Annotated in this window: 47 protein-coding genes and 1 pseudogene (1 of these 48 cut by a window edge); 19 read left to right on the top strand and 29 right to left on the bottom strand. The window is 74.4% G+C overall.

What is annotated here, in order from left to right:
* A protein-coding gene (locus tag ACFVGO_RS07275) for an amino acid adenylation domain-containing protein (protein ID WP_380631029.1) crosses the window boundary here: on the bottom strand, window positions 1-459 show its 5' end (the start). The gene continues 6,939 nt to the left of window position 1, outside the view; the window shows 459 of its 7,398 coding nt (coding positions 1-459); it begins with the start codon at window positions 457-459; its stop codon lies off the left edge, out of view.
* A 119-nt stretch (window positions 460-578) separates the two neighbouring features.
* On the opposite strand from ACFVGO_RS07275, the gene ACFVGO_RS07280 reads away from it, so the two are divergent.
* The gene (locus ACFVGO_RS07280) at window positions 579-1,814 is read left to right on the top strand and encodes a M20 family metallopeptidase (RefSeq protein WP_380631030.1); all 1,236 of its coding nucleotides are present in this window, start codon (window positions 579-581) and stop codon (window positions 1,812-1,814) included.
* 127 nt (window positions 1,815-1,941) lie between these two features.
* Here ACFVGO_RS07280 and ACFVGO_RS07285 read toward each other — a convergent pair whose 3' ends face one another.
* From ACFVGO_RS07285 to ACFVGO_RS07320, 8 genes are all read right to left on the bottom strand, one after another.
* Complete coding sequence (locus ACFVGO_RS07285) at window positions 1,942-2,778, bottom strand: AMP-binding protein (protein ID WP_380631062.1); 837 nt, start codon at window positions 2,776-2,778, stop codon at window positions 1,942-1,944.
* Window positions 2,779-2,792: 14 nt separating this feature from the next.
* Entirely contained in the window at window positions 2,793-3,026 is a 234-nt protein-coding gene (locus ACFVGO_RS07290) for a phosphopantetheine-binding protein (protein ID WP_380348422.1), read from the bottom strand.
* Window positions 3,023-3,757, bottom strand: a complete 735-nt coding sequence (locus ACFVGO_RS07295; protein ID WP_359904316.1) for an isochorismatase family protein — start codon at window positions 3,755-3,757, stop codon at window positions 3,023-3,025. Before ACFVGO_RS07295 ends, ACFVGO_RS07290 begins: the two co-directional genes overlap by 4 nt.
* A 70-nt stretch (window positions 3,758-3,827) precedes the next feature.
* Complete coding sequence (locus tag ACFVGO_RS07300) at window positions 3,828-5,507, bottom strand: (2,3-dihydroxybenzoyl)adenylate synthase (protein WP_380631031.1); 1,680 nt, start codon at window positions 5,505-5,507, stop codon at window positions 3,828-3,830.
* A complete protein-coding gene (dhbC, locus tag ACFVGO_RS07305; protein WP_380631063.1) occupies window positions 5,504-6,715 on the bottom strand; it encodes an isochorismate synthase DhbC in 1,212 nt (403 codons plus the stop codon). Before dhbC ends, ACFVGO_RS07300 begins: the two co-directional genes overlap by 4 nt.
* 157 nt (window positions 6,716-6,872) lie before the next feature.
* Window positions 6,873-7,655, bottom strand: coding sequence for a 2,3-dihydro-2,3-dihydroxybenzoate dehydrogenase (locus ACFVGO_RS07310; RefSeq protein WP_359904319.1), 783 nt, complete (start codon window positions 7,653-7,655; stop codon window positions 6,873-6,875).
* Between the two features lie 288 nt (window positions 7,656-7,943).
* Window positions 7,944-8,315, bottom strand: coding sequence for a GNAT family N-acetyltransferase (locus tag ACFVGO_RS07315; protein WP_380631064.1), 372 nt, complete (start codon window positions 8,313-8,315; stop codon window positions 7,944-7,946).
* Between the two features lie 164 nt (window positions 8,316-8,479).
* Complete coding sequence (locus ACFVGO_RS07320; RefSeq protein WP_380631032.1) at window positions 8,480-9,709, bottom strand: CapA family protein; 1,230 nt, start codon at window positions 9,707-9,709, stop codon at window positions 8,480-8,482.
* 327 nt (window positions 9,710-10,036) lie between these two features.
* Here ACFVGO_RS07320 and ACFVGO_RS07325 point away from each other — a divergent pair, with 327 nt between their 5' ends.
* The 4 genes from ACFVGO_RS07325 (at window position 10,037) to ACFVGO_RS07340 (ending at window position 14,187) form a co-directional block, all read left to right on the top strand.
* Window positions 10,037-10,819: a universal stress protein gene (locus tag ACFVGO_RS07325; protein ID WP_380631033.1), complete on the top strand. Its 783-nt coding sequence runs from the start codon at window positions 10,037-10,039 to the stop codon at window positions 10,817-10,819.
* 149 nt (window positions 10,820-10,968) lie between these two features.
* The gene (locus ACFVGO_RS07330) at window positions 10,969-12,318 is read left to right on the top strand and encodes a M48 family metalloprotease (RefSeq protein ID WP_380631034.1); all 1,350 of its coding nucleotides are present in this window, start codon (window positions 10,969-10,971) and stop codon (window positions 12,316-12,318) included.
* Between the two features lie 87 nt (window positions 12,319-12,405).
* Complete coding sequence (locus tag ACFVGO_RS07335; protein ID WP_359904334.1) at window positions 12,406-12,828, top strand: MarR family transcriptional regulator; 423 nt, start codon at window positions 12,406-12,408, stop codon at window positions 12,826-12,828.
* A 204-nt stretch (window positions 12,829-13,032) separates the two neighbouring features.
* Complete coding sequence (locus ACFVGO_RS07340) at window positions 13,033-14,187, top strand: PP2C family protein-serine/threonine phosphatase (RefSeq protein ID WP_380631065.1); 1,155 nt, start codon at window positions 13,033-13,035, stop codon at window positions 14,185-14,187.
* 120 nt (window positions 14,188-14,307) lie between these two features.
* Here the strand turns inward: ACFVGO_RS07340 and ACFVGO_RS07345 are convergent, their stop codons facing one another.
* The 3 genes from ACFVGO_RS07345 to ACFVGO_RS07355 form a co-directional block, all read right to left on the bottom strand.
* Complete coding sequence (locus tag ACFVGO_RS07345; RefSeq protein ID WP_380631035.1) at window positions 14,308-15,087, bottom strand: ABC transporter substrate-binding protein; 780 nt, start codon at window positions 15,085-15,087, stop codon at window positions 14,308-14,310.
* On the bottom strand, window positions 15,039-15,605 hold the full coding sequence (locus tag ACFVGO_RS07350) for an ABC transporter substrate-binding protein (protein ID WP_380631036.1): 567 nt from the start codon (window positions 15,603-15,605) through the stop codon (window positions 15,039-15,041). Before ACFVGO_RS07350 ends, ACFVGO_RS07345 begins: the two co-directional genes overlap by 49 nt.
* A 240-nt stretch (window positions 15,606-15,845) precedes the next feature.
* Window positions 15,846-16,439, bottom strand: coding sequence for a hypothetical protein (locus tag ACFVGO_RS07355; protein ID WP_380631037.1), 594 nt, complete (start codon window positions 16,437-16,439; stop codon window positions 15,846-15,848).
* A gap of 108 nt (window positions 16,440-16,547) precedes the next feature.
* Here ACFVGO_RS07355 and ACFVGO_RS07360 point away from each other — a divergent pair, with 108 nt between their 5' ends.
* From ACFVGO_RS07360 to ACFVGO_RS07390, 7 genes and pseudogenes are all read left to right on the top strand, one after another.
* Window positions 16,548-17,264 carry a hypothetical protein gene (locus ACFVGO_RS07360; RefSeq protein WP_380631038.1) on the top strand — a complete coding sequence of 239 codons (717 nt, stop codon included), beginning with the start codon at window positions 16,548-16,550 and terminating at the stop codon, window positions 17,262-17,264.
* Between the two features lie 6 nt (window positions 17,265-17,270).
* On the top strand, window positions 17,271-18,800 hold the full coding sequence (locus ACFVGO_RS07365; protein WP_380631039.1) for an ABC transporter ATP-binding protein: 1,530 nt from the start codon (window positions 17,271-17,273) through the stop codon (window positions 18,798-18,800).
* A 28-nt stretch (window positions 18,801-18,828) separates the two neighbouring features.
* Window positions 18,829-18,975: pseudogene (locus tag ACFVGO_RS07370) on the top strand (ABC transporter); the annotation flags it as partial.
* Between the two features lie 103 nt (window positions 18,976-19,078).
* Window positions 19,079-19,531, top strand: a complete 453-nt coding sequence (locus ACFVGO_RS07375; protein WP_380631040.1) for an ATP-binding cassette domain-containing protein — start codon at window positions 19,079-19,081, stop codon at window positions 19,529-19,531.
* Between the two features lie 154 nt (window positions 19,532-19,685).
* Window positions 19,686-20,018, top strand: coding sequence for a type VII secretion target (locus tag ACFVGO_RS07380; RefSeq protein WP_359904355.1), 333 nt, complete (start codon window positions 19,686-19,688; stop codon window positions 20,016-20,018).
* Window positions 20,019-20,020: 2 nt separating this feature from the next.
* The gene (locus ACFVGO_RS07385; protein ID WP_359904434.1) at window positions 20,021-21,280 is read left to right on the top strand and encodes an amidase domain-containing protein; all 1,260 of its coding nucleotides are present in this window, start codon (window positions 20,021-20,023) and stop codon (window positions 21,278-21,280) included.
* 4 nt (window positions 21,281-21,284) lie between these two features.
* Complete coding sequence (locus ACFVGO_RS07390) at window positions 21,285-21,731, top strand: hypothetical protein (RefSeq protein WP_380631041.1); 447 nt, start codon at window positions 21,285-21,287, stop codon at window positions 21,729-21,731.
* A gap of 421 nt (window positions 21,732-22,152) precedes the next feature.
* Here the strand turns inward: ACFVGO_RS07390 and ACFVGO_RS07395 are convergent, their stop codons facing one another.
* Together ACFVGO_RS07395 and ACFVGO_RS07400 are read right to left on the bottom strand one after the other, a co-directional pair.
* A complete protein-coding gene (locus tag ACFVGO_RS07395; RefSeq protein WP_380348442.1) occupies window positions 22,153-22,926 on the bottom strand; it encodes a GNAT family N-acetyltransferase in 774 nt (257 codons plus the stop codon).
* A gap of 4 nt (window positions 22,927-22,930) precedes the next feature.
* On the bottom strand, window positions 22,931-23,479 hold the full coding sequence (locus ACFVGO_RS07400) for a MerR family transcriptional regulator (protein WP_380348444.1): 549 nt from the start codon (window positions 23,477-23,479) through the stop codon (window positions 22,931-22,933).
* Window positions 23,480-23,634: 155 nt separating this feature from the next.
* On the opposite strand from ACFVGO_RS07400, the gene ACFVGO_RS07405 reads away from it, so the two are divergent.
* A complete protein-coding gene (locus ACFVGO_RS07405) occupies window positions 23,635-24,546 on the top strand; it encodes an NAD(P)-dependent oxidoreductase (protein WP_380631042.1) in 912 nt (303 codons plus the stop codon).
* Here the strand turns inward: ACFVGO_RS07405 and ACFVGO_RS07410 are convergent.
* The 3 genes from ACFVGO_RS07410 to ACFVGO_RS07420 form a co-directional block, all read right to left on the bottom strand.
* Window positions 24,500-25,288 (bottom strand): SDR family NAD(P)-dependent oxidoreductase, encoded by a 789-nt coding sequence (locus ACFVGO_RS07410; RefSeq protein WP_380348448.1) that lies wholly within the window; start codon window positions 25,286-25,288, stop codon window positions 24,500-24,502. The genes ACFVGO_RS07405 and ACFVGO_RS07410 overlap by 47 nt on opposite strands.
* A 331-nt stretch (window positions 25,289-25,619) precedes the next feature.
* Complete coding sequence (locus ACFVGO_RS07415; RefSeq protein ID WP_380352610.1) at window positions 25,620-26,351, bottom strand: MIP family channel protein; 732 nt, start codon at window positions 26,349-26,351, stop codon at window positions 25,620-25,622.
* A 228-nt stretch (window positions 26,352-26,579) separates the two neighbouring features.
* Window positions 26,580-27,512 (bottom strand): NADP-dependent oxidoreductase, encoded by a 933-nt coding sequence (locus ACFVGO_RS07420; RefSeq protein WP_380631043.1) that lies wholly within the window; start codon window positions 27,510-27,512, stop codon window positions 26,580-26,582.
* Between the two features lie 259 nt (window positions 27,513-27,771).
* On the opposite strand from ACFVGO_RS07420, the gene ACFVGO_RS07425 reads away from it, so the two are divergent.
* From ACFVGO_RS07425 to ACFVGO_RS07435, 3 genes are read left to right on the top strand one after another with little or no spacing between them, the layout of a single operon-like run.
* Window positions 27,772-29,142 (top strand): LuxR C-terminal-related transcriptional regulator, encoded by a 1,371-nt coding sequence (locus ACFVGO_RS07425; protein WP_380631044.1) that lies wholly within the window; start codon window positions 27,772-27,774, stop codon window positions 29,140-29,142.
* A 27-nt stretch (window positions 29,143-29,169) separates the two neighbouring features.
* Entirely contained in the window at window positions 29,170-29,601 is a 432-nt protein-coding gene (locus ACFVGO_RS07430) for a protein phosphatase (protein ID WP_380352614.1), read from the top strand.
* Window positions 29,602-29,630: 29 nt separating this feature from the next.
* Window positions 29,631-32,552 carry an NACHT domain-containing protein gene (locus ACFVGO_RS07435; RefSeq protein ID WP_380631045.1) on the top strand — a complete coding sequence of 974 codons (2,922 nt, stop codon included), beginning with the start codon at window positions 29,631-29,633 and terminating at the stop codon, window positions 32,550-32,552.
* 5 nt (window positions 32,553-32,557) lie between these two features.
* Here the strand turns inward: ACFVGO_RS07435 and ACFVGO_RS07440 are convergent, their stop codons facing one another.
* Window positions 32,558-33,454 carry an NmrA/HSCARG family protein gene (locus ACFVGO_RS07440; RefSeq protein WP_380631046.1) on the bottom strand — a complete coding sequence of 299 codons (897 nt, stop codon included), beginning with the start codon at window positions 33,452-33,454 and terminating at the stop codon, window positions 32,558-32,560.
* A 74-nt stretch (window positions 33,455-33,528) separates the two neighbouring features.
* Here ACFVGO_RS07440 and ACFVGO_RS07445 point away from each other — a divergent pair, with 74 nt between their 5' ends.
* Window positions 33,529-34,011, top strand: coding sequence for a MarR family winged helix-turn-helix transcriptional regulator (locus tag ACFVGO_RS07445; protein ID WP_380352673.1), 483 nt, complete (start codon window positions 33,529-33,531; stop codon window positions 34,009-34,011).
* A gap of 50 nt (window positions 34,012-34,061) precedes the next feature.
* Here the strand turns inward: ACFVGO_RS07445 and ACFVGO_RS07450 are convergent, their stop codons facing one another.
* From ACFVGO_RS07450 to ACFVGO_RS07500, 11 genes are all read right to left on the bottom strand, one after another.
* Complete coding sequence (locus ACFVGO_RS07450; RefSeq protein ID WP_380631047.1) at window positions 34,062-35,306, bottom strand: PQQ-binding-like beta-propeller repeat protein; 1,245 nt, start codon at window positions 35,304-35,306, stop codon at window positions 34,062-34,064.
* Between the two features lie 120 nt (window positions 35,307-35,426).
* A complete protein-coding gene (locus tag ACFVGO_RS07455; protein WP_380631048.1) occupies window positions 35,427-36,425 on the bottom strand; it encodes an urease accessory protein UreD in 999 nt (332 codons plus the stop codon).
* Window positions 36,426-36,514: 89 nt separating this feature from the next.
* Entirely contained in the window at window positions 36,515-37,135 is a 621-nt protein-coding gene (gene ureG / locus ACFVGO_RS07460; RefSeq protein WP_380352622.1) for an urease accessory protein UreG, read from the bottom strand.
* A 50-nt stretch (window positions 37,136-37,185) separates the two neighbouring features.
* Window positions 37,186-37,953 (bottom strand): urease accessory protein UreF, encoded by a 768-nt coding sequence (locus ACFVGO_RS07465; RefSeq protein WP_380631049.1) that lies wholly within the window; start codon window positions 37,951-37,953, stop codon window positions 37,186-37,188.
* Window positions 37,950-39,674 carry an urease subunit alpha gene (gene ureC / locus ACFVGO_RS07470; protein ID WP_380631050.1) on the bottom strand — a complete coding sequence of 575 codons (1,725 nt, stop codon included), beginning with the start codon at window positions 39,672-39,674 and terminating at the stop codon, window positions 37,950-37,952. Before ureC ends, ACFVGO_RS07465 begins: the two co-directional genes overlap by 4 nt.
* Window positions 39,674-40,111: an urease subunit beta gene (locus tag ACFVGO_RS07475; protein ID WP_359904398.1), complete on the bottom strand. Its 438-nt coding sequence runs from the start codon at window positions 40,109-40,111 to the stop codon at window positions 39,674-39,676. The genes ureC and ACFVGO_RS07475 overlap by 1 nt, the downstream gene beginning before the upstream one ends.
* Window positions 40,101-41,099, bottom strand: a complete 999-nt coding sequence (locus ACFVGO_RS07480) for a cobalamin biosynthesis protein CbiX (protein ID WP_380631051.1) — start codon at window positions 41,097-41,099, stop codon at window positions 40,101-40,103. Before ACFVGO_RS07480 ends, ACFVGO_RS07475 begins: the two co-directional genes overlap by 11 nt.
* A 3-nt stretch (window positions 41,100-41,102) precedes the next feature.
* Window positions 41,103-41,408: an urease subunit gamma gene (locus tag ACFVGO_RS07485; protein WP_188298983.1), complete on the bottom strand. Its 306-nt coding sequence runs from the start codon at window positions 41,406-41,408 to the stop codon at window positions 41,103-41,105.
* A gap of 174 nt (window positions 41,409-41,582) precedes the next feature.
* On the bottom strand, window positions 41,583-42,521 hold the full coding sequence (locus ACFVGO_RS07490) for an urea transporter (RefSeq protein WP_359904404.1): 939 nt from the start codon (window positions 42,519-42,521) through the stop codon (window positions 41,583-41,585).
* A gap of 282 nt (window positions 42,522-42,803) precedes the next feature.
* Window positions 42,804-43,544, bottom strand: coding sequence for an alpha/beta hydrolase (locus ACFVGO_RS07495; protein WP_359904406.1), 741 nt, complete (start codon window positions 43,542-43,544; stop codon window positions 42,804-42,806).
* Window positions 43,545-43,766: 222 nt separating this feature from the next.
* Window positions 43,767-44,528: an alpha/beta fold hydrolase gene (locus ACFVGO_RS07500; RefSeq protein ID WP_359904409.1), complete on the bottom strand. Its 762-nt coding sequence runs from the start codon at window positions 44,526-44,528 to the stop codon at window positions 43,767-43,769.
* Window positions 44,529-44,651: 123 nt separating this feature from the next.
* On the opposite strand from ACFVGO_RS07500, the gene ACFVGO_RS07505 reads away from it, so the two are divergent.
* Together ACFVGO_RS07505 and ACFVGO_RS07510 are read left to right on the top strand one after the other, a co-directional pair.
* On the top strand, window positions 44,652-45,185 hold the full coding sequence (locus tag ACFVGO_RS07505; protein ID WP_359904443.1) for a SigE family RNA polymerase sigma factor: 534 nt from the start codon (window positions 44,652-44,654) through the stop codon (window positions 45,183-45,185).
* Window positions 45,182-46,144 carry a hypothetical protein gene (locus ACFVGO_RS07510; RefSeq protein WP_380631052.1) on the top strand — a complete coding sequence of 321 codons (963 nt, stop codon included), beginning with the start codon at window positions 45,182-45,184 and terminating at the stop codon, window positions 46,142-46,144. Before ACFVGO_RS07505 ends, ACFVGO_RS07510 begins: the two co-directional genes overlap by 4 nt.
* Window positions 46,145-46,269: the final 125 nt, after the last annotated feature.

Below are 46,269 nucleotides of genomic sequence, written 5' to 3' on the forward strand. Positions count from 1 at the left end.
GGCGTCGACGGCGAGGTGGTGGATGCGGCGGTACCAGATCCGGCGGTCCTCGGCGAGGCGGATCAGCGCGTGGGTGAACAGCGGGCCCTCGGCGAGGTCGGCCGGGCGGGCGAGGTCGGCGCGCATCCAGGCCTCGGCCTCGGCGGCCGGGTCGGCGGCGGCCCGCAGGTCGAGGCGGTGCAGCGGCCAGCGGCGGCCGGGGCGCAGCCGCTGGCGCGGCGTGCCGTCCGGGCCGGTGACGACGACGGCGCTCAGCGCCTGGGCCTCGTCCACCGCCTGCCGCAGCGCCTGTTCGAACCGGTCCTCGTCGAGCGGGCCGGTGATCTCGACCGCGTCGCCGGTGTTGTAGACCGGGCTCGCGGGGTCGAGGGCCTGGGCGTACCAGATCGCGGCCTGGGCGGCGAGCAGGGGGACGTCGGCGGTCTGGCTGTCGGCGATCTGGGTTTCGACGGCAGGCATGGGGTGGAGAGCTCCTCGGGGATCCGGAACGCCTTACTTAGGTTAGCCTAATCTAACTTCATATGATCTGGTCAACGGCCCCGCACGGACGGGCCCCTGACAACCCGGAGACGCCACCCATGCCCCTGACCGAGCCGCCGACCACTCCCCCCGCCGAGGCCAAGCAGGACAAGCAGGCCGTGCGCGACCGCGTCCACGCCCACCGGGCCGAGCTGCTCGCACTCAGCCGCCGCATCCACGCCCACCCCGAGACCGCCTTCGAGGAGCACCTCGCGGCCGACTGGTGCGCCGAACTGCTGCGCGCACACGGCTACTCGGTCACCGCACCCGCCCACGGCCTGGCCACCGCGTTCGACGCGCGCCTCGGCAGCGGACCGGTCACCGTCGCGCTGGTCTGCGAGTACGACGCGCTGCCCGAACTCGGCCACGCCTGCGGGCACAACCTGATCGCCGCCGCCGGGATCGGCGCCGCGCTCGGGCTCGCCCCGCACGCGGACCGGCTCGGGCTCACCGTCCGGGTGATCGGCGCTCCGGCCGAGGAGCGCGGGGCCGGCAAGGCGCTGCTGCTGGAGGCCGGGGCGTTCGACGGGGTGGACGCCGCGATGATGGTCCACCCCTGCCCCGTCGAGATCGCCGACTTCCGCTCCTTCGCGCTCGGCACGCTGTCCGTCCGCTACACCGGGCGGGCCGCCCACCCGAGCCTCGACCCCCACCGGGGGCGCAACGCCGCCGACGCGCTCACCGTCGCCCAGGTCGCGATCGGGCTGCTGCGCCAGCAACTCCCGCCGCAGTGGCGGGTGCACGGCATCACCACGGCGGCCGGGACGGCGCCGAACCTGATCCCGGACAGCGCGAGCGCCGAGTACGAGATCCGGGCCTCGGCGGCGGAGGACCTCGCCGAGCTGCGCTCCCGGGTCGAGGACTGCTTCCGCGCCGGAGCGCTCGCCACCGGCTGCGAGGTCGAACTGACCCGACCCGAGCCGGACTACCTGGACATGCGCTCCGACGCCCGGCTGCTGGCCCTGTGGCGGGCCAACGCGGCGGCGCTCGGCCGGCCGGAACCGGTCGAGAGCGGACCCTTCGCCTGTACGGACATGGGGAACGTGTCGCACGCGGTGCCGTCCATCCATCCGGTGCTGGACATCACCGGCGGCGCCTGCGCCCCGCACGAGGCGGCCTTCGCCGAGGCGGCGCTGGGCGTGGAGGCGGAGCGGGCGGTGCTGGACGGCGCGGTGGCGATGGCGTGGACGGCGGTGGACCTGGCGACGGACCAGGCGGTGGACCAGACAGGGGACCTGGCGGTGGACCAGGCAGCGCGTCCGGCGGCCGAGGCCGCGGCGGGTGGGGTGCGCTGACCGACGGGGGGCGACCGACAACTTTCAGCGAACAGATGATGAAATCTGTCACCTGAACTCTGTTCGCTGAAAGTTGTCACCCGAAGTCCGTCCGCGTCCGCACCCCGTAGCGCCCGGCCGCCCGCCCTCACCCGCCGAGCAGCACCCCCGGCGCCACCCGCACCGCCGTCACGCCCAGCTTCCGCACCAGCTCCCCGACCTCGCCCTCCTGCCACGGGTCGGCGAGCACCACGGCGGCACCCGTCCGCAGCGGCCACAGGTACTCCCAGAGCGGCAGGCCCAGGTGGAGCACCCGGTCGCCCGGCCCGAGCGGGTGCTCGGCCTGGAGCTCGCGCACCCGGCGGTCCGCCTCGGCATGGGTGAGCCGCACGGCGGTCGGGCGCCCGCCCGGGCCGTACCCGACGCAGAGCAGGTGGTGCGGGGTCAGCGCCCTGGGCGGGTCGGTGGGCAGCTCGCCGCCCGTCTCCAGCCCGGCCAACGCCCCCGGCACCCCCTCCCCCAGCACGCAGACCGGCGCGTTCTCCGCCAGCAGCCGCTCCCGCCGCCCGGGCGTGTCCGCCGGGTCCAGCGGGAGGTACGCCGCGCCCGACTTCGCCACCGCCAGCAGCGCCGTCAGCAGTTCCGCCGGACGCCGGACGCCCGCCAGACCGACCACCGCGCCCGGGCGGGCCCCGCGAGCGGCGAGGGCGCGCGCCAACCGGTTGGCCGCGACGTTCAACTCCCGGTAGCGGACGGTCTCCCTGTCCGCGAGCACCGGCGCCGGCGCGTCCGGCGTCCGGGCCGCCTGCGCCTCGACCGGACCCACCGCGGTGGTCGCCGGGTACCGCACCGTACGGCGGGGCAGTGCGGGCAGCTCGGGCGCCGCCGACAGCACCGCCTCGCGGACCGCACCCGGGGCCGCGCCGCGGACCGCCTCGCGCACCCCCGCCGCCGTCACGCCCGCCGCCGCCATGTCCGGCGCCATCACCTCCGGCACCATCACGCCGCGCCCAGCAGCTCGGCCCAGGCCTCGATCGCCGGCCGCTCCGCGAGCTGGACGAACGCCACCTCGGCGCCCGCCTCCTGCCAGCGCCCGGCCAGGGTCATCAGCCGGATGGAGTCCAGCCCCCAGTCGACCAGGTTCTCGTCCAGCGGGATCTCCGCCGGGTCCTCGCCGAGCAGATCGGCGACCTCGGCCCGGATCCGCTCCACCGTGAAGCCCACGCCCGTCACTTCCCGCTCACCCCTTCGAGTTCCGCAACAACCGCGACACCAGTGACACCAGCGACGCCCGCGACACCCTGGACATCCGAAACGCCCGGGGCGGCCGGAGCCAGCGCCCCTAGCACGGCCGTCGCCGTGGTGACCGTCCCGCAGCGCCCGGCCACCCAGGCCAGCGCGTCGCGGTGCTCCGCCGGGCCGAAGTCGGCGACCGCGTCGGCCACCACGAAGGCCTGCACGTCCCGCATCCAGGCGTCGCACGCGGTGGCCTGCACGCCGATGTGCGCGTACACGCCGGTGATCACCAGCTGGTCCCGCCCCTGCTCGCGCAGCAGCTGCTCCAGCTCGGTGCGCACGAAGGCGCTGTACTTCCACTTGGTGAGCACCGTGTCCACCGGCTCCGGGGCCACGGCCTCGGCGATCGCGGTGGCCCGCGGGTCGTCCGGGATGCCCGGGCCCCAGAAGTCCTGCTGCAGCCCGCGCTCGGCCGGGCTCTGCCCGCCGAGCTGCGCCGAGTACACGACGGGGACACCGGCGGCGCGCGCCGCACCTGCCAACGCCGAGACGTTGTGCAGGAGTTCGGGCACCGGCGCGGCCTCGGCGTCGAAGGCGTCCAGGAAGTGGTTCTGCAGGTCGTGCACCAGCAGCACGGCGCGCGCCGGGTCCACCGTCCAGGAGACCCGGTTGGCGGGCAGCTCCTCGGCGGCGGGCATGGGATAGCGGGGAATGCGGGGCAGGCCCACGGTGGTGTTCCTTAGCTAGACGTGGCGGTGTGGGGGGTCAACGGGCGGTCGGCGGCCGATCCGCGGGCGCTCAGCGGCTGGTCAGCGAAGCCGCGATCGCGGCGCGCAGGTCCTTCTTGCTGACCTTCCCGATCCCGGTGGCCGGGAAGGCGGCGACGAACTCGACCCGGTCCGGCACCTTGTACTCGGCGAGCCCGCGCTGCCGCACGAACCTCTTCAACTCGACGCTCTTGGGTGGGTTCTCACGGTGCGAGGCACGCAGCACCACGTAGGCGCAGGTGCGCTCGCCCAGGTACGGGTCGGGCATCGACACCACCGCCGCGTCGTGCACCGCGGGGTGCGCGAGCAGGTGGTTCTCGATCTCCTCGGCGGCGACCTTCTCGCCGCCCCGGTTGATCTGGTCCTTGGCCCGGCCCTCGACCACCAGGTGGCCGGTCGGGGTGCGCCGGACCAGGTCCCCGGTGCGGTAGAACCCGTCCGCGGTGAAGGAGGCGGCGTTGTGCTCGGGCGCGTTCCAGTAGCCGCGGATGGTGTACGGCCCGCGGGTGAGCAGGTGGCCGGTGGCGCCGTCGGACAGGTCCCGGTCCTGGTCGTCCACCACCCGGACCTCGTCGTCCGGCGAGATCGGCCGGCCCTGGGTGGTGGTGATCAGCTCCTCCGGGTCGTCCAGCCGGGTGTAGTTGACCAGTCCCTCGGCCATCCCGAACACCTGCTGGAGCGTGCAGCCCAGCACCGGCCGCACCCTCCGGGCGGCCTCCTCGCTGAACTTGGCGCCGCCGACCAGCAGTACCTCCAGGCTCTCGTACCCGCGGGCGCCGCGCTCGGCGGCGTCCAGCCAGAGCAGTGCGAGCGGCGGCACCAGCCCGGTGATGGTCACGCCCTCGCGCTCGATCAGCGGGAAGGCCGTCTCCGGGGCGGGCTGCGGGCAGAGCACCACCCGGCCGCCGGCGTACAGCGTGCCGAGCGAACCCGGCGAGCTGAGCGGGAAGTTGTGTGCGGCGGGCAGCACGCACAGGTACACGCTGTCCCGGTCCTGCCCGCAGAGCTCGACCGAGCCGCGCAGCGAGTAGATGTAGTCGTCGTGGGTGCGCGGGATCAGCTTCGGCACGCCGGTGCTGCCGCCGGAGAGCTGGAGGAAGGCGACGTCCCCGGGCCCGGGCTCCCCGCCGAAGGCCTCCGGTCCGGGACCGTCGCAGGGCACGTCCGCGAGCCGGGCGTGCTCGCCCGGGTCCTCGCCGGCCACCAGCACCAGCCGAAGCGCGGGGTTCTCCGCCCGTACCCGGGTGGCGAGTTCGCGGTAGTCGTGACCGCCTTCGACGGCCGGCACCACATAGGCGACCGCCCCGGTGAAGGAGCAGAAGTACCCGATCTCGGCGTACCGGTGGGCGGGCAGCGCGAAGACCGGCAGCGCGCCGATCCGGAACAGCGCGAAGACGACCTCGAAGAACTCGGCGGCGTTGGGCAGTTGGACCACCACCCGGTCCCCGGCCCGGATGCCTCGGGCGAGCAGCCCGGCGGCCATCCGGTCGGCCCGGAGGTCGAGTTCGGCGTACGTCCAGCGCCGCTCGGCGGCCGCCACCGAGCGACCGCCCGGGTCGACGACGGCGATGCGCTCGCCGTGCGCGGCGGCGCGTTCGCGCAGCATCCGCCCGAAGGTCTCGCCGCGCCAGTACCCGGCGTCCCGGTAGCGCTCGGCGAACTCGGCGGGGTACGGGGTGAAGCCCGCCCGGGCGGTCTCCAGCGGCGTCACCGGGCCACCCCCGCGGCGTCCAGGAAGGTGCGGAACTTGGCGCTGGTCTCGGCGAGTTCGGCCTCCGGCCGGGACTGCTCGACCACGCCCGCGCCGGCGTACACCCGCAGCGTCCGCTCCTGCGCCTCGGCGCAGCGGATGGTGACCACCCACTCGCCGTCGCCGGTCGCGTCCTCCCAGCCGACCATGCCGGTGTAGAGGCCGCGGTCGAAGGGCTCGACCTCGCCGATGACCCGGCGTGCGACGTCGGTCGGCGTGCCGCAGACCGCCGGGGTGGGGTGCAGTGCGCAGGCCAGTTCCAGGGCGGAGACCGCGGGGTCGGCCAGCTCGCCGCGGATCGTGGTGGCCAGGTGCCACATCGCGGCCGTCCGTACCAGGGTGGGCCGTTCGGGAACTTCGAGGGTGCGGCAGTACGGCGCCAGCGCCTCGCTGATGGCGTCCACCACGACGGCGTGCTCGTGCAGGTCCTTGGGCGACTCGAGCAACGCGGCGGCGCGCCTGACGTCCTCACCGAGATCCTCGCTGCGCGGGACCGAGCCGGCCAGCGGGTTGGCCAGCACGGCCGTTCCCCGCCGGGAGAGCAGGAGTTCGGGGCTGGCGCCGATCAGGGTGCGGCCGCCGCCGGACGGGACGGCGAAGGTGTAGCCACCCGGGTCGCGCCGGGCCAGCCGCTGCAGGATGGCGGGCAGGTCGAGCGGCTCGGCGGCGCTCAGCTCCAGCGTCCGGGCCAGTACCACCTTGCTCAACTCCCCGCCGCGCAGCCGCTCGACGGCCGCCGCGACGCCGGCGCCGTACGCCTCCGGCGCGGGCACCGGGGCGATCCGCCAGTCGATCCGCTCGGCCGCCGGCGCGGGCAGCGCGATCAGTGGGTCGTCGCGCAGCGCCCCGGCGGTACGGACCCGGGAGGGCACGGCGAGTTCGACCCGGCTGTCCCGGTCGAACGCCACCGCGCCGACCACCAGCGGCCGTTCGACCCCGTCCCGGCCCGCCTCGGCCAGCGTCTCGGCGACCCGCACCGGCAGCGGCCGCCCGTCCTGGGGCACCCGGGCGTGCACGCCGGAGCCGAGCAGGGTGCGGGTCGGCGAGGCGAAGAACGCCTCGTCGGAGCCGGCCCGGTACTGGCCGAGCAGTCCGCTGGCCGCGCCGATGACGGCGTGGTCCGGGCCCTCGGCGAGGACGGTCGCCGGGGCGTCGGGCCCGGCGGGTATCGGCCCGGCAGGGGCGTGGTGCACCGTGGTCACGGCGGTCTCTCCAGTCTGGGACGGTTCTACGGGGGACGAGGAGGAACAGGAGGGCGGGGAGGAGAGGGAGGGCGGGCAAGGAGGAGGGACGGACGGGGCGCCGATCGGCACCGCCCTGCCCCGCTCAGGCGCGCAGGGTCGCGCCGCCGTCGACGTACAGGTCGTGCATGGTGATGTGCCGCGCCCGGTCGGAGGCCAGGAACACCACCGCCTCCGCGATGTCGGCGGGCGCGGCGATCCGCCCGAGCGGGATGCCGACCCGCCAGGCGCTCAAGTCGCCCTCGATCACCCGGCGTTCGGCCGCCTCGGCGTCCTCGCCCCACAGGGCGCGCTGCATCTCGGTGTCGGTCGAGCCGGGCGACACCACGTTGCACCGCACCCCGGACCGGGCGAGTTCCAGCCCCAGGCAGCGGGTGAACATGGTGGCCGCCGCCTTTGACGCCGCGTAGGCGGCCATCCCGGCCCGCGGCACCCCGGCGGCGTTGGACCCGACGGTCACGATCGCCCCGCGCCCGCGGTCCGCCATCCGACGGCCGACGGCACGGCCGGTGTGGAAGACGCCGGTGGTGTTGACCGCGAAGGTATCCGCCCAGTCCCCGTCGGAGATTTCGACGACCGGTGCGGTGCGCAGGATTCCCGCGACGTTCACCAGCGTGCCGATCGGCCCGAGTTGGCGTTCGATCAACTCCACGGCGTCGTCGACCGCCTGGGCGGCGGACACGTCGAGCACGTACGGACGCACCGTCGGCAGCTCGGCCACCAGGGCGTCGAGCCCGCCGCGGTTGCGGTCCACCGCCGCGACGACGGCTCCCTCGGCCACCAGCGCCCGCACCACGGCCGCGCCGATGCCCTGCCCGGCCCCGGTGACCATCGCCACGGCACCGGCGAATTCGGACTGCTGCTGCACAGGACATCCCCTCCGACCAGCAAGATTAGGCAAGCCTAACCTAACACAGCTGTTCGCCTGCATCGAGAGCCTGTGCGAACGTCAACTCGCTCCCGCTGGTACCGCGGCGGCCGCCCCCACCGCGAACGCGCCCCCGAACACGAGAAAGCCGCCCGCCCCCGGGTTGGGGGCGGGCGGCCTCTGCGTCTGCGGCCTCGATGTCCTACGGTCTCGGCCTCGGCGTCTGCGGCAGTGGCGCTGGTCGTGCCTGTGGTGCTGGTGGACGTGGTCGCAGTGTCCGGCGGGTCCCTACGGCAGGCGGCTCGCGAAGATCAGGTCGAAGCCGTCACAGCCCTCACCGTCGAGGTGTTCCGCGCGGCGCAGGCCGGCGCGCAGGGCGACGCGCCGGGAGGCGAGGTTCTCCGGGCGGACACGGGCGATCAGGGGGAGGTCCGGGGCGTGGGCGGACGCCCAGGCGGCGACGGTGGTGGCGGCCTCGGTCGCCACGCCGCGACCCCAGGCGGCGGGAGCGAGGCGGTAGAAGAGGTTGAGGATCGGCAGACCCGCCAAGGTCATCGGCTTGATGCCGCAGAAGCCCAGTACGGCCGGGGAGTCGTGCTCGCGGACCGTCCAGTAGCCGAAGCCGTGGCGCTCCCGGACCGCGTTCCAGCGGCCGCACAGCTCTTCGGCCTCCGGTGCGGGTCGCGAGGGCGTCCGAGGGGTTGTGGACGCAGGTGGCCGGGTCCCGGTGGACGGCGAGGACGGCGTCGATGTCGCCCTCCGCGGGGCGCAGCAGGGAGAGCCGTTCGGTCGTCAGTTCCTCGTGCGTGCCCGACCAGCGCGGGCTAACGCGGGGCGGCGGGGGTGGTGGCCGCCTTCGCGGGACCCGAAGGGGCCTTCGCGGGAGCGGTGGGGGTCGTGGCCGGAGATGTGGGGGTCGTCGGTGCCGCACCGGGGCCGGCCGGGGCCGGTGAGAGGCCGGTGCAGCCGCGCAGGCCGTCGCGGCGCTTGAGGGCGGCCTCGGCGGTGGCGCCGCTGACCGGCTCCGGGATGCCCTTGTCGTCGATGGTGGCCGGGGTGAAGGCCTCGCCGGTCACCTTGCCGTCGGCGGCGAGGGTGAGGGTGGTGACACCGGTCTCGTTGGAGTTGGGGTAGTTGGAGGTGCCGTACCAGAGGAAGTTGCCGAAGCCGTAGCCGATGTAGGTGTTGCCGAGCATGCCCGAGCCGACCATGGTGTGCGCGTGGGTGCCGACCACGGCCGTGGCGCCCGCGCCGGCGAGCTTCTTGGCGATGGTGGTCTGCGGACCGGTCGGACAGGCCTTGCCCTCGTCGCCCCAGTGCAGGTAGACGAGCACCACCGGAGCCTGCTGCTTGGCCGTCTCCACCGCCTTGACCAGCGCCGGCACGTCCAGAGCCGAGGCGATGCCCGGCTTGTTGGCGCCGGCCCGCCACTTCTGGTTGGTGAGGTCCTCGACCTGGCTGGCGGCGACCACCGCGACCTTCACCCCGCGCACGGTGGTGACGTACGGGGCGTACGCCTCCTTGGCGTTGCGTCCGAAGCCGACCACCGGGATCGGCGAGGAGTCCTTGGCGGCGAGGGTGTCGGTGAGGCCGTCGGCGCCGAAGTCCACGGCGTGGTTGTTGGCCATCGAGACGACGTCGACGCCCGAGTCCTTGAGCACCGACAGCGCCTTGGGCGAGGTGCGGAAGGTGTACGTCTTCGGCTCCGGGGCGCCGCGCCCGGTGATCGCGGTCTCCAGGTTGAGGACGGACAGGTCGGCGTCGGCGAGGGTGCGGGAGATCGGGCCGAGCGCGAGCTCGGGCGGCTGGACGGCCAGCCGGGCCTCGGTGCGGCCCTCGAAGTGGACGTCCCCGGCGAAGGCGACGGTGATGGTGCCGTCGGGCCGGGGCGGGGCGCTCTTGCCCGGGGCCGTGCCGGAGGGCGAACCGTCCGGCGCCGAGGACGGCGGGACGGGGGCGGCGGAGGCCGGGGCCGGTTCGGGGTCGTCCGGCCCGCAGGCGGCGACGGCGGTTATTCCGACGAGCAGCGCGACGGCGGCCGCGACACGGCGCATGAGTGGATCCCCCCGAGGATGATGCAAGAGCGGTCAGCCTACGCCACCGAATCACCACCACCCGGGCCCGAGCCCGCAACATTCCAGCCACAAAGGACACCCCCGGGCCGGGCTGCGCATCGACGGTCGGACATCGACCGGCGGACATCGCCGACCGCGCATCGGGGGCCCGGCATCGCCGGCCGGTCGCCGGACGCCCCCCTGGCCCGACCGTCCCAATGGCCCCGGCCGACCCGGCCACCGTGTCCCTGGCGCGGAGGCGGGCGGGGCGCGCAGCGTGGTGTGCAGGGAGCGAGTCCCGCGCCGAAGGCCGGGAGGTGTGGCGTGATGGGCAGCAATCAGATCTCCGCCGTGGGCGGCAGTCCCCCGCCCCTCACCCGGGAGCACCGGATCGTGGTCGGGATCGACGGCTCCGGGCCGTCGAAGGCGGCCCTGCGCTGGGCGGTCGGCCAGGCCGTGCTGACCGGCGCGGCGGTGCACGCGGTGGCGGCCTGGGAGTACCCCTCGCTGTACGGGTGGTTCGCGCCGATGGTGGACGACGGCTTCGAGCGGACCGCCCGCCGCACGCTGAGCGCCGAGATCAACGAGATCCTCGGCCCGGACCGCCCGGTGGAGGTCCGGGAGAGCCTGGTGCTCGGCCACGCCGCCGAGGTACTGCTGGAGGCGGCGGCGGGGGCCGACCTGCTGGTGCTGGGCAGCCGGGGCCGGGGCACCTTCGCCCGGACGCTGCTCGGCTCGGTGTCCACCCGCTGCGCCGTGCACGGCGCCTGCCCCGTGGTGATCGTCCGCGCCGACGGGACGGTGGCCGCCCCGCCGCCGGTCGCGGCCGGCGGCGAGGGCGTCGAGCAATCGGCCCCCGGCGCCGTGCGCACCAAGGACTGGCAGCTCAGCCTGCACGTGGTCGAGGACGAGGACACCACCCGGGTGCACGCCGTGCTGAACGCCGACGGCGACGTGCTGCACAGTGACGCCCGCTCCCGCCGCAACCCGCGCGACGCCCCGGCCCCCGCCGTCGGCGACGAGTTCGCGGTCGGCCGCGCCCTGGTGGACCTCGGCCACCAACTGCTGCGCTCCGGCGTCCACGGCGCCACCGGGCCCACCGAGGAGTGAACCGCCGCCCGCGGGCGACCGCCGGGCCGCGGCATGCGCATCGCCCCGTCGGGTACGCCATGCTGAATCACCGCTGGACCACCGCTGGACAATCGCCGAACCGCCGTACCGCCCCTCCCGCGACCCGACCGGAAGAGCCGCACCCCGCCATGGACACCACCCCGGCCCCCGAACCCCCGGCCGCCGAACCCCCGGCCGCCGAACCCCCGGCCGCCGAACCCCCGAACCCCGAGACCGCGATCCCCGAGGCCGTGGCCTCCGAGACCATGGCCTCCGAGACCGTGACGGCCGAGCCCGCGACCTCCGAATGCACCCCGCCCGACGAAGCCCCCGCGCCGGACTTCACCCCCGACGAGCGCGCCCGGGGCCGCGCGCTGCGCCGAGCCCAGCTGCCGTGGGCACTGGGCGGACGGCTGGCAGGCCTGGCGCTGACCCTGCTGCTCGGCCTCACCCCGGCCGGTGCCGCCCTGGTGACCGCCGTCGGCGGCTGGTTCGGCGGCTCCCGGACGGCCGGGGTGCTGGCCGGCGCGGCGGCCCTGGTGGTGCTCGGCCAGGCGCTGCAACTGCCGTTCGGCGCCGGGGCGCGGACCGTCCGGGCCCGGTACGGGCTGGTGACCCAGGGCTGGGCCGGCTGGGCGCTGGACGCCGTACGCGGCCTCGCGCTCACCCTCGTCCTCGTCCTCCCGCTCGCACTGGGCCTGTTCGCATTGACCGCCTGGTCGCCGCAGCACTGGTGGCTGCCGGCGGCGGGCGCGGCGGCGCTGCTGACGGCCGCGCTCTCCTTCCTCCATCCGCTGCTGATCGAGCCGGTGTTCAACCGCTTCTCCCCGATGCCCCCCGGGGAGCTGCGCACCGCGCTGCTCGCGCTGGCCGAACGGGACGACGTCCGGGTGCGGGACGTCCTGGTCGCGGACGCCTCCCGTCGCACCACCGCGCTCAACGCGTACGTCTCCGGGTTCGGGGCGACCCGCCGGATCGTCGCGTACGACACGCTGCTGACCACCGCGGAGCCGCGCGAGGTGGAGCTGGTGGTCGCGCACGAGCTGGGCCACGTCAAGCACCGGGACGTGCCGGTCGGCACCGCGCTGGGCGCGGTCGGCGCGGCCGTCGCGGTGGCCGTCCTCGGCCTGCTCGCCGCCTGGCCGCCGCTGCTGGACGCCGCCGGGGCGACGGACGCGGCGGACCCCCGGGCGCTGCCGCTGCTGGCGGCGCTCGCGGCGCTGCTGGGCACGCTGTCGGGGCCGCCGCAGTGCGCGGTGAGCCGCCGGATCGAGGCCAGGGCGGACCGGCACGCGCTCGAACTGACCGGAGACGTCGAGCAGTTCGTGGCCATGCAGCGCAGACTGGCCGTGGCGAACGTCTCGGATGTCGACCCGCCGAGGGTGCTTGAGCTACTGTTCGCCACTCACCCGAGTGCGACCAGGCGGATCGCCGCCGCCCGCGCATGGCGGGCCGCACCGGAGCAGCGAGCGCCGGGGCGGCGGGCAGCAGGGCGATGAGCGCCGGAGCGGCGAGCACCGGAGCAGCGTGCGACCCCGGGCAAATCCGTTGTATAGTGCAACAAATATCGAGGAGATAGGAACGCCGTGCCCGGCCGCCAGTCGTCCATCGAGACCATCCAGCGCGAGCTGACCGCCTTCGCCCGCCGCGCCCGGCACAAGGCCTCCCAGCTGCACCCCGACCTCTCCCTGGTCACGTACAGCATCCTCGACCTGATCACCGAGCGCGGCGGCTGCCGGGCCGCCGACGTGGCCGCGCACTTCATGCTCGACAAGTCCACCGTCAGCCGCCAGGTCACCGCCCTGGAGAAGCTCGGCCTGCTGGCCCGCGAGACCGATCCGGACGACCAGCGCGGCCAGATCCTGCGCGCCACCGAGGCCGGCCTCACCCTGCTGCGGGACGCCAACGAGCAGCGCAGGCTCTCCTTCACCGCGCGCTTCACCGACTGGTCCGACGAGGACGTCGCCCGCTTCGCCGACTACCTGGCCCGGTACGGCCAGGAGGGCTGACCTGGGGGAGCCACCCGGAACACCGGCCGGAGGGGCCTAACGGAGAGCCGGTCGAAGGGGCCGGTCGAGCCCTTCCGGGTGCGCCCCTCCGCCTCCACGGTGTACAGAGGAGGAGTGCCCCTCCGGCAGCGTCCCGATGCGCCGCACCGCTCGAACGCGACGCATCCCCCCGACCGCCGCCGCGCCTGGCTGCCCGACCGCCGGGTGCTGACGGCGCTGACCCTCGCGCTGATCGTGCTGATCGCCGTGGTCGACATCCTCTCCCCGCCGGACATCCACCTCGGCCCGCTGCTGATCGTCGCCCCCGCCCTCACCGCCTCCTTCGCCGGACCCCGGGCCACCGCCGCGGTCGCCGCGCTCGCGTTCGCCGCGCTGACCGTCATCGGCGCCGTCCGCGACAGCCTGACCAGCGCGAACATCGAGACCCAGCTGAGCGCGCAGCTGATCGTCTCGGTGCTGATCGTCGGCCTGCGGGTGCTGCGCGAGCGGCACGAGCGCGAGCTGGCCCGGGTGCGCTCGGTGTCCGAGGCCGCCCAGCGGGTGCTGCTGCGCCCGCTGCCGGAACGGATCGGACCGCTGCACCTGGCCTCGGTCTACCTGGCCGCCGAGGCCGAGGCGCAGGTCGGCGGCGACCTGTACGCGGCCGCCCGCACCGCCACCGGCACCCGGCTGCTGGTCGGCGACGTCCGCGGCAAGGGACTGTCCTCGCTCGGCGACGCGGCCCTGCTGCTCGGCGCCTTCCGCGCCGCCGCCCACCTGCACGCCGAACTGCCCGACCTGGCGGCCTACCTGGACGGCAGCGTCAGCTGGGACCTCGCCCAGCTCGCCGAACAGTCCCGACGGGACCGCCGCGACCGGCGTGAGCGACGCGAGCGGCAGGGCCTGCAAGCGTTGTCCGCCCTGCCCCTCCCCTCGCCCGAGGAGCCCCCCGAGGAGAGCGGCGAAGCCGGAGAATCCTTCATCACCGCCGTCCTGCTCGACATCCCCGACGACGGTTCCCCGGTCCGCCTGATCGACTGCGGCCACCCGCCCCCACTGCTGCTGCGCGCCGGCGGCATCACCACCCTCGCCGCGCACCATCCCTCCCCGCCGCTGGGCCTCGGCGAACTCGCGCCGGCGCGGTACGAGGCGGAGACCTTCCCGTTCCGGCCCGGCGACCGGCTGCTCATCTACACCGATGGCGTGATCGAGGCCCGCGACGCCCAGCGGCGTTTCTACCCGCTCACCGAACGCGTCACCGCCTGGCGCTCCGAGCGCCCCACCGCCCTGCTGCAGAGCCTGCGCCGCGATCTGCTCGCGCACGTCGGCGGCAGGCTGGACGACGACGCGGCCATGGTGGTGGTCGAGCGGCTGCCGTGAGGGTGGGCGACCGGCAACGACAAGCAATGGATGACGGCTAACAGATGACAGATTTCGAAATCTGTCATCTGATAGCCGTCATCTGAAAGCTGTTCCCTGAAAGCTGTTCCCTGAAAGCTGTTAGCTGAAATCCGTCGGCTGTCGGCTGTCGGCTGTCGATCGGACCCTGCGCCACGGCTTGTACGGCAGCTGCGGCACGTCGAAGCAGTTCGTGGTCATCGACGGCACCTGGGTGACCCAGCCGCCCTGCCCGCCCTGGGCCGAGTCCTGCCAACGGGCGGCGTTCAGGCACGCCCGGGTCGGCCCGGTGGGAGGCGGCTGCGGGACGAAGGAGGCGGGCAGGATCAAGCCGTGCGCGTCGTAGGGCTCGGCGCGGTTCATGAACGCCTCGACGCAGGAGCGCGTCGGCGCGACGCCGCAGGAGTCCAGCGCGTCGGTCAGCCACTGCGCGCCCGCCCAGCCCTCCAGCTCCCAGGCGGACAGCAGGGCGGCCCGGTCCGGGTGGTAGCGGGCCATCGCGGTCCGGAAGTCGTGGACCGCCGGGTACTGCTCGTCCTCGTAGTTCAGGCTCGACGAGGTCGCCCACAGCGCGTTGCGGCAGTCCGGCGAGGAGGCATAGTCGGTGCGCACCGTCTCCGACCAGTTCTGCACGTTGGTGCCCTTCGCCGCCACCGTCACCCCGGCCTCGTCCGGCGCCCGGCACAGCGCCGCGTTGCCCCGGGAGTCCATCGCGTCGAACAGCAGCTGCGAGCCGTCGGCGTGCACCGCCGCGGCCACCGCCTGGAAGTTCGGCAGCGCGAAGTCCACCGTCCGGAGCAGCACCCGGCACCCCTCGGCCTCCAGCCCGGCCTTCAGCTGTCCGGCGTAACGGGTCGAGTCGGCCTGGTTGTGGGCGACCACGGCGGCGCTGGTCGCGCCCAGTCGCTGCTTGAAGAACCGGAAGACCTCGGTGCCCTGGTAGAGCGTGCCGTTCCAGCCGACCGTCCGTCGCGCGGGGCGCCGCTGCCGTAGATCCCGTAGAGGTGCGGCCAGCGGTCGTACTCCGTGCCGATCGGCTGACCGCCGACGTCCGGCACCGCCTTGCCGCTCACGTACGGGGCGCCCGCGTAGTCGAGGACGCTGCCGCTGACGAAGGCGAAGACGTGTTCCCGGTCGATCAGCCGGTGCATGCAGTCCTGGTTGCCGACCCCGCTGCCGCCGTCGTCGCAGGTCACCAGCCGGACGGTGCGCCCGTGCAGGCCGCCGCGGTCGTTGAGGGCCTGGAAGAAGGCCTGGGCGCCGTAGCGCGGACCGCTGAACACCTCGCTGCCGACCGGGCTGGTGAGCGAGGTGACCAGCCCGATCCTGACCTCCGTGGCGGTGACCCCGGTGTCGGAGGCGGGGTTGGCGCTCCCGGCCGCACCGGTGGCTCCGGTCACGCCGGTGGCTCCCGCAGCAGGGGAGGCGAGGGTCTGGCGGGTCGCGAAGGCCTCGGCCGGCAGCCGGCAGCCGGGTGCCGCAGCCGGCGAGCAGCGCGGCGAGGGGCGGCAGGAGGACGGCGAAGCGGCCGGTGAGGGCGCCGCGGGAGCGGTCCGGGCGGACCGCCGCCCGGACACGGCCGGGCCGCCGGCGCGGGAGCGCGTCGTCGGCCGGGCGGCGCGGCGGTCGGCCGCAGCCGGTCAGCCGCAGCCGGGGATCGGGGTGGCCGTGGCACCGCCGGCCTGGGTGAGCAGACCGCACAGGGTCGAGCGGGACACCTTCCAGGTGCCGTTGTCGAGGACGGACTGGCCGGTCGCGCTCGGCTCCACCACGTTGCCCTGCAGCGAGAGCGCGTACGTGACGGTCGCGTCGCTCGCGTCGGTGAACGCGACGCCGGCGACCTTCGCCTGCACCTGGCCGACCCTCGGGTCCTGGGCGAAGCCCTGGAGCGCCGGGAGCAGTTCGTCGCCGCCCTGGAGCAGCTGGGCCTTGTCGGCGATCGGGGTGTCGGGGTCGAAGAACCTCTCCCAGTTGGTGGTGATCTCCCCCTTCGCGGCGGCCGGGTCGGCGGGGGCCGTGCCGGTGGCGGTGGCGGTGGCCGTCGCAGGGGCGGACTCGGTGGCGGTCGCCGTGACGGTGGCACCCGTCCCCGCCGGGGAGGTGGCCGCAGAGCCGGACTTGCCGTCGCTGCCGCACGCCGCCGCCGTACCCGCGAGCAGCAGGACGAGCAGTACCCTCGCCGCCCGCCGGGCCCGGCGGGCGTCCTCGGGGGTGCCGCTTCGCGTCACGTGCATGGTGGTCTTCCCTCTCGACTGCGCCGCCCGGGCCCCGCTCTCCGTGTCCCGGATGCTGTTCCAGGCCGATCCTGGAAACGTCTCAAGTGACACCATGAAGGCGGATCCATGGATGAATCACAATCCGACGGAGAAATCACCCGTAACGCCCCGGAGGGTTCGCCCGTCCGACGCGGCGGCCACCCGCTGCGCGCCGTCCGGGACGGATTCCGTCGGGACGGGTTCCTCCGGGACGGGATCCGTCGGGACGGGTTCCGTCGGACTCGGCCGCTGCGGACCGCCCGGGAGTGGGCGGGCTGGCTGCTCGCCGCGGTCGACGCGGTACTGTGCGTGCTCGGCTGGTACGGGACCTCCGGTGAGCGCTTCGTCGAGCAGCAGGTCCCCTACCTAACCTCGTCCACCATCCCCGGCACGGCACTGATCGTGTCCGGGACCCTCCTGATCGCACTGCGACCGCCGTCCCCGCCGGAGCACACGGATCTGACCGACCGACGGGTGGAACGGCTGTACGACCTGCTGGTCGAACCGGACGCCGGGCCCGCTCCACCGGACCCGGCCGACCGTTCCGGACAGGCCGACCGTTCGGGGCAGGCCGACGAAGCCGGCGAGGCCGATGTCACCGATGACGCCTGGTGGCTGGCCGTCCCCGAGGGCACCCGCTACCACCGGCCGGACTTCCCACTGGTCACCGGCAAGGACCTGGCCGCACCGGTGGACGCGAACGCCGTCCGGACCCGGGGCCTGACGCCCTGCCCGCTCTGCTCTCCGTTCGCCGCCGGGCCGGGCCCCACCCGTCCGGGCGAGTCCGCCCCGCCGAGTGGCTGACCGCCCATGAGCCCGTCGCCCCTCGACGCCGGCACCGTCGCAGGAGTCTCCGCCATCGCCGTCGGCGTCCTCGCCGCCACGATCGGCCGCCTCCCCGGCGGAATCGCCGCCCTCCCCCTCCCCGGCGGACTCGCCGCGCACCCCCGACGGCCCCTCTCCCCGGGTCCCGCCTCACCCCGACCGGCCGCCGACTACGGTCCCTCATCGCACGGGACGGACGGCGATGATCCTCAAGTCCCCCACCACGCAGGCCATCGGGGGACCCGGCGGAACCTTCGGGGCCCCAGCCGCGACGAGGACCACCGAGCCGCCGGGCCAAGGACCGGCAAGCCCCTCGGCCACGGACAGCGGTTGTCGCACGGCCCGCGGAGGGAGAGGGACGACTGTCTCCGCCGGACCGCGGCAGGCGTTGCCCGAGGGGCCAGGGCACACACACTCCGGAACAGCAATGCAGCGGCTACGAGCTGCGGCGGGCCCGTTCAGCCCCACCTGGCTGCCACCGACCCCACGGGGTACGGCCCGGCCGATTGGGCCGGGGAGCGAGGATCACCGCGCGAGGCGGGCGGTCGTGATCACCAGGTCCCCCTGCGCCCAACCCGTCGGGCGATACCGCAGGGCCGTCAGAGCCACCCGGCGAAGTCACCGGCGAGTCACAGCCACGAGCGACCGAACGATGGGCACCGCAGCGAGGGCGGTCCCGAGGCTCTCGGCTCACCCGCTGCTCGCCGCGGCGGAAAGTGCAGCGCACGGGCCGACCGCGGGCAGGGGGCCGGCCGCACGGGCGCATCGTCATCCGCAGGCGCAGGCGCAGGCCCACGCCCACGCCCACGCCCACGCCCACGCCCACAGCGCAGATCACCTCACCGGAGGAACTGCCATGACCACCCCGCCCCACAACGGCAGGCCGCTCCGCAGCGCGCGGGGCACGACCATGAGCGCCACTCCCCCACCGCCCGACTCACCGCGCGGGGCGTCGTGCGGCGGTACGGGGGGATCGAGGCGGTGGGCGGGGTGGACCTGGTGGCGCGGGCGGGGCGGATCACAGCGTTGATCGGGCCCAACGGGGCGGGGAAGAGCACCTTGTTCGACTGTCTGGCCGGGACGGTGCGGCCCGACGGCGGGCGGGTGCCGCTCGGCGGGCGGGACGTCACCGGGCTGCCCGCGCACCGGCGGGTGCGGCTGGGGCTTGGGCGGACCTTCCAGCAGATCGCCGCCGAACCGGCCGGTGGGCAGCCCACGGGGGTGTTGCGCCTGGTGGAGCCGGCACGGGCGTTGGCGGGCGAGCCCCGGGTGCTGCTGCTGGACGAACCGGCGGCGGGCCTCGACGCCGCGCAGACGGCCCGCCTGGTGTCCGTCCTGCGCGGTCTCACCGAGCGCGGCATGGCGCTGCAGCTGGTCGAGCACGACGCCGAACTGGTCGCCGAACTCGCCGATGCCGTCTACGCCATGGTGCAGGGTCGGGTGGTCGCCGCCGGACCGGCCGCGGCCGTCCTGACCGATCCCCGGGTCACCCGGGCGTGGGGAGCCGCCACATGATGCCGAACCGCCCGACCTCCGGGGTGGGTTGATTCCCGTCGAAGCCGCCCTTCGTGCCGCCCGGGTCCGCTACGGCCCGCTGGAGGCGCTGCACGGTGTCGACCTGGACTTCCCGTCCGCCGCCGTCACGGTCCTGCTCGGCCGCAACGGGGCCGGGCGGACCAGCGCGCTGCACGCCCTGGCCGGGGTGGTACCGCTGTCGGGCGGGCGGGCGCTCTGGCGGGACCGGGACATCGGCGGGCTGTCGGTTGCACCAACGGGTGCGGCGGGGCCTGGCCGTGGTCCCGGCCGGTCGCGGGGTGTTCGGTTCGCTGACCGTGGCCGAGAACCTGCTCCTGGGTGGGCCGGGGCGCGCCGAGGTGCTGGAACTGTTCCCGGAGCTGATCGCCCTGCTGGGCCGCCGGGCCGGCGCCCTGTCGGGTGGCGAGCAGCAACTCGTCGCTGTCGGGCGGGCCTTGGCGACGCGGCCCGCTCTGCTCCTGCTGGACGAGCCGGAGCGCGGCCTGGCCCCGGCCGTCACCGCGCGGCTGCACGCCCACCTGCTGGCCGGCGCCGCCGACGGCCGTGCGGCCGTGCTCGCCGCGCAGTCGCTGCCGCACCCCCTGGCCGGGGCCGCGGTGGTGCACGTGCTGCACCGGGGCGAGGTGGCGTTCTCCGGCGAGCCCGGGGAGGTCCTCCCGGGCGGTCTCTTCCCGTCAGGTCCGGACGAGGCCCGGTTTCCGCGCCGGTGACCGGCTGCCCACCGTCCGACAGGAAGCAAGGCAACCAGCCCCGTTGAATTACTTTTTCATGACTTTCGGATGACCTTTCCCTTCCAAACCGGTCGTTACGATGGCCGCACCCATGTCGATCGGGATCGACATAGCCGGGTAGGGGGACCTGACCGTGAACCACATCCACGTCCAGACACATGCGTTGCGACAGTCGGCGAACGGCCTCACGGAGGCCGCCAAGACCTTCGGCCCCGTCGGGCACTGGCTCGACAACAGCCACACGGCCGCCGACGCGATGTCGGCCTGGGACTCCGGTCCGGCACTGAAGGACTGCGCCGACGCCTGGCAGGCCCACGTGAAGTCGGTCGTCGATCAACTCCATCTCTACTCCTCACAGTTGCACGAGTCGGCGCAGTCCTACGACCAGGCCGACCAGGAGTACGCCCGCCGGCTCGACGCCGCACTCGGTGACCTCGGGGGCACGGAACCGGGGCAGCAGCCGTGACGATGACCATCGCGGCGCTCAAGGCCGCCAACAGCATCGACGTCGATGCCGCCGCCGGCTCCTGGCTCTCCCTGTCCAAGCAGGCGTGGCAGGCCGTCAACGACATCCATGCCAACGGTGTCGACCCGCTCAAGGAGAACTGGAAGGACAAGGTCGGCGAGGCCGCCGGCCGCAAGCTCCAGGAGCAGGCCCAGATCCTGGAGGCCGGCGCGGACATCATGCGCGGCGTCGTCATGATCCTCGACGGGCTGAGCGCCGGCATCACCCGGGCCAAGCTCACCCTGAACTCCGCCCTGGACATGGCCCAGCAGTACGGCCTCACCGTCGACGAGACCACCGCCACCGTCCACGGCAGCGGCGGCGCGGCGGCCTCGAACGACAACGCCGTCCAGGAGGTGGACGCCATGCTCCAGGAGGCGCTGCGCGAGGCCGCCCAGGCCGACAAGCTGGCCTCCGCCGAACTGCGCAAGCTCGCCGCCGCGACCTGCGAGACCGACCCGCGCAAGGCACTGGACCAGCTCCAGCGCGAAGCCTCGCAGACCGAACTGTCCATGTACACCGGGGGCATCCCCAGCGGGCAGGACCCCCGACTGGTCGCCGACTGGTGGAAGGCGCTGACCGACAACCAGCACAAGCAGCTGATGCTCTCCGACCCCGTGACCCTCGCCAACCTCCCGGGCATCCCCGACGACGTGAAGGTGGGCCTGCGCGGCGGGCCCAACGCCAAGTACGACCGGGTGAAGACGGTCCAGTGGGCGCTGGAGCACTGGAACGACACCACCATCGACGTCTTCGACGACAACTGCACCAACTTCGCCTCCGAGGCGCTGCGCCAGGGCGGCGTGCACGCCAAGTGGGACCAGTGGTGGGGCTGGCGCGGGGACGACACCTGGGGACGCAGCGACGACGCGGGCGGCGACTGGCTCGACCAGCGGCTCGACTATTCGAAGAGCTGGGCCGGGGCGCAGAACATGCACGACTTCATGATGCGCCACGGCGGTCAGGAGGTCCCGCCGGGCGAAGTGAAGCCCGGGGACATCGTCTACTACGAGGAGGACTCCGACCAGGACTCCCAGGACAAGAAGGGCGTCGTCCACCACACCGCGGTGGTGACGGCGGTGACCCCGGACGGGGACATCCGCTACACCCAGCACAGCGGCGGCCAGCAGAACGCGAGCATGGGCGGCCGGATCGACAGCTTCCAGGAGCAGCGCGGGCACCAGAAGCTGCACTTCGTCCGCGTGAATCCGGACTGGTACTAGGCGTATGAGTGAAGAACAGCGCTCCCCGCGGTGGCTCCGGGCGGGCGGCCCGCTGCTGCTCGCCTGCCTCGGGTGGGCGTGCGGCGTGCCGACGCTCGTCGCGGACGGCGACATCCACGGGCTCGTGAGCCGCTGCCAGGACAGCCCCGGCGCCCCGGCCCCCGTACTGCCGCTCGCCTGGGCGGGGTTGGGGCTGGCCGTCGTCTCGGTGTGCTGGGGCGGCTGGCAGCTCGTCGCCGCCGTGCGCCGCAGGACGTTCCGGATCGGCCCGGGGCACGCCCTGCTGTGCGTACTTCTGCCGCTGGCGGCGATCGGGGTGCCGTTCCAGTACGCCCTGGTGCAGACCGCCGTGCACGACACCGGGGCTCAGCGGAGCAGCTGCTTCGGGCAGGGCCCGCTCACGGGCGCGGTCGATCCGGCCGCGGTGCCCCGGACACGGCTCCCGGCCTGATCGCCGCCGGGCAACCCGGCGCACGAACCCGAACCCGAACCCGAACCCGAGGCCGAGGCCGAGCCCGAGCCCGAGCCCGAGCCCGAGGCTGAGACTGACAGCGAAGCCGCCGAGGGCGGCGGGCACGACGGCCGTCGTGCCGAGGACGCGCGGGTGGTAGTGGTAGAGGTCGAACACGCCGAGGCTCCTCCCCGGGGACCCGGACGGTCCCCGCTCGTGGTGCCTCAACGATGACCCCGGCCGGCCCTCCCCCGCATGTACCGAACGGCACATCCTGAGCAGCGGCACCCCCGTACTCCCCTGCCGATCGGCCCAGTTCCCCAGGTCCCGGCCCCTCCGGCCCCGGCCCCCTCGACTCCCGGCCCCTCCGGCCCCGGCCCCTCGGCCGCCCTCGGCCGCCCGCGGCCGCCTGCGGCCGGGCCTACGGCTGGCGCACGTAAGGGGTCGTCGTGCTCACCCAGGCGAAGCCGAGGCGCTGGAGGATGGGCCGGCTCTGGTCGCTCGCGTCGACCTGGAGGTACTGGTAGCCGAGTTCGGCCGCGAGCCGGGCCCGGTGGGCGATGAGGGCCCGGTAGATGCCCCGGCCGCGCCAGTCCGGTGCGGTGCCGCCGCCCCAGAGGCCGGCGAACCCGGTGTCCGGGACCAGCTCCATCCGGGCGCCGCTGACCGGGCGGTCGCCGGCCATCGCGACGACCATGCTGACCGTCGAGGTGCCGTGCCGCAGGTGGTCGAGCAACCGCGCGCGCAGCCCGGGGTGCTCGGAGCCGAAGGCCTGTTCGTGGGCCTCCATCAGCAGGTCCACCCCGGCCGGGTCGGTCACCGGGAGCAGCCGGACCCCCTCGGGCAGGGCCGCGTCGGTGGGCAGGTCCGCGATCCGGGCGAGCATCAGCGCCTCGTCCGGCTCCGGGGTGAAGCCGGCCGCCAGCAGCCTGGCGCCGAGATCGGCGGGGCGGTCGTGGGAGTAGGCCTTCCACTCGAACTCCAGGCCCAGTCCGGCGAAGTGGCGCACCTGCGCGGCGATCGCCGCGTCCGCGCCGGCCTCGTCCAGGCCGGACCAGACGACGCCGTTCCAGCTGTGCTCCGGGCCCACCTGCCGGATCACCGCACCGTCGCGTTCGACGCGGCAGCCGGGGTCGGGCGGCGCGTTGCGCCGGAGCCGGTCGTCGAACAGGGCGAGCACCTCGTCATGATCCATCCGCTCACTCCAGCACGGTCCGGGAGCGCGCGCCATCGAGTTTCCGTGCCGCCGACCGCGGGCGACGGTCCCCGGCGGTCGCATCCACGGCGGTCGCACCCGCGGCGGTCGCACCCACGGGGGCCGCATCCGCGGGGGCCGCATCCGCGCCCGGCGTCCGCTCCGCCGCCCCGATCCGGCCGGACCGGATCGCCTCGCCCGGCGCCCGAGCACCCATGATGGCGTCCAACAGGCCCCGGGCCCGGTCGAGTTCGTCCATCTGCCGGGTGATCCTGGCGCGCTCCCGGGCCAGGCCGGCGAGCAACTCGGGGCAGGTCGGGCCGGGCGTTCGCTGCCCGGGAAGCGGCAGGCCGTGGAGGATCTCGGCGATCACGGTGCTGTTGAGCCCGGCCGCGAGGAGGGTGCGGATGCCCCGGACGGTGTCCACGTCCCGCTCGTCGTACTCGCGGTAGCCGCTGGGGCGGCGCTCGGGGGCGAGCAGCCCCTGCTCCTCGTAGTAGCGCAGGGCGCGCGGGGTGACGCCGGCGCGCCGGGCGAGTTCTCCGATCCGCATCGCGGACACCTCCTCGGCGGAGCGTCCGCGCCGTCCGCCGCGACGTTCCACCGTGCCTCTGCGCCTTGACTCTGCCGTCGGCGTGAAGCTCTAGCGTAGCCGCCGTGCCGAACGAACGATCTTCCTCAACCACCCCTGCCCGAACCGCCGTTGCCGTGCTGGGCCTGGGCCCGATGGGCCGGGCGCTCACCGGGGCGCTGCGGGCCGCCGGACATCCGGTCACCGTGTGGAACCGCACACCGGGCCGGGACGCCGAGCCGCTCGCCCTCGGCGCGCGGTCGGCCGCGAGCGCCGCCGAGGCGGTGGCGGACGCCCCGCTCGCGCTGCTCTGCGTCCGCGACCAGCCGGCCGCCCGGAGCGTGCTGGAGGCGGCCGGAACGGCGCTGCGCGGCCGGACCGTCGTCAACGCCACCTCGGTCTCCCCGGACGACGCGCGGGCGAACGCCGCCGACGCCGAGGCCCGGGGCTTCCGCCTCCTGGACGCCGCGGTCCTCACCCCCACCCCGACCGTCGGCCGCCCGGAGGGCACCGTCCTCCTGAGCGGCGACGCCGAGGCCTTCGCCGCCCACGAGGCCGCACTGCGGGCACTGGGCGGCACCGTACGCCACGTGGGCGCGGACCCGGGGCGGGCGAGCGCCTTCGACGCCGCCCTGCTCGACCTGTTCTGGACCACCGTGCACGGCTACCTGCACGCCCTGGCGCTGGCCCGCGCCGAGGGCATCGGCGGCGCCGAACTCGCCCCGTACGCCCAGGGCCTGCCGCGCCTGCTGCCGCCGCTGATCGACGGCTACGCGCAGCGCGCGGACGAGCGCAGGCATCCGGGCGACCGCAGCAGTCTCGCCTCCGCCGAGGCCGGGCTGGCGCACGTCGCGCACACCGCCCGGGCGCGCGGCCTGGACACCTCCGTGCTGGACGCGGCGCTCGCCCTCACCCGGACGGCGGTCGGCGCCGGACACGGGGCGGACGGAGTGTCCGTCCTGGTCGAGCTGCTCACCGGGAGCCGGGTGCCCGGTGGCGGCCCTACTGCGCCAGGTACCCGCCGTCCACCGGCAGCACGACCCCGGTGACGAAGGACGCGTCGTCGGAGGCGAGGAAGAGGACGGCCGCCGCGACCTCGGCCGGGTCCCCCAGCCGCCCCATCGGGTGCCGCTTCTCGATCGCCGCGAGGTACTCCGGGCCACCGGGCTCGTCGTACAGCCGGGCGACGCGCGCGGTGGTGATGGTGCCGGGGGCGACGGCGTTGACCCGGATGCCGCGGTCGGCCCATTCCACGGCGAGGTGTTTGGTGAGGCCGGAGGCGACGAACTTGGCGGGCCCGTACACCGCCTGGCCGCGCTGACCGGCCTCGCCGGAGATGGAGGACAGGCAGACGATCGAGCCGCCGGGCCGGTCCTGGGCGGTCATCGCCTCGATCGCGTACTTGCAGGTGAGGAACATGCCGCGGCCGTCCACCGCCATCACGTGGTCCCAGTCCTCGGCGGTGGCCTCGGTGATCTCCATCAGGGGGATGATCCCGGCGTTGGCCACCAGGACGTCCAGTCGCCCGTGCCGCTCGACGGCGGCTGCCACCATCCGGCGGGCGTCCTCGTCCCGGGCCACGTCGCCGACCACCGTGCTGACGGCGCCGGGGAATCGTTCGGCCAGCCGGTCCAGCCCGGCCGCGTCCACATCGGTGGCGACCACCGACGCGCCCTCCCGGGCGAAGCGTTCGGCGACCGCCCTCCCGATGCCGTTGGCCGCACCCGTCACCACACAGGAGCGGCCGGCCAGCCGCCCGCCCGCCGGGCTCTCCGCGTTCACAGTCACCATGGCGGGACTCTACCCAGCCGACGGGCGGGAGCCGGGGCTCTTCGGGCGGTACGCCGGATCCGGACGGTCGGCGGCGCAAAAGCGGTCCCGGAGCGGTCCCGGAGCAGCCCCAGGACGACGCCAGGCGGCTCGAAGGGAGCACGAAAGGAGCGCGAAGGGAGCACGTAGGGACTGCGAAGGGACCGCGAACAAGCTCCAGAGCGACACGCAGGGAGCGCGAGGACGAGGCCGGCGGAGAGCCGGAACGGCGGCGGCCGGGACCGTCGGTACGGTCCCGGCCGCCGCGCCGGCTCGACTGCGGGACCTACACCCGCACGTCGGTGGCCAGGACCTACACCCGCGCGTCGGTGGCCAGGGCCTGCGCCACCGGGAGGTTGGGCTGCGGGTGGGTCAGCAGGTGCACGCCCGCCGCCAGCGCGCCGCCGACCAGCGGGGCGAGCAGGAACAGCCACAGCTGCGACAGCGCCTCGCCGCCCGCGAACAGCGCCGGGCCGAGGCTGCGCGCCGGGTTGACCGAGGTGCCGGTGAGCGGGATGCCGACCAGGTGGACGACCACCAGCGCGACGCCGATCGGCAGCCCGTCGAAGCCGACCGCGGCCAGCCGGTGGGTGACCGCCAGGACGACGTAGACCAGCAGGAAGGTGAGGACGACCTCGGTCAGGAACGCGCCGCCGGCGTTGATGTGCACCTGGGAGCGGTCGCCCCAGCCGTTGGTGCCGAGCTTGCCGTGGGTCTCCAGCCCCGGTATCTGCTTCGCCAGCAGCAGGACGAGCGCCGCGCCCGCGATGCCGCCGAGCACCTGCGCCACCCAGTACGACACCGCCGTGCGGCCGTCGATCCGGCGCGCCAGCAGGAAACCGAGCGTCACCGCCGGGTTGACGTGGCAGCCGGAGATCGGGCCGAGCGCGTACGCGAGCGCCAGCAGCACGAAGCCGAAGGCGAACGCGATGCCCACCGGACCGATCGCCTCCCCCGCGAGCACCGCCGCACCCACCGCCAGCAACACCAGCAGCAGGGTCCCGACGAACTCGCCGATCACCGCCCGCCTGTCCGTTCCGCCCATGCGCCTGGTCCTCCTGACCGTCAGGGCAGGCGGTCCGGTGCCGCCCACGTCCGGCCAACCCTGGTCGACCGTTCGGGGGACCGCATGTCGGCCGGACGGCTCAGCGCCGTGTTCACGGCGCGTCCGCCTGCCGAATTACTCCGAACGGATGAAACCGTACGAAAATGGCGAGCCCAATGCAAAACGGAGGTAAAACGGGCAGACGGGTACAGGACGGGCGGTGAACGGCTATCGGACCGTCAGCACGATCTTCCCGCGCAGGTGCCCGGCCTCGCTGACCCGCTGCGCCTCGGCCGCCTCCGCCAGCGGGAACACCCGGTGCAGCGGCAGCCGCAGGGTGCCCGCCTCGTGCAGGGCGAGCGCGGCCGCGAACGCGCGCCGGTGGTGGGACTCCACGCCCTCGACGCCGCCGTTGAACCGGACGCCGTGCTCCTGCGCCCCCACGACGTCGGCGATCGTCAGCACCCGGTCCGCGCTGCCCGTCAGCTCGATCGACAGCGGCAGCACCCCGCCCCGCCCGGCCGCGTCCAGCGCCCGGTCCACCCCGCCCGGCGCGGCGGCCCGCACCCGCTCGGCCAGGCCCTCGCCGTACGCGACCGGGATCGCGCCGAGCTCGCGCAGGTGGTCGTGGTTCGCCTCGCCGGCGGTGCCGACCACGGTGATCCCGCGCGCCCGGGCGAACTGGAGCAGCACGGTGCCGACCCCGCCGGCCGCGCCGTGCACCAGCAGCGTCTCGCCCGACCGCACGCCCAGCAGGTCGAGGACCCGCTCGGAGGTCTCGGCCGCCGTCGGGAGCGCGGCAGCCTCCTCCCAGCCCAGCCCCGCGGGCTTGTGGGCCAGCACCGCCGCGTCCACCAGCGCGTGCTCCGCGTACGCGCCGCCCATCATGCTGCCGAACACCTCGTCGCCGGGAGCGAAGCCGCCCACCCCGGCGCCGACGGCCTCGACCACGCCGGACACCTCGACACCCGGCACATAGGGGAAGACGACCGGGAAGAGCGCGGCCAGCTCGCCGGTGCGCAGCCTGCGGTCCACCGGGTTGACGCCCACGGCGCGGACCGCGACCCGCACCTGGCCGGGCCCGGGCGCGGGCAGCTCGATGTCGATCGGGCGCAGCACGTCCGCGCCGCCGAACTCGGAGAAGGCGATCGCCTTGGTCATGGAAGGTCCTTAGGTTTCAGTGGAGTTGCCGGCGGCTTCGCCGACGGAGCCAGTCGGTGGCGTTGCCGTCGGGTTCGCCGACGGGTTCGCCGACGGGTTCGCCGACGGAGTCGTCTGTGGAGCCGGCCCGTGGAGCCGGTCGCTTCCGACGACTTCCATCCTGTGCCCGGGACGGCGCGGGCCCGCCCGGCCCTTCGGACGGTTCGACCTGTCCGAACGGCCAGGCCGCGCCGGCGGCACCCGAACTAGGCTGGACCGCATGGACGACATGAACGGCGCGGCGGACACCGCCGGCACGGACGAGCCCTGGCAGCGGCACTGGGGTCGCCCCGAGGACGCGCTCGCCCGGGCCGTCGAGGTGCTGCGCGCTCCCCGGCCGGACATCCTCCCCCGCCTGTCCGAGGTGCTCGACACCCTCGTCCCGCACACCGCGCTCGCGCAGCTCAGCGGCGTCTGCACGTTCAACCCCACGAACGGCTACGGCCCGCCCGAGCTCACCGCGGCCATGAGCACGCGGGACCTGTCCCGGCTGGCCGAACGCGCGGCCGCGACCACCTCGGCCGGCCGGCCCTGGCAGGGCGAGGCCGAACTCGCCGGACGGACCCGGCCGGTGGTGGTCGTGGCCACCACGCCGGCCGACGACAGCGGCGCCGCGCTGGTCCTCGTCCGGGCGGGCACCGGACCCGTCGCACCCGGGGCACTCGCCGTCCTGCAACAGCTGTGGGACCTGGTGGTCGCCCACTCCGACCACCGCGCCACCGACGCCGCCCCCACCCAGACGGCCGCCTCCCGCGCCTCCGCCAACGCCCGGGCCCGCGCCATCGCCGAGTTCACCGGCACCCACAGCGCCGCGCTCACCGCGATCCTGGCGCCGCTGCGCGCACCCGGCCTGGACGACGCCACGGCCCGCCGCACCGCCACCGAACTGGCCGTCACCGCCCTGCTCGACCTGCGCCAGGGCGCCGAACTCGACCGCACGCTCAGCGAACAGCCCGCCGACGCCGCCTTCGCCCGCCTGGTGCGCGAACTGCGCCCGCTGCTGCGCCACACCCGGGTCCACCTCGACGCCGCGCCCCCGGCGGAGGCCGGCCGCTCCATCCCGGCGGACGCCGCGCACACCGCCCGCGACGCCGTCCGGGTGGCCGTGCTGCTGATGCTGGAACAGGAGAAGCCGACCCGGCTGCACGTCAGCTGGCAGCTCACGGCCGACGGCCTGCTGCGCGCCGTGGTGCGCGGCGACGGCCTCGGCGCACTGACCGCCGACGCCCTCACCGTCCACCGCACCGCCGACCGCATCACCGCCCTCGGCGGACACCACGGCGTCGAGGCGGTCCCCGGCTGGGGCACCACGGTGACCGTCGACCTCCCGCTGGCCCTGCCCGAACCCGCCGTCGCCACCGACCCGCTGGACGGCCTCCAGCCGCGCGAACGGGAGGTCCTCGACCAGTTGGCGCGCGGCCGCCGCAACCGGGACATCGCGGCGACGCTGCGGATCAGCGAGTCAACGGTGAAGTTCCACGTCGCCAACATCCTCGCCAAGCTCGACGTGTCCTCGCGCGGCGAGGCCGCCGCCCTGGCCCACCGCGCCGGACTGCCGCGCGGGCCGGTCGGGCTGCACGCGGCGTCCTGAACTCCCTCCCCCCGAAAGAAGACCCTCGTGACCGACCCCACCACCTGGGACCCGGCCGTCCCCGGCATCCTGCGCCTGCCCTCCGGCCGCCTCCTGCGCGGCCGCGGCCTCAGCCGCCCCCTGCCGCCCGGCCCCCGACCGGACTTCGGCCTCTACCTGTTGGGCCGCCCGCCGCACGTCGACTGGCCGAGCCGCTGGGTGCGCTGGCCCGACTTCCGCCTCCCCACCGACCGCGCGGACGCCGCCGACGCCTTCCGCGAGGCCTGGGAGCGCGCCGCCACCGAACGCGTCGAGCTCGCCTGCGCCGGCGGGCGAGGACGCACGGGCACCGCCCTCGCCTGCATCGCCGTCCTGGACGGCGTCCCGGCCGCCGAGGCCGTACCGTACGTGCGGGAGCACTACAGCCGACACGCCGTCGAAACGCCGTGGCAGCGCAAGTTCGTGGAGCGGCTAGCCTAGGCGGGGTGGGCGGCGATCCAGGGATTTCGGTGGCCAACGAGGTCACCGGAACGGTCAACGGTGACGTGATCCAGGCCGGAACGGTCAACCTGAACAAGGCCGTTGAGCCCGAGGTCACCAACGGGTCCATGGCCGCCGCCCGCGCCGCGTACGCCCGGCGGGTGCGGGAGACGTACGGGCGGCTCGATCTGGAGGTGCTCACCCCGCTCTCCGAGCAGGGCGAGCACCCGGCGGTCGAGCTGCGGGAGGTGTTCGTCACCCCGCAGGTGCGGGAGAACCCACCACCGGTGGAGCTGCCGCGCGAGCTGGTCCACCGACTTCTCACGAGTGGCGAGTTCACGGCGGAGGAACTGCCGGGCGACCTCGGGCAGTCCACCCTCGAACGGCTGCGCACCGAGTACCTGAACCGGCCGACGGAGGACGTGCTCTCCGTCCTCGCCGGGCCGCGCGGCGAACGGGTGGTCCTGCTCGGCGACCCGGGGTCGGGGAAGTCCACGCTCGCCCGGTACTTGGCCCTCACCCTGGTGCAGGACGTCGACGGTCCGCTCGCCCCGCTGGGCGGCCTGGTGCCACTGGTGGTCGAGCTGCGCCAGTACGCCGAGGGGCAGTGGCGCGAGCGCACCTTCGAGGACTTCCTCGACCACCGCCACACCGTCGCCGGAATGTCCCTCCCCGGCCCCGAGCTGCGCCAACTCCTTACCGAGGGGCGGGTCGTGGTCGTCTTCGACGGCCTGGACGAACTCTTCGACCCGGGTGTGCGCGCCGCCACCGCCGAGCGCATCGCCGCCTTCGCCGCCCGCTACGACCGGGCGCGCGTGGTTGTCACCTCGCGCGTCATCGGTTACCAGCGCGGCGCCCTCGGCGGCGCCGGGTTCACCCACTTCATGCTCCAGGACCTCGATCCGGAGCGGATCGCCCACTTCGCCCGCCGCTGGTACGGCATCGCCTGCCCGGCGGATGCCGAGCTGGCCGCCCGCCTGGTCGACCGCATCACCATCGCCGTCGGAGCTTCCCGACCAATCCGCGAACTCGCGGGCAACCCGCTGCTGTTGACCATCCTCGTCATCATCGGCCGCCGCCAGGCCCTGCCGCGTGACCGCCAGGGCGTCTACGAGCATGCGGTGCGCGTCCTGGTCGCCCACTGGGACCGCGACACCAAGCACCTCGGCATCCCCCTGAAGCCCGGCGCCGCCGAGGCCCTCGGCCTCCTCGACGACCGCGAGCGACTGGAACTGCTGCGCCTGCTCGCCCGCCGCATGCAGGAGGGAACGGGTGGCATCGCCGGGAACCACATCCACGCGGAGGAGCTGGAGGAGGTGTTCCGCGACTACTTCACCCAGTTCGGCCTCCCGCCCCATCAGTGCCTCGCCGCCGCCCGCACACTGCGGGACCAACTACGGGAGCGCAACTTCATCCTGGCCCGGTACGGCGGCGAGGTGTACGGCTTCGTCCACCGGGCCTTCCTGGAGTACCTCGCGGCGGCGGACATCGTCCACCGCTACACGGTGGGACGGGAGTGGTCTCCGGAGGAGCTGATCGAGGAGGTCTTCGAGCGGAGGACGGACGACCCTGCGTGGCACGAGGTGCTGCTGCTGGTGGTCAACCAGTTGAGCGAGACGGACGCGGGGAGGGTGGTCGACCGACTGCTGGACCGGGGGGACGAGCCGTCACTGGTCCTGGCCTTCCGGTCCCTGGCCGAGGTTCGGAAGATCGGACTGCTGCACGCGCAGAGCGACCGGGCCGTCGACCGTCTCATCAGCGCTTTCGTCACGTACTACGACTACGCCGTCCTCCACGGCGATCAGCTGATGACCGCGCTCTCCGCACTGTGTTCCGTGCCCGGTTGGACCGGGCGCGATCACTACCTCCGGTGGTTCCATCTCCGAGGACAGTTCCTCGCCGGAGCCGGTACGGCGACGATCGCGGCCACGACCCTCCACACCGACTTCCGGACCACGCGGGCCCTCGCCACGTTCGGGTCCCCGGCCACCAGGGAGTTCGCCGTGGCCGGCCTGGCCCGGCGCTGGAGCGCCCATCCGGGGATCGTGGCCGCCTTGTGCGACCTCGCCGTCCGATCCGGCCACGACCGGGCGGGCGCCGCCGCGCTGGCCGAACTGGCGGAGCGCTGGCCCGATCATCCGCGGGTCCCGCTTCCGACCGTCGTCGGGCCCGATGCCGACGACGACGGGACAGTGGAAGGCGTCCAGGCGCTCAATACGCTGTTGACGCGACTGTCGGCCGACCCCGACGACCACACCCCGATGCTGAACGCCGTCGCACACGAGTCGGTGGTCCTCCGTGCCACCGCCCTCCAGCGACTCGCGTGGGTGTGGCCCTCGCACCCCGAGGTCTTCGCCACGTTGCTCGACCGTGCCGTCAATGACTCGGACAGCCGCATCCGCTACGCGGCGGTTCACGAGCTGGCGACCCGGTGGGCCAAGGCCCCGGCCGTCCTGATGCTGTTGCGCGAGCGTGCGGGTCACGATCCTGACGCCGTCGTTCGCGTTCGCGCTCTGTCGAACCTCGCCGCCGAGGACCCCGACGACCCCGGGATCGTTTCGTCGCTCACCCGCGCGGCCGTCGATGCGGAACCTGGGCGGGTGCGGGAATCGGCACTGGAAGCATTGTCCGAATACCGGGGTTCACGGGACGAGACGGCTCTCCTGCTCCTGGATCGCATCGAGAAGGATCCCGCTCACACGGTTCGCGGCACGGCACTCAGCTGCTACGCGGTGCTCACCCCCGGATCCGCGGAGGACGTCATCCGGCGCAGGGCGGCCGACGATCCCAGCCCGGAGGTGCGCGGCCGGGCGCTGACCATGCTCGCCTGGCAGTGGCCCGGCAGCCCGGAGACCGGCGAGGCCCTCCGACGTGCTCTTGCCGATCCCGAGGTCCGCGAGGCCGCCCGAGCCGGGCTCGGGGCGGTCGCGCACCTCACCTCCGGCACCTGAACCCCTCAGAGGTCCCAGGTGCGGGCCGCCGCCCACGTCTCCAGCGGCTGCCAGTCGATCTCCGGGTGCTCGGCGTGCAGGGCGCCGGTGTCGATGGTGAGGCCGGGCTCCTGGAAGTAGCGGAACATCGTGGCGAGGTCCTCGGAGTACCCCGCCACGACCGAGAGCGGCACCTCCACGCAGCGGATCGGCCGGCCGCTCGCCGCAGTGATCGCGGCGGCGATCTGCTCGCCGGTGCGCCACTGGGAGGCGATGTCGATGCGGCGGCCCGCGTAGACCCCGGGCCGGGCGAGGACGTGGGCGGCGAAGGCGCCGATGGTGTCGGCGGCGATCACGGGGAGCGGGACGCCGGGCGGCATGGGGAGGTGGAAGACGCCGTCGCGGAGGGACTGCAGGGTCCAGTCGTTGGCGTAGTTGTCCATGAAGGCGGCCGGGCCGAGGACGGTCCACGGCAGGCCGAGGCCGGTCAGGTGCCGCTCTACCCGGTACTTGCTGTCGAAGTGCGGGATGCCGGTGGAGCGGTCGGCGTTGGTGGCGGAGGTGTAGACGACGTGCCGGACGCTTCCAACGGCCCGGGCGGCGTCCAGCAGGGCGGTGGCCTGGCGGACTTCGGCGTCGGGGTCGGTGCCGAACGGGGTGGACATCGCGAACAGCGCACCGGCGCCGTGGAGTGCCGGGGCGAGGGAGGCCGGGTCGTCGAAGTCGGCGCGGACCACGTCGGCGCCGAGGGCGGCGAGTTCGGCGGCGGCGGGCGAGCCGGGCTCGCGGGTGAGGGCGCGGACGGGGCGGCCGGCGCGCAGCAGGGCGCGGGCGGTGGCGCCGCCCTGGGCTCCGGTGGCTCCGGTGACGGCGACGGGAGGCGTGACGGCGATGGGAGGCGAGGGCTCAATTATCTGCGTCATGCAGACAACATAGGGCGCCATCTCTGCGCGACGCAAACAATTATCGGGCGGCCGGTTACCCTTCCCCCATGACGATGTCCCGCGACGAGCTGATGGCCCGGCTGTGGCCGGTCTCGCGCCGCTACCTGGCCTCGTACGTGCTGTTCAACCAGGCCGTCGCCGACCACCTGGGCATGCACCCGACCGACGTCCAGTGCCTCAACCTGCTCACCCTGGAGGACGGGCCGGTCACCACCGGCCGGATCGCCGAGCTCACCGGGCTCACCAGCGGCTCGGCCACCCGGCTGGTCGACCGGCTGGAGAAGGCCGGGCTGGTCACCCGGCAGCGCGACGAGGCGGACCGGCGGCGGGTGCTGGTCGCGGTCCGCCCCGAGGCGCTGGAGCGCTACGGGGCGGTGTGGCGCGAGCTGTCCACCGACTGGGTGGCCGCCTTCGCCGAGGACACCGAGGTCGAACTCGACTTCCTGCTACGGCACATGAACCGCACGGTCGAGCTGAGCCACCGGCAGATCGCCCGGCTCGCGGCCATGGATCCGGACGGCTCGAACGGGCCCTGAGCCCACGCGGGTGGATCCCCCCGGACGGGCCCGGACGGTCCCCGGCCGGGTCAGGACGACGCCAGTGGCGGCAGGGAACCGAGCGCGAGGACGTCGGCGCGGCCGGCGCGGTAAACGGTCCCACCGGCGGCGGCCAGCGAGATCGGGTTGCCGCCGTCGAGCGGCTCCGACTGGTCCTGCCAGCGCAGCCCGCTCGTCGCGGGATCGAAGGCGTACAGCTGCTCGTCGCCCGCATCCGCGTACACGCCACCACCGTCGGCGGCGACCATGGCGACCGGCCCGGGATGGCTGCCCGCGGGCACGTCGGTCGACCAGCGCCGGTCCCCGGTGTCGACGTCCAGCCCGGTCAGGCGGATCCCGCCGAACACGACGGCCGTCCCGTCGGCGGCCGACAGCGGACAGTCCACCACGCCGTGCTGCACGGACCTCCACCGCACCTCGCCGGTCGTCCCGTCCAGTGCGGAGACGAACGTGGAGACCATCGCCTCGTTGACGGACACGAGGAGGAGGATGCCCCGGTGGACGGTGAGCGGTCCGGTCGCGACGACGTTGCGCTCCCACAGCCGCTCCCCGCTGCGCGCGTCGAGAGCCAGGACCCCGGTCGACCTGCCCGCCGCGTACACGGTGCCGCCGGCGAGGGCCAGGGCGGCCGAGGCGCCCGCCGGACCGGTCCACCGCGGCTCGCCCGTCGCCAGGTCGTAGCAGCGCACGGAGGACCCGTGCACGGCGAACACGCTGCCGCCGCCGACGGCGGGGCCCTGCCGCCACCCGCCCTCGGACCGGTCGGGCAGGGCGGCCTCCCACCGCTGCTCCCCCGAGGCGGCGTCCAGGACGCACAGCCGGGTGTCGGTGGCCACGCAGACCACACCGTCCCCGGCGGCCACCGGCCAGCCACCCTGGGGGCCGGCCGCGTCGGGCGTGCTGACCGCACGGCTCCAACGGACCTCGCCGGTGCGCGGGTCGAGGGCGCGCACGCTGCCGTCGAACCCGGAGGCGTACAGACCCTGTTGGCGACCGGTGGACAGTGCGAGCCGCCCGTTCGCGGCGGTCGTCCGCCAGAGCCTCGGCCCGTGGGAATCCCCCTGGCGGACCCAGGCTTCGAGGCCCGCCGCGGCCGCGAGCGCGCCCAGGCCGACGACACCCATCAACAGCTTCCGGCGGCCGACCGGGCGCCGGGTCGGCCGGGTCAGCGCGCTGCCCCGCTCCGGCTCCGGCATCGGCTCCGATTCGGGCTCCGACTCCAACTCGGGCCCGGGCTCGGGCTCCGGCTCCAACTCGGGCCCGGGCTTCGCCACGTCACCCCGTGCGGCGTCCTGTCTCGCATGCTCGTTCACGCCTGACAGGACTCCGCACCCCGCCCCGGGGTTGCCCCGGAACCGGAAGAAGATCACGACACGCCGGAACGGCGGCCGACACTACGTCTTCCGCAGCTGCGGCGCCGGCACCCCGATCAGCAGCCGCCGCACCGCGTCCCAGGCCGCGCGCAGGGCGGCCGCGACGGCCCGGGTGTCGGAGCCGAGCAGCCGCAGCCAGGCGCCGCTGTCCTGCGGCAGCACGCTGACCCCGTACAGCAACTCGCCGCGGCCCCGGCCGCAGTCGGCCACGGCCTCGTGCAGGACGTCCGCGATCCGGCCCGCCGGGGCGAGCGGGCTGAGGACGTACAGGCTGGACATCACGTCGTGCCCGGCCAGCACCGCCGGCCCGGTGCCCCCGCCGCCCCCGGTCGGCGAGGGCTCCAGCCGTACGGTGTCCAGCGCCACCAACTCACCGTCCGGACGCCGCACTTCGAGGTCGGACGCGAACACCCGGTAGGCGTTGCGCTCGCCCCGGGCGAGCCGGCCGGCCAGGACGGTCTCACCGGCCAGCACCGTCGCGTCCGGGTCGACGGTGAGGACGGTCCGCTGGTAGAGGCGCGAGTCGACGAAGGGGATGACCGGCTCGGGCAGGTACTCGACGTAGGCGCGCGGGCCCGCCGACAGGTTGACCAGCTGCGTCGCGTAGTCGTGCTCCATCCGGTAGACCTTGGTGGCCGCCTGGGTGGTCAGGTGGACCGCCGTGTCGGCGCCGCAGCGCAGGTCGGTGCGGAGCCGGTCGGCCTGGAGGATCCCGCCGCCGGTGGACATCAGGAAGGTGACGGCGAGGTCGGGGCGGGCCGGGTCGAAGTACAGCGGGCGCATGATCTGCAACGGCGACTTCTGGTAGTGGCCGGTGAGTTCGGTGCGCCCGCCGACCTGTTCGAAGGCCAGTTCCAGCAGCCCGACCTTGCCGGGACGCCCGACCGCGAGGGTGTCGGGCGTCCCGGCGTGGCGCCGGACCTCGTGCGGGACGCGGGCCGGCTCGTAGTGCCGGGGGTCGAGCCGGGGCACCCCCGCAGCCGGAGCGTCCGCACCGGCCGCGCCGGCCGCACCGGGCACACCGGGCACACCGGCCTGAGCGGCCGCACCGACCCGAACGTCCCGGACATCCTGAACGTCCCGAACGTCCTGGGCAGCCGACGGGACTGTCACGCCGGGACCTTGCGGAAGGTCTCCAGGAAGGCCGCGATCTCCTCCAGCCCCTCCCCCGTCAGGCAGTTGGTGAGCACCACCGGCCCGCCCTCGCGCACCCGGTGGGCGTCGGACTCCATCACCTCGAGGTCGGCGCGGACGTACTGGGCGATGTCGATCTTGTTGATGACCAGCAGGTCCGACTCGGTGATGCCGGGGCCGCGCTTGCGGGGCATCTTCTCGCCCTCGGCGGTGTCGAGGACGAAGAGGAAGAGGTCCACCAGCACCGGGCTGAAGGTCAGGGTGAGGTTGTCGCCGCCGGACTCGAACAGCAGCGTGTCGACGTCCGGGAAGCGCTCCAGCATCTCGGCGCCGGCCGCGAGGTTCATCGTCGGGTCGTCCCGGACGGCCGTGTGCGGGCAGGCGCCGGTCTCCACGCCGACCACCCGCTCCGGGTCCAGCAGCCCGGCCAGGGTGCGCCGCACGTGCTGGGCGTCCTCCTGGGTGTAGATGTCGTTGGTGATGACCGCCGGGCGGTGGCCGCGGGCGATCAGCACCGGGACGAGCGCCTCGATCAGCGCCGTCTTGCCGGAGCCCACCGGCCCGCCGATGCCCACGCGGAGCACGTTCTCGGTCAACTCTCCTCCTTGGATTGGTAGTTCTGGTGGCACACGTACGCATCGAGTGGTCAACTCATGAACAGCCGGGCCTCCGCCCGCTCGTGCCGCCCGGACATGACGTCCGCGACCGGCACGCAGCCGCCGAGGTCCGCCAAGTCCCGTGCCAGCGCGGCGGAGACGACCTCCCGGATCACCGGGGAGGCCGCCCGCAGCACCACCTGCGCCTGGCGGTGGTCGGTCAGCCGCAGCCGGAGCGCCGCGCCGACGAAGCTGGCGCAGAACGCGAACAGGTCGCTGGTGACGGCCTGTTCGACCGGAACGCCGGCCGAGGCGTACGCCACCCCGGCCGCCACCGCCTGGCAGCCGGGGGCCCGCTTCCGCGCGACCAGTGCGGCGTACCGCTCCAGCGCCTCGCCGCCCACCGACTCCCGGGCGATGTCCAGGAGTTGGCGTCCGGTCCGGGTGGCGGCCAGGCGCAGTTCGCGGTTGAGCCGGGTGGCGTGCAGCCGCTGGTCGGTCTCGGCGAGCAGCTCCCAGTCGCCCGCCGTGGCCGCCCGGTGGGCCAGGACCAGCGCCGTGGCGTCGGACGGTCCGACGCCGTGCCGCAGCAGGTCGGCGAGCAGCGCGGGCAGGGTGTCCGGGGTGACGGCCTTGGCCTGGGCGTAGCCCTCCAGCCCGTGCGACAGGGTGTAGAAGCCGCTGGGGAAGGCCGAGTCGGTCAGTTGGAGGCAGACCAGCAGCGCGTCCAGGCCGTCCCCCGACACACCGGCGTCGGCAGCGGCAGCGGCAGCGACACCAGCAACACCACCGGCGTCGGCGACATCGGTGCCGCTCACGCGAGGTAGAACAGGTGGTTGAGCGGCAGTTCGCGGGCCGGGTCGATGGTGGCGGGCTCGCCGTCCAGGGTGACCTTGTACGTCTCCGGGTCGACCGCGATCTTCGGCAGCGCGTCGTTGCGCACCATGTGCTGCTTGCCGACCGAACGGCACCGCCGGACCGGCAGCACCCGGCTCTCCAGGCCGAGTCGGGCCGGAACCCCGAGGTCGACGGCGGCCTGCGACATGAAGGACACCCGGGTGGCCTGCCTGGTCCGGCCGTACTGGCCGAACATCGGGCGGTAGTAGACCGGCTGCGGGGTGGGCAGCGAGGCGCTCGGGTCGCCCATCAGCGCCCAGTTGATCACGCCGCCCTTGATGACCATCTTCGGCTTGGCGGCGAAGGAGTTGATCGGCCAGAGCACGATGTCGGCGAGCTTTCCGGGCTCCAGCGAGCCGATGTGGTCGGCGGTGCCGGAGGCGACGGCCGGGTTGATGGTGAGCTTGGCGAGGTAGCGCAGCACTCGGGCGTTGTCGTTGCGCTCGCTGTCGCCGGCCAGCTTGCCGCGCTGGTCCTTGCAGTGGTGGGCGGTCTGGAAGGCGCGGGTGAAGGACTCGCCGATCCGGCCCATCGCCTGCGAGTCGGAGGAGAAGATCGAGATGACGCCCTCGTCGTGCAGCACGGTCTCGGCGGCGATGGTCTCGGCGCGGACCCGGGAGTCGGCGAAGGAGACGTCCTCGGGGATGCTGTGGCTGAGGTGGTGGCAGACCATCACCATGTCCAGCAGCTCGTCCACCGAGTTGACGGTGTAGGGCAGCGTGGGGTTGGTGGAGGACGGCAGCACGTTGGGCTCGCCGGCGATCCGCATGATGTCGGGGGCGTGGCCGCCGCCCGCGCCCTCGGTGTGGAAGGTGTGGATGGTGCGGCCGTCGATCGCGGACAGGGTGTCCTCGAAGTAGCCGGACTCGTTGAGGGTGTCGGTGTGGATGGCCACCTGCACGTCGTACTCGTCGGCGACGCTCAGCGCGCTGTCGATCGCGGCCGGGGTGCTGCCCCAGTCCTCGTGCACCTTGAGGCCGCACACGCCCGCCTCGACCTGCTCGCGCAGGGCTCCGGGCAGCGAGCCGTTGCCCTTGCCGAGCAGGCCGACGTTGACGGGCAGGTCCTCGACCGCCTGGTACATCCGGTGGATGTTCCACGGGCCGGGGGTGCAGGTGGTGCCGTTGGTGCCGTCGGACGGGCCGGTGCCGCCGCCGATCAGGGTGGTGATGCCGTTGCTCAGCGCCTCCTGCACCTGCTGCGGGGCGATGAAGTGGATGTGGGTGTCGATGCCGCCGGCGGTGGCGATCAGGTGCTCGCCGGAGATCACCTCGGTGCCGGGGCCGATCACCAGCCGCGGGTGCACGCCGCTCTGGGTGTGCGGGTTGCCGGCCTTGCCGACGGCGACGATCAGGCCGTCCTTGACGCCGATGTCGCCCTTGACCACGCCGAGCACCGCGTCCATGACGACCACGTTGGTGATGACCAGGTCGAGCGCCCCCTGGAGCGAGGTCGCGGCCGGGTCCTGGGCCATCCCGTCGCGGATGCCCTTGCCGCCGCCGTAGACGGCCTCGTCGCCGTAGTGGCCCTGGTTGAAGTCCTGCTCGACCTCGACCAGGAGGTTGGTGTCGGCGAGGTGGAAGCGGTCGCCGACGGTGGGGCCGAAGAGGTCGGTGTACTGCCTGCGGGAGAGGATGGCCATCAGCGGTCGCCTTCCTGGTGGGTCTCCGTGCGGAAGTCCCGGGGCCGGTCTTCCTTGTGGTCGAGGTTGGTGCCCTTGAAGCCGAGGGCGATGGCCCGGTCGACGGCGCGGGCGCGGGTGGCGGGGGCGGTGATGCCGCCGTCCACGAGGTTGGCGAAGCCGACCAGGCGGCGGTGGCCGCCGAACTCGGCGAGCGTGACGTCCTTGGTGTCGCCCGGCTCGAACCGGACGGCGGTGCCGGCCGGGATGTCCAGGTGCTTGCCGAAGGCGGCGTTGCGGTCGAAGTCGAGGGCGCGGTTGGCCTCGAAGAAGTGGTAGTGGGAGCCCACCTGGATCGCCCGGTCGCCGGTGTTGCTGACCGTGACGGTGGCCTTGGCGCGGCCGGCGTTGATCTCCACCGGGTCCTCGCCGTACAGGTATGCGGCGCTACCGGACATGGTCGGCCTTCCTTTCTGCCGGGTCAGTGGGGGCGTGTGCGGGTCCCCGGGTGTGGCCGGGGCGGTCGTGCGAATGGTGCTGGTGGTTCTGATGCTGGTGCTGGTTCCCGTGCTGCTGGTGGTGGTGCTGGTTCCCGTGCTGCTGCTGGTGGTGGTGCTGATGGCTCTGCTCGTCCGGCCCGTGGCTGTGCGCGTAGCCGTGCCCGTGCTCGGCGTCGAGGCCGGCGAGGATGCCGTCCTCCCCGTGCCCGAGCAGGTGCAGCGCCGCCGCCGTCCGGGCCGCGACCACCCCGGCGACGGCGGATGGCCGCAGCAGCGGACCGCCGTCCCGTACGCCGGGCAGCGGGGTGCGCAGGGCCGGCCCGAAGGAGGCCGGAACGGCCGTCACCTCGCGGGCGCCGAGCAGGCGGCAGCGTTCGGCGCCCTCGGCCGGGTCGGGGTCGCCGCCGTCGAGGGCGACCTCGACCCACCGGTGCCGGCCGTACTGGCGGGCGAGGCGGGCGATCCGGAACAGCTCGGCGTCCTCGAACGGGCCGGCCGCCGGCGCGGTGACCAGCACCGCGCCGTCGGGGGCGGCGCCGGCGGCGGCGCGCAGCCAGCCGATCAGGTGGTCGGCGGCGGCGAAGGGGGCGGTGAGCGCGAGCCGTCCGCGGCCTTCCCCGGCGGCCAGCCAGCGCAGCGCCCGGGCGGTGTCGGCGACCAGTCCGGGGTCGCGGCCGAGCGTCATCGGCACGACGCACACCGGTCCGTCGCCCGCCGCGGCGAGCGCCGACCGTACGGCCTCGGTGAGCGGACGGCCCGCGGGGGCGACGGCGTGCACGGTGGCACTCCCGGCGGTCGGGGGCCGGGTGGTGGGAGGCACCGTGGTCGGGGGCCGGGCGGCGGCCGGCCCGGTGGACCCGCCTGCCACCAGGGCGGCGAGGTCCCGTCCGCCGTCGCTCTCGTGCCCACCGGCCAGCACCACGGTGGCGGCCTGATTCCGGGTCATCGCTCAGGCACCCACCGGGTCGTGGCAGGAGACCAGCTTGGTCCCGTCCAGGAACGCCGCCTCGACCTGGAGCAGCGGGAGCATCTCGCGCACGCCGGGCATGACGTCCTCGCCGCCGACGACCTGCTTGCCGATCTCCATGCACTCGGCGACGGTCCGGCCGTCCCGGGCGCCCTCCATGATCGCCTCGCTGATCAGCGCGCAGGCCTCGCTGTAGTTCAGCTTGACGCCGCGGTCTCGGCGTTTGCGGGCCAGGTCGGCGACGACGTAGATGTACAGCTTGTCCATCTCACGCGGCGAGAGATTCACGGGTATCACTCTTCCTTTCCGGGAATCCGATGAATGGCAGGGAGTGCTCGCGGCAATCGACCTGCCGAGGTTCAAAAAAGCGACGAGAAGAGAGAGAAGAGAGGGAAACAGGGGAACGAGAGCGGCGGGGAAAGTGGGGAAAGTGAGGGGATTGCGGGGACGTCGGGCGCGGAATCAGACCCGGCGCAGGCGCGGGACGGCCGGCACGGCCGCCAGGAACAGCATCGTGGTCAGCACGAACGGCCAGGTGAAGGCATGGCCGCCGAAGGGCGCGGAGACCGCGCCGAGCGCCGGGGTCAGCACCGTCGCGCCGGCCGCACCGAGCAGGGCGTAGGCCGCGCTCCAGGCGTCGGGCGCCAGGAACACCCCGCACAGCGCGAGGGCGACCAGCACCCCGCTGTACCCGAGCAGACCCTGCCCGACGGCCTCGCCGGGGGCGCCGAACGCCCAGGCCGCGAGCAGCCCGGTGGCGCTTCCCGCGCAGGCCATCAGGCCCGCGAGCCGGCTCGCCGCGAACAGCCCGGCCAGGAACAGCAGGCCGGCGTACCACTGCGGCACGAGGAAGATCTGACCGATGTTCGCGAAGAACCCGTGCCAGAGCTGGTCCCAGCTCAGCCCGGTCGGCCCCTCCGCCGGAACGGGCAGGGCGGCGGGCGCTCCCGTCCCGTGCCACAGCCGCCGGAGGCCGGGGGCGGCCGCCGTGACGGCGGTCGCGACCAGGCAGAACGGCGCGGTCAACGCGGGCAGCCGCCAGGTGGCGAGCAGCGCCCCGAGTCCGGCCGTGACCACCACGGCGACGGCGGCCCCGAGGACCGCCACCGCGACCGTCGCGGGGTGCCCGGCGCCCAGGAGGACGGCGCACCCCAGCGCCACCAGGCACCCGTTGTACCCGTGCAGCCCCGCCCCGACGGCCTCCCGGTCGAGCCCGAGCCCGTACGCGGCGGCGGTGGAGACGGCACTGCCCAGCAGCCCGTAGAGGCCGTACCGCCAGTCGGCGGCGAACAGTGCGGCCACGAAGAAGAGTCCGCAGACGACGGACGGCATGAAATCGACCTGCGCGACGCCGCGCAGCACTTCCGCGAACCACCTGCCGGATATCGGACGAGTCGCCACCGAGGCGCTCTCCCCACCCTGTTGCCCATTCATGCTGCGCACCAATTTTCCGGTACGGCCGGCCTGCCTGAAAGTCGGCCCCGGCGATTCCTCCGGAACCGTACTCCTACGGTTTGCGAAGTCCAGGGGGCACGGGGTGTTATGCCAAATCCACGAAGGGTGACCATCGGGCCACTGAGCTGCAACAATCTGTTGAAGTCAGTGCGGGTCGCGTTCGTTGCAGGGAGAAATCCTTTGCGAAGTTTTACCGACGGTTGGCATCGGCGCCGCCGGGGTCCGCGCTCACTCCACCCGGCCCAGATGCCGAGCCAGGAACCGTTCGGAGGAGAGCAGTTGAAGCTCCGGCAGCTCCAAATGGCCCCCGGGGTTGGCGTGCAGCGTCTTCTCCCGCGAACCCAGCGCGCCGAACAGGGCCAGCGCCCCCTCGCGCAGGACCAGTTCGTCGTCCCACTGGAGGAGGAACTCCACCGGCACCCCGACCCGCTCCGCCGCCTCCGTCTGCGACGGGTGCCCTGTCAGCCCGAACACCGCGACGGCGACCCGGGGTTCGGCCGCCGCCAGCGGGATGCCGATCGCGCTCCCCAGCGACAGCCCCCAGTACCCCACCGGCCCGAGGCCCTCCGCCCGCCTGCCCAGCGCGTCCAGCACGGCCACCCATTCCGGCACCGCCCGCTCCGCGAGGGCCGCCGTGTGCCGCGCCACCCACGCGCTGATCGGCCGCCCCGCGGCGATCAACTCCCCGATCTCGGTGGCGAACCGCTCGTCCTGCGCGCTGCGCGGCCGCTCCCCGTGCCCCGGCGCGTCCAGCGCCACCGCCGCGCACCCGAGCTCCCGCACGCACCGGCGGGCCCGGTCCACCAGCCCCGGCACCAGCTTGTGCTGCCCGCCGCCGTGCCCCAGCAGTACCAGCGGCCGCCCGCCGGGGGGCGGTCCGTCCGGCTGCCAGAGCACCCCGGGCACGCCGTCGAGGGTGAAGCGGCGCTGCGTCACGCCGTCCGCGCTGGATTCCGAGGTGAAGTGCACCCCGCCATCATGGCTCCCGACACACGTTCGAGTCCCGGCTTTTCCGCGTTGCCGCCGGAGCGGACCGCGACCGGCGGCTGGGGCGTGTCTGACGATTCCCGCCGGGCCCGGCCGGTGCGGCGGCGCCGAAAGGCACCGGAGGGCACCGGAGGGCACCGGAGGCCGGGCGGGCCGACGTTCCGCTCCTGGCTCGCCGCACCGGGGGTCCGGTGCCCGTGAGCGCTACCGCGCGGCCGGGGCGGACTCGCCGAGGAAGGCGAGGAGGAGGGCGGTGGTTTCGGCCGGGCGCTCCAGGCTGGGGAGGTGGCCGGCCCAGGGGAGTTCCTGGTGGCGGGCGTCGGGGAGGAGGGTGGGGAGGGTGGCGGCGATGTCGCGGAAGTCCTGGAAGTCGTGGGCGCCGGCCACGGCCAGGGTGGGGGCGGTGATCCGGCCGAGGTCGACGTCCTCGCGGTCGGGGCCGAACGTCGCCTCCATCTGGACGTCGAAGGCGTGACGCTGCATCCGGCGGACGTGCGCGCGCGTCTGCTCGTCGGCCTCCGGGCCGAGCCAGGACTCGACGTTCAGCTCGACGGCCGCGTCGATCTCCCCGGCCTCGATCAGCTCGTCCTCCCGGCCGCCGAATGCGCGCAGGGTGTCGCTGGGCCGGTGCCCGGGGATGCCCGCGCAGAGCAGGGCCAGCCTGGTGACCGCCTCGGGGCGCAGCGCGGCCGCCGTCAGGGCGATCCGGCCGCCGTGGGAGGCGCCGACCAGGGCGGCGGCCTCGATGCCCAGGTGGTCGAGCAGGGCCAGGACGTCCCCGGTGTCGCTGTACGGGCCGTCCGCGAGCGGCGTGTCGCCGAAGCCGCGGAAGTCGCAGCGGACCACCCGGTACCCGGCGTCGATCAGCGGCTGCCACTGCGCGTCCCACATCCGCCGGTCGCACACCGAGGAGTGCAGCAGCACCACGGCGGGCCCACTGCCTGCTACGTCATGAGAAATGATCATCCGGCGGATAGTAGTGCCCTTGCCGCCGTTCCCCAAGCGGTTTGAAGCCGCCGCACCCACCCGGTAAGCGCTTCCGGCCTCCCCGGGGCTCTGGACGGGTGAAGGAGGTGATCGGAGGTGCTCATGGGAGAAGCGAAGAGCGATCGGGACGACGGGTTCCAGGCGTTCATCGTCGCGGCCTGGCCGCGCCTGGTACGGACGGCGTACCTGCTGGCCGGCGAGCAGTACGCGGCCGAGGACCTGGTGCAGTCCGCCGCCGAGAAGGCCTGCGCGGCCTGGTCGAAGGTGCGCCGGGCCGACGATCCGTACGCCTACGTGCGGCGGATCCTGGTCAACCAGCACGCCCGGCGCTGGCGCCGCCGGGCGCCGGAGCTGCTGGTGGACGCGGTGCCGGACACGGCGGGGGCGGAGGACGGCTTCGCGCGCTCCGACCAGCGCGGGGCCCTGCTGGCCGCGCTGGCCACCCTGCCACCGCGCCAGCGCGAGGCGGTGGTGCTGCGGCACTGGGAGGACCTGAGCGACAGCCGGACGGCGGCGGCCATGGGCTGCTCGGTGGGTGCGGTGCGCAGCCACGCGGCGAAGGGCATCGCCCGGCTGCGGCAGGTCTCGGCGCTGGTGGAACTCAAGGACACGACACGGATCGGAGGAGTGGCATGAACGGGGAGCCGGACGGGGTGGGTACGGGCGCGGACGACGGCGAGGACCTGTGGGTGGGGTTCGGCCTCGCCGAGGCCGCGGCCGGCGCGAGGATCGGCCCGGCGCCGGTGGCGGACATCGTGGCGGGCGGCCGCCGGCTGCGGCACCGCCGCCGTACGGTGGTCGGCGCGGCGGTGCTGGCCTCGGTGGTGGCCCTGACCGGGGGTGCGCTGGCGCAGCTGCGCCCGGGCGGGGCACCCGCCCGAGCGATCGGTGCCGCGGGCGTCGGCGCCGCGCTCTCCCCGATGCCCGGCCCCACGCCGGAGCGCACTCCCGGGTGGGGCTCCCCCATCCCGCCGGACGGGACCGCCCCGGCCTTTCGGAACCCGCTCGCCCCGGTCCGGGTGCTGCTGGGCCAGGGCCTGACCCCGGACGGCAAGCAGTGGCAGCTGTGGGAGGCACTGTGGCCGCAGGCTCCGCAGTGGCAGGCGTTCGAGCAGGCGACGGCGTTGTGGGAGGAGCGCAGCCGGTACGACCCGGCGGTCCCCGAGCCGACGCCGGAGTACGTCCGGCAGTACTGGCAGCCGGACTCCGACGTCACCAACGTCTACTTCACGGTGGACGGGGTGCGGCAGTCCCACGACTCCGAGGGCACCCAGGCGGCCCCGGGCAAGGTCGACCCGCGCAGCCGGACCGCTTTCGGCGGCGGCCTGGTCGGCCACCGGGGCAAGGGCGACACCGTGGCCCCGCTCGACGTGGTGCTGCTCTCCCTCGGTCCGGACGTCGGCCGGGTGGTGGTGACCTGGGCGGACGGCAGCACCACCGAGCCGGCGTTCGTCACCGTGGCCGACTCCCCCGTCCGCGCGATGGTGGTGGCCCGCCCGGGGACGATGCGGGCGAAGTCCTGGCAGTTCTTCGACAAGGACGGCAACACGCTCCCGGACGCCGGAGCCCGGTACCTGACGGAGCCTCCCTCCTGAGCCGGACGGCGGGAGTGGGGGGGGGGGGGGGGGGGACTCCCCCCCCCCCCCCCCCCCCCCACCACGCAACAACCCCCCGGCCACCCCCCCACCCCCCCCGCGGAGACCGGTGGCGAGAACGGCGG

Origin of the sequence: Kitasatospora sp. NPDC057738, assembly GCF_042798815.1 — a bacterium.
Taxonomy (GTDB): Bacteria; Actinomycetota; Actinomycetes; order Streptomycetales; family Streptomycetaceae; genus Kitasatospora; species Kitasatospora lactacystinica.

Coding starts and splice junctions, on each gene's coding strand:
- ACFVGO_RS07320 (WP_380631032.1), bottom strand. CDS start 9,709: ATGCGCCGTGTCGCGGCCGCCGTCGCGCTGCTCGTCGGAATAACCGCC.
- ACFVGO_RS07390 (WP_380631041.1), top strand. CDS start 21,285: ATGAGTGAAGAACAGCGCTCCCCGCGGTGGCTCCGGGCGGGCGGCCCG.
- ACFVGO_RS07505 (WP_359904443.1), top strand. CDS start 44,652: ATGGGAGAAGCGAAGAGCGATCGGGACGACGGGTTCCAGGCGTTCATC.
- ACFVGO_RS07425 (WP_380631044.1), top strand. CDS start 27,772: ATGGACGACATGAACGGCGCGGCGGACACCGCCGGCACGGACGAGCCC.
- ACFVGO_RS07480 (WP_380631051.1), bottom strand. CDS start 41,099: ATGACCCGGAATCAGGCCGCCACCGTGGTGCTGGCCGGTGGGCACGAG.
- ACFVGO_RS07500 (WP_359904409.1), bottom strand. CDS start 44,528: ATGATCATTTCTCATGACGTAGCAGGCAGTGGGCCCGCCGTGGTGCTG.
- ACFVGO_RS07410 (WP_380348448.1), bottom strand. CDS start 25,288: ATGGTGACTGTGAACGCGGAGAGCCCGGCGGGCGGGCGGCTGGCCGGC.
- ACFVGO_RS07510 (WP_380631052.1), top strand. CDS start 45,182: ATGAACGGGGAGCCGGACGGGGTGGGTACGGGCGCGGACGACGGCGAG.
- ACFVGO_RS07385 (WP_359904434.1), top strand. CDS start 20,021: ATGACCATCGCGGCGCTCAAGGCCGCCAACAGCATCGACGTCGATGCC.
- ACFVGO_RS07415 (WP_380352610.1), bottom strand. CDS start 26,351: ATGGGCGGAACGGACAGGCGGGCGGTGATCGGCGAGTTCGTCGGGACC.
- ACFVGO_RS07475 (WP_359904398.1), bottom strand. CDS start 40,111: ATGTCCGGTAGCGCCGCATACCTGTACGGCGAGGACCCGGTGGAGATC.
- ACFVGO_RS07360 (WP_380631038.1), top strand. CDS start 16,548: ATGGATGAATCACAATCCGACGGAGAAATCACCCGTAACGCCCCGGAG.
- ACFVGO_RS07400 (WP_380348444.1), bottom strand. CDS start 23,479: ATGCGGATCGGAGAACTCGCCCGGCGCGCCGGCGTCACCCCGCGCGCC.
- ACFVGO_RS07330 (WP_380631034.1), top strand. CDS start 10,969: ATGGACACCACCCCGGCCCCCGAACCCCCGGCCGCCGAACCCCCGGCC.
- ACFVGO_RS07285 (WP_380631062.1), bottom strand. CDS start 2,778: ATGGCGCCGGACATGGCGGCGGCGGGCGTGACGGCGGCGGGGGTGCGC.
- ACFVGO_RS07365 (WP_380631039.1), top strand. CDS start 17,271: ATGAGCCCGTCGCCCCTCGACGCCGGCACCGTCGCAGGAGTCTCCGCC.
- ACFVGO_RS07355 (WP_380631037.1), bottom strand. CDS start 16,439: ATGCACGTGACGCGAAGCGGCACCCCCGAGGACGCCCGCCGGGCCCGG.
- ureC (WP_380631050.1), bottom strand. CDS start 39,674: ATGGCCATCCTCTCCCGCAGGCAGTACACCGACCTCTTCGGCCCCACC.
- ACFVGO_RS07395 (WP_380348442.1), bottom strand. CDS start 22,926: ATGGATCATGACGAGGTGCTCGCCCTGTTCGACGACCGGCTCCGGCGC.
- ACFVGO_RS07420 (WP_380631043.1), bottom strand. CDS start 27,512: ATGACCAAGGCGATCGCCTTCTCCGAGTTCGGCGGCGCGGACGTGCTG.
- ACFVGO_RS07440 (WP_380631046.1), bottom strand. CDS start 33,454: ATGACGCAGATAATTGAGCCCTCGCCTCCCATCGCCGTCACGCCTCCC.
- ACFVGO_RS07280 (WP_380631030.1), top strand. CDS start 579: ATGCCCCTGACCGAGCCGCCGACCACTCCCCCCGCCGAGGCCAAGCAG.
- ACFVGO_RS07445 (WP_380352673.1), top strand. CDS start 33,529: ATGTCCCGCGACGAGCTGATGGCCCGGCTGTGGCCGGTCTCGCGCCGC.
- ACFVGO_RS07325 (WP_380631033.1), top strand. CDS start 10,037: ATGGGCAGCAATCAGATCTCCGCCGTGGGCGGCAGTCCCCCGCCCCTC.